Source organism: Streptomyces sp. HUAS MG56 (genome assembly GCF_058673395.1).
In genome coordinates this window covers 6,943,298-6,999,750 of sequence record NZ_CM178722.1, presented here as the reverse complement: position 1 = coordinate 6,999,750, position 56,453 = coordinate 6,943,298, and the positions used below count along the sequence as shown (strand labels likewise).

Annotated in this window: 51 protein-coding genes (2 of these 51 running past the window's edge); 10 read left to right on the top strand and 41 right to left on the bottom strand. The window is 72.4% G+C overall.

Annotated elements, in window-relative coordinates; all coding sequences use genetic code 11:
* The 4 genes from AC4OXY_RS33065 to AC4OXY_RS33050 form a co-directional block, all read right to left on the bottom strand.
* Positions 1-30, bottom strand: partial view of a branched-chain amino acid aminotransferase gene (locus AC4OXY_RS33065; RefSeq protein WP_356024696.1) — the beginning only. Its footprint begins 1,059 nt before the window's first position; 30 of the gene's 1,089 nt are visible here — the first part of the coding sequence; its start codon is at positions 28-30; its stop codon lies beyond the left edge, outside the window.
* Positions 31-278: 248 nt separating this feature from the next.
* Positions 279-1,322 carry a 3-isopropylmalate dehydrogenase gene (locus tag AC4OXY_RS33060; RefSeq protein WP_356024699.1) on the bottom strand — a complete coding sequence of 348 codons (1,044 nt, stop codon included), beginning with the start codon at positions 1,320-1,322 and terminating at the stop codon, positions 279-281.
* Between the two features lie 71 nt (positions 1,323-1,393).
* Complete coding sequence (locus AC4OXY_RS33055) at positions 1,394-1,525, bottom strand: hypothetical protein (RefSeq protein ID WP_107471088.1); 132 nt, start codon at positions 1,523-1,525, stop codon at positions 1,394-1,396.
* A gap of 220 nt (positions 1,526-1,745) precedes the next feature.
* Entirely contained in the window at positions 1,746-2,654 is a 909-nt protein-coding gene (locus AC4OXY_RS33050; protein WP_491991533.1) for a LysR family transcriptional regulator, read from the bottom strand.
* 103 nt (positions 2,655-2,757) lie between these two features.
* Between AC4OXY_RS33050 and AC4OXY_RS33045 the strand changes: the two genes are divergently transcribed.
* The gene (locus AC4OXY_RS33045; RefSeq protein ID WP_356024704.1) at positions 2,758-3,753 is read left to right on the top strand and encodes an NADP-dependent oxidoreductase; all 996 of its coding nucleotides are present in this window, start codon (positions 2,758-2,760) and stop codon (positions 3,751-3,753) included.
* Positions 3,754-3,837: 84 nt separating this feature from the next.
* On the opposite strand, the gene pruA is transcribed toward AC4OXY_RS33045, so the two are convergent.
* Complete coding sequence (gene pruA / locus AC4OXY_RS33040) at positions 3,838-5,469, bottom strand: L-glutamate gamma-semialdehyde dehydrogenase (RefSeq protein WP_356024706.1); 1,632 nt, start codon at positions 5,467-5,469, stop codon at positions 3,838-3,840.
* A 39-nt stretch (positions 5,470-5,508) separates the two neighbouring features.
* Positions 5,509-6,435, bottom strand: a complete 927-nt coding sequence (locus AC4OXY_RS33035) for a proline dehydrogenase family protein (RefSeq protein ID WP_362823513.1) — start codon at positions 6,433-6,435, stop codon at positions 5,509-5,511.
* Between the two features lie 164 nt (positions 6,436-6,599).
* On the opposite strand from AC4OXY_RS33035, the gene AC4OXY_RS33030 reads away from it, so the two are divergent.
* Positions 6,600-7,907: a PucR family transcriptional regulator gene (locus AC4OXY_RS33030; RefSeq protein WP_376289334.1), complete on the top strand. Its 1,308-nt coding sequence runs from the start codon at positions 6,600-6,602 to the stop codon at positions 7,905-7,907.
* On the opposite strand, the gene AC4OXY_RS33025 is transcribed toward AC4OXY_RS33030, so the two are convergent.
* Both AC4OXY_RS33025 and AC4OXY_RS33020 read right to left on the bottom strand, forming a co-directional pair.
* Positions 7,888-9,468, bottom strand: coding sequence for an FAD-dependent monooxygenase (locus AC4OXY_RS33025; RefSeq protein WP_491991532.1), 1,581 nt, complete (start codon positions 9,466-9,468; stop codon positions 7,888-7,890). The two genes, AC4OXY_RS33030 and AC4OXY_RS33025, sit on opposite strands and share 20 nt — an antisense overlap.
* A gap of 40 nt (positions 9,469-9,508) precedes the next feature.
* Positions 9,509-10,096 carry a TetR/AcrR family transcriptional regulator gene (locus AC4OXY_RS33020; RefSeq protein WP_376289338.1) on the bottom strand — a complete coding sequence of 196 codons (588 nt, stop codon included), beginning with the start codon at positions 10,094-10,096 and terminating at the stop codon, positions 9,509-9,511.
* 98 nt (positions 10,097-10,194) lie between these two features.
* Here AC4OXY_RS33020 and AC4OXY_RS33015 point away from each other — a divergent pair, with 98 nt between their 5' ends.
* Positions 10,195-11,721 (top strand): MFS transporter, encoded by a 1,527-nt coding sequence (locus AC4OXY_RS33015; RefSeq protein WP_491991531.1) that lies wholly within the window; start codon positions 10,195-10,197, stop codon positions 11,719-11,721.
* Between the two features lie 62 nt (positions 11,722-11,783).
* On the opposite strand, the gene serA is transcribed toward AC4OXY_RS33015, so the two are convergent.
* From serA to AC4OXY_RS32985, 6 genes are all read right to left on the bottom strand, one after another.
* Positions 11,784-13,373, bottom strand: a complete 1,590-nt coding sequence (gene serA / locus AC4OXY_RS33010; RefSeq protein WP_356024719.1) for a phosphoglycerate dehydrogenase — start codon at positions 13,371-13,373, stop codon at positions 11,784-11,786.
* Between the two features lie 241 nt (positions 13,374-13,614).
* Complete coding sequence (ilvC, locus tag AC4OXY_RS33005; protein WP_491991530.1) at positions 13,615-14,613, bottom strand: ketol-acid reductoisomerase; 999 nt, start codon at positions 14,611-14,613, stop codon at positions 13,615-13,617.
* 164 nt (positions 14,614-14,777) lie between these two features.
* Complete coding sequence (ilvN, locus tag AC4OXY_RS33000) at positions 14,778-15,302, bottom strand: acetolactate synthase small subunit (protein WP_071379685.1); 525 nt, start codon at positions 15,300-15,302, stop codon at positions 14,778-14,780.
* Positions 15,303-15,324: 22 nt separating this feature from the next.
* The gene (locus AC4OXY_RS32995; RefSeq protein WP_356037183.1) at positions 15,325-17,172 is read right to left on the bottom strand and encodes an acetolactate synthase large subunit; all 1,848 of its coding nucleotides are present in this window, start codon (positions 17,170-17,172) and stop codon (positions 15,325-15,327) included.
* A 377-nt stretch (positions 17,173-17,549) separates the two neighbouring features.
* Complete coding sequence (locus tag AC4OXY_RS32990) at positions 17,550-20,417, bottom strand: putative bifunctional diguanylate cyclase/phosphodiesterase (protein WP_491991529.1); 2,868 nt, start codon at positions 20,415-20,417, stop codon at positions 17,550-17,552.
* A gap of 599 nt (positions 20,418-21,016) precedes the next feature.
* On the bottom strand, positions 21,017-22,006 hold the full coding sequence (locus AC4OXY_RS32985; protein WP_356037178.1) for a 2-hydroxyacid dehydrogenase: 990 nt from the start codon (positions 22,004-22,006) through the stop codon (positions 21,017-21,019).
* A gap of 75 nt (positions 22,007-22,081) precedes the next feature.
* Here AC4OXY_RS32985 and AC4OXY_RS32980 point away from each other — a divergent pair, with 75 nt between their 5' ends.
* Positions 22,082-23,080 (top strand): aldo/keto reductase, encoded by a 999-nt coding sequence (locus AC4OXY_RS32980; RefSeq protein WP_356037175.1) that lies wholly within the window; start codon positions 22,082-22,084, stop codon positions 23,078-23,080.
* Positions 23,081-23,339: 259 nt separating this feature from the next.
* Positions 23,340-24,497, top strand: coding sequence for a PQQ-dependent sugar dehydrogenase (locus AC4OXY_RS32975; RefSeq protein ID WP_491991528.1), 1,158 nt, complete (start codon positions 23,340-23,342; stop codon positions 24,495-24,497).
* 23 nt (positions 24,498-24,520) lie between these two features.
* Here the strand turns inward: AC4OXY_RS32975 and AC4OXY_RS32970 are convergent, their stop codons facing one another.
* From AC4OXY_RS32970 to AC4OXY_RS32890, 17 genes are all read right to left on the bottom strand, one after another.
* Positions 24,521-24,748 (bottom strand): DUF6191 domain-containing protein, encoded by a 228-nt coding sequence (locus AC4OXY_RS32970; protein WP_491991527.1) that lies wholly within the window; start codon positions 24,746-24,748, stop codon positions 24,521-24,523.
* Between the two features lie 79 nt (positions 24,749-24,827).
* Entirely contained in the window at positions 24,828-27,905 is a 3,078-nt protein-coding gene (locus AC4OXY_RS32965; protein ID WP_491991526.1) for a helix-turn-helix transcriptional regulator, read from the bottom strand.
* 149 nt (positions 27,906-28,054) lie between these two features.
* Positions 28,055-28,246: a hypothetical protein gene (locus tag AC4OXY_RS32960; RefSeq protein WP_356037167.1), complete on the bottom strand. Its 192-nt coding sequence runs from the start codon at positions 28,244-28,246 to the stop codon at positions 28,055-28,057.
* Positions 28,247-28,493: 247 nt separating this feature from the next.
* Positions 28,494-29,093, bottom strand: a complete 600-nt coding sequence (locus AC4OXY_RS32955) for a hypothetical protein (protein ID WP_491991525.1) — start codon at positions 29,091-29,093, stop codon at positions 28,494-28,496.
* 35 nt (positions 29,094-29,128) lie between these two features.
* A complete protein-coding gene (locus tag AC4OXY_RS32950) occupies positions 29,129-29,704 on the bottom strand; it encodes a GNAT family N-acetyltransferase (protein ID WP_362822398.1) in 576 nt (191 codons plus the stop codon).
* Complete coding sequence (locus AC4OXY_RS32945) at positions 29,679-31,913, bottom strand: MMPL family transporter (protein ID WP_491991524.1); 2,235 nt, start codon at positions 31,911-31,913, stop codon at positions 29,679-29,681. Before AC4OXY_RS32945 ends, AC4OXY_RS32950 begins: the two co-directional genes overlap by 26 nt.
* Positions 31,914-32,127: 214 nt before the next feature.
* Positions 32,128-32,442: a hypothetical protein gene (locus tag AC4OXY_RS32940; protein ID WP_356037157.1), complete on the bottom strand. Its 315-nt coding sequence runs from the start codon at positions 32,440-32,442 to the stop codon at positions 32,128-32,130.
* 93 nt (positions 32,443-32,535) lie between these two features.
* On the bottom strand, positions 32,536-34,050 hold the full coding sequence (gene gatB, locus AC4OXY_RS32935) for an Asp-tRNA(Asn)/Glu-tRNA(Gln) amidotransferase subunit GatB (RefSeq protein ID WP_356037154.1): 1,515 nt from the start codon (positions 34,048-34,050) through the stop codon (positions 32,536-32,538).
* A gap of 16 nt (positions 34,051-34,066) precedes the next feature.
* Positions 34,067-34,309, bottom strand: coding sequence for a hypothetical protein (locus AC4OXY_RS32930; RefSeq protein ID WP_158925082.1), 243 nt, complete (start codon positions 34,307-34,309; stop codon positions 34,067-34,069).
* On the bottom strand, positions 34,306-35,805 hold the full coding sequence (gatA, locus tag AC4OXY_RS32925) for an Asp-tRNA(Asn)/Glu-tRNA(Gln) amidotransferase subunit GatA (protein WP_376289358.1): 1,500 nt from the start codon (positions 35,803-35,805) through the stop codon (positions 34,306-34,308). Before gatA ends, AC4OXY_RS32930 begins: the two co-directional genes overlap by 4 nt.
* A 5-nt stretch (positions 35,806-35,810) precedes the next feature.
* Positions 35,811-36,107 (bottom strand): Asp-tRNA(Asn)/Glu-tRNA(Gln) amidotransferase subunit GatC, encoded by a 297-nt coding sequence (gene gatC, locus AC4OXY_RS32920; RefSeq protein ID WP_006130840.1) that lies wholly within the window; start codon positions 36,105-36,107, stop codon positions 35,811-35,813.
* Positions 36,108-36,388: 281 nt separating this feature from the next.
* Positions 36,389-36,883, bottom strand: a complete 495-nt coding sequence (locus AC4OXY_RS32915) for a cupin domain-containing protein (RefSeq protein ID WP_376289361.1) — start codon at positions 36,881-36,883, stop codon at positions 36,389-36,391.
* 210 nt (positions 36,884-37,093) lie between these two features.
* Positions 37,094-39,364 (bottom strand): putative bifunctional diguanylate cyclase/phosphodiesterase, encoded by a 2,271-nt coding sequence (locus AC4OXY_RS32910; protein WP_362822401.1) that lies wholly within the window; start codon positions 39,362-39,364, stop codon positions 37,094-37,096.
* 259 nt (positions 39,365-39,623) lie between these two features.
* Positions 39,624-41,822: an NAD-dependent DNA ligase LigA gene (gene ligA / locus AC4OXY_RS32905; RefSeq protein ID WP_356037144.1), complete on the bottom strand. Its 2,199-nt coding sequence runs from the start codon at positions 41,820-41,822 to the stop codon at positions 39,624-39,626.
* A 15-nt stretch (positions 41,823-41,837) separates the two neighbouring features.
* Positions 41,838-42,845: a methionine synthase gene (locus tag AC4OXY_RS32900; protein ID WP_356037141.1), complete on the bottom strand. Its 1,008-nt coding sequence runs from the start codon at positions 42,843-42,845 to the stop codon at positions 41,838-41,840.
* Positions 42,846-42,901: 56 nt separating this feature from the next.
* Positions 42,902-43,600, bottom strand: a complete 699-nt coding sequence (locus tag AC4OXY_RS32895; RefSeq protein ID WP_356037139.1) for an SDR family oxidoreductase — start codon at positions 43,598-43,600, stop codon at positions 42,902-42,904.
* A gap of 37 nt (positions 43,601-43,637) precedes the next feature.
* The gene (locus AC4OXY_RS32890) at positions 43,638-44,168 is read right to left on the bottom strand and encodes an LOG family protein (protein WP_491991523.1); all 531 of its coding nucleotides are present in this window, start codon (positions 44,166-44,168) and stop codon (positions 43,638-43,640) included.
* A 73-nt stretch (positions 44,169-44,241) separates the two neighbouring features.
* On the opposite strand from AC4OXY_RS32890, the gene AC4OXY_RS32885 reads away from it, so the two are divergent.
* Positions 44,242-44,565 (top strand): DUF427 domain-containing protein, encoded by a 324-nt coding sequence (locus AC4OXY_RS32885; RefSeq protein WP_356037134.1) that lies wholly within the window; start codon positions 44,242-44,244, stop codon positions 44,563-44,565.
* A gap of 62 nt (positions 44,566-44,627) precedes the next feature.
* On the top strand, positions 44,628-45,410 hold the full coding sequence (locus tag AC4OXY_RS32880) for an alpha/beta fold hydrolase (RefSeq protein WP_356037131.1): 783 nt from the start codon (positions 44,628-44,630) through the stop codon (positions 45,408-45,410).
* A 34-nt stretch (positions 45,411-45,444) separates the two neighbouring features.
* On the opposite strand, the gene mnmA is transcribed toward AC4OXY_RS32880, so the two are convergent.
* The 4 genes from mnmA to AC4OXY_RS32860 all read right to left on the bottom strand — a co-directional run bounded on the left by mnmA (position 45,445) and on the right by AC4OXY_RS32860 (position 48,702).
* Positions 45,445-46,569 (bottom strand): tRNA 2-thiouridine(34) synthase MnmA, encoded by a 1,125-nt coding sequence (gene mnmA, locus AC4OXY_RS32875; protein ID WP_356037129.1) that lies wholly within the window; start codon positions 46,567-46,569, stop codon positions 45,445-45,447.
* Positions 46,570-46,925: 356 nt separating this feature from the next.
* Positions 46,926-48,095 (bottom strand): cysteine desulfurase family protein, encoded by a 1,170-nt coding sequence (locus tag AC4OXY_RS32870; protein ID WP_356034594.1) that lies wholly within the window; start codon positions 48,093-48,095, stop codon positions 46,926-46,928.
* Positions 48,096-48,222: 127 nt separating this feature from the next.
* A complete protein-coding gene (locus tag AC4OXY_RS32865) occupies positions 48,223-48,501 on the bottom strand; it encodes a DUF4190 domain-containing protein (RefSeq protein WP_356034592.1) in 279 nt (92 codons plus the stop codon).
* Positions 48,502-48,534: 33 nt separating this feature from the next.
* A complete protein-coding gene (locus tag AC4OXY_RS32860; RefSeq protein ID WP_356034589.1) occupies positions 48,535-48,702 on the bottom strand; it encodes a hypothetical protein in 168 nt (55 codons plus the stop codon).
* 167 nt (positions 48,703-48,869) lie between these two features.
* Here AC4OXY_RS32860 and AC4OXY_RS32855 point away from each other — a divergent pair, with 167 nt between their 5' ends.
* Positions 48,870-49,496: a TetR family transcriptional regulator gene (locus AC4OXY_RS32855; RefSeq protein ID WP_356034586.1), complete on the top strand. Its 627-nt coding sequence runs from the start codon at positions 48,870-48,872 to the stop codon at positions 49,494-49,496.
* A 65-nt stretch (positions 49,497-49,561) separates the two neighbouring features.
* Here AC4OXY_RS32855 and AC4OXY_RS32850 read toward each other — a convergent pair whose 3' ends face one another.
* The gene (locus AC4OXY_RS32850; protein WP_491991522.1) at positions 49,562-49,966 is read right to left on the bottom strand and encodes a hypothetical protein; all 405 of its coding nucleotides are present in this window, start codon (positions 49,964-49,966) and stop codon (positions 49,562-49,564) included.
* Positions 49,967-50,071: 105 nt separating this feature from the next.
* Positions 50,072-51,037: a helix-turn-helix transcriptional regulator gene (locus tag AC4OXY_RS32845; protein ID WP_491991521.1), complete on the bottom strand. Its 966-nt coding sequence runs from the start codon at positions 51,035-51,037 to the stop codon at positions 50,072-50,074.
* 132 nt (positions 51,038-51,169) lie between these two features.
* Here AC4OXY_RS32845 and AC4OXY_RS32840 point away from each other — a divergent pair, with 132 nt between their 5' ends.
* Positions 51,170-51,793, top strand: a complete 624-nt coding sequence (locus AC4OXY_RS32840; RefSeq protein ID WP_402070000.1) for a TIGR03086 family metal-binding protein — start codon at positions 51,170-51,172, stop codon at positions 51,791-51,793.
* A 262-nt stretch (positions 51,794-52,055) separates the two neighbouring features.
* Here the strand turns inward: AC4OXY_RS32840 and AC4OXY_RS32835 are convergent, their stop codons facing one another.
* Positions 52,056-52,922, bottom strand: a complete 867-nt coding sequence (locus AC4OXY_RS32835) for a thioesterase family protein (RefSeq protein ID WP_356034576.1) — start codon at positions 52,920-52,922, stop codon at positions 52,056-52,058.
* A 160-nt stretch (positions 52,923-53,082) separates the two neighbouring features.
* Between AC4OXY_RS32835 and AC4OXY_RS32830 the strand changes: the two genes are divergently transcribed.
* On the top strand, positions 53,083-54,333 hold the full coding sequence (locus tag AC4OXY_RS32830; RefSeq protein ID WP_376289376.1) for an alpha/beta hydrolase: 1,251 nt from the start codon (positions 53,083-53,085) through the stop codon (positions 54,331-54,333).
* Here the strand turns inward: AC4OXY_RS32830 and AC4OXY_RS32825 are convergent.
* From AC4OXY_RS32825 to AC4OXY_RS32815, 3 genes are all read right to left on the bottom strand, one after another.
* The gene (locus AC4OXY_RS32825; protein ID WP_356034570.1) at positions 54,242-54,901 is read right to left on the bottom strand and encodes a trimeric intracellular cation channel family protein; all 660 of its coding nucleotides are present in this window, start codon (positions 54,899-54,901) and stop codon (positions 54,242-54,244) included. The genes AC4OXY_RS32830 and AC4OXY_RS32825 overlap by 92 nt on opposite strands.
* Positions 54,902-54,991: 90 nt before the next feature.
* Positions 54,992-56,278 carry an ABC transporter ATP-binding protein gene (locus AC4OXY_RS32820; protein WP_491991520.1) on the bottom strand — a complete coding sequence of 429 codons (1,287 nt, stop codon included), beginning with the start codon at positions 56,276-56,278 and terminating at the stop codon, positions 54,992-54,994.
* Positions 56,275-56,453, bottom strand: the 3' end of a protein-coding gene (locus tag AC4OXY_RS32815; RefSeq protein WP_356034565.1) for an ABC transporter ATP-binding protein. 919 nt of this gene lie beyond the right edge of the window; 179 of the gene's 1,098 nt are visible here — the last part of the coding sequence; the start codon falls outside the window, past its right edge — the gene reads right to left on this strand; its stop codon occupies positions 56,275-56,277. Before AC4OXY_RS32815 ends, AC4OXY_RS32820 begins: the two co-directional genes overlap by 4 nt.

Here is a 56,453-nt window from a genome sequence, read left to right as displayed (position 1 = left end):
GGGCTTGAGCTCGATCGTGGGCGTCGTCATGAGTGGTTGTCCTTCACCGGTTGTAGTGACCGGGCCGCGCTCACGCCCCGACCGGCTTCTCAGCCGGTGCTAGGACGTCCGAGCTTTCCCTCATACCGCGGCTCCGCGTTCGATTATCGCGCGAGGACTGCGGCCGACGGAACGGGGGTTGAAAGCGGCCCAGGGGTTGATGGTGGCACCCGGCGGGGACATGGGAAAGCCGCCGGGTGGTCGTCCGACCCGGCGGCTTCTCGTGGTGGAGCGCCGGGTCAGCCGGCTACTCGCGCGGCGAGCGCGTCGCCGATCGCAGACGTGGCACGGGCAGGCCTGTCGGCACGCTCGGTGAGGTCCGCGGTGACGGCGGCGTCGATGCGGTCGGCCTCGGCGTCGTAGCCGAGGTGGCGCAGCAGCAGGGCGACGGACAGGACCGTGGCGGTGGGGTCGGCCTTGCCCTGTCCGGCGATGTCCGGGGCCGAGCCGTGGACCGGCTCGAACATGGACGGGAACTCGCGGCTCGGGTTGATGTTGCCGGAGGCCGCGACGCCGATGCCGCCGGAGACGGCCGCGGCGAGGTCGGTGATGATGTCGCCGAAGAGGTTGTCGGTGACGATGACGTCGAACCGGGCCGGGTCGGTGACCAGGTAGATCGTGGCCGCGTCGACGTGGATGTAGTCCGTGGTGACCTCGGGGAACTCCTCGGCCACCTGGTTGAAGATGTTCGTCCACAGGTGGCCGGCGAAGGTCAGCACGTTGTTCTTGTGGACCAGCGTGAGCTTCTTGCGCGGGCGGGCCTGGGCGCGGGCGAAGGCGTCGCGGACCACGCGCTCGACACCGAAGGCGGTGTTGACGGAGACCTCGGTGGCGACCTCGTGCGCGGTGCCCTTGCGGATGGTGCCGCCGTTGCCGGTGTACGGGCCCTCGGTGCCCTCGCGGACGACGACGAAGTCGATCTCCGGCTGGCCGGCGAGCGGGGTCGCGACGCCGGGGAGCAGCTTGCTCGGCCGCAGGTTGACGTGGTGGTCGAAGGCGAAGCGGAGCTTGAGCAGGAAGCCGCGCTCCAGGACCCCGGAGGGGACGCTCGGGTCGCCGATGGCGCCGAGCAGGATCGCGTCGTGCCGCTTGAGGGAGTCGAGGTCGGCGTCGGTGAGGGTCTCACCGGTGGCGTGGTACCGCTGGGCGCCGAAGTCGTACTCCTCCGTCTCCAGCTTCACATCCTGCGGAAGCACGGCGGAGAGGACCTTCAGACCTTCGGCCACGACCTCCTGGCCGATGCCGTCACCGGGGATCACTGCGAGACTGATGCTGCGAGACATGCGGGCGACCCTACTCCTCGTCCCAGGTGATGACATGCGGTGTCCGCGATGCGGACACCGTGTCGGCGTTCTCAGTGGCCGGTCTCGCCGCCGTTGTCGCGGCGGTCGAGGGCGCGCTGGAGGGCGGCGGCGGCGTTCTTGCGGTCGGCCTCGCTGGTGCGGGACACGTGGCGGACGCGGCGGCGGGCGGTCGTCTCGATCATGGGGATCGACTCCTTCGGCAGACGTGGAGCACGCTGAGGGATTGCGAGACGCCGTAAGGGCGGGGAGCGCACGGCCGCAGGGGTTGCCTGCACGGGCCCGGCTCACGACCGCCATTCGCTGGATCGAGCGATGCGTTCGGCTCCTACAAAGTTAAGGGAGCGCCCCACATCTGTCTGCACAGTTACTCGGACTTCCTACTATCTGAGACGGCGGCCCGTGTCATACGGCTCTGAGCTGGGCTTCCGTGCGTTCGAGCGACGGCTGGGCGAGGGAGCGCAGGGTGCGGATCATGGCTCGTACGGCGGTGGTGGAGGCCAGTTCCGGGGTGGTGACATAGCCGACGGAGCGGTGCGGCCGCCCGGGTCCGAGGCCGGTGATCTCCACGGCGGGCGGCGCCGCCGTGAGGGAGAGCGCGGGCATGATGGCCATGCCGAGCCCGCCGGCCACCATGGCCAGCACGGCCCCGTCGTCCTCGGCGCGCACGGTCGCGGCCGGGATCCAGTCCTGGGCGGCCCACCAGTCGCGGGTGTAGGAGCCGCAGTTCTCCGCCCAGTCGACGAGCGGGAGGGCACGCGGGTCGGGGTGTCCCGCCGGATGCACCAGGGAGTACGGCTCTTCCAGCAGGGTCGCGCCGACCAGTCCGGTGGGCGGCGGCCCGCTCAGGGTGGCGATGCCGAGATCGGCACGCCCGGCGGCGACCTCGCCCGCGACGCCGGCGCCCAGTTCCCGTACGACGGTGACGCTCACCTCGATGCCGGGGTGGCGCGCGGCGAGCCGCTCCAGGGCGGGCGGGAGCAGATGCAGGGCGGCGCTGCGGAAGGCGGCGATCCGCAGCGCGCCGCGGACCTCGCCGGTGTCCGCGCCGCGGACGTCCGCGGCCATCGCCCGGAGCATCCGCAGCACCCGCCGGGCATGGGCGGCGGCCCGCTCCCCCGCGGGCGTCGGCCGGGCCCCGAACCGGCCGCGCTCGAAGAGGACGGCCCCCAGCTTGCGTTCGATGCCGCGCACGGCGTGCGAGACGGCGGACTGGGTGGCCCCGAGCCGGGCGGCCGCGGCCGAGAATCCGCCCTCGTCGGCCACGGCGACCAGGATCCTCAGCTCCTGCGGGGCAAGGTCTGCTGCTGTCACTCGGGGCTCCCGCCTGCGGCTATGAGGCCGACTCATGGATCGGCGCGTTCCATGAGCCCAACCCTGTCCCCGCGCCCCGCATTCCTGCCTACCGTCCCCTGCCATGACCGAGATCGCGCTCACCGTGCAGCAGACCGCCCGCCCCACCGGCTTCCCCACCCCGGACCACTTCCGCTTCGCCGAGTCCCCGGTGCCCGAACCGGCCCCCGGCAGCGCCCTGGTGGAGAACGTGCTGTGGTCCGTGGACCCGTACCACCGCGAAATGATGGACGGGGACTTCGCGTTGCACGCCCCGCTGGAGGGCCGCACCCTGGGCAGGGTCGTCGCGTCGCGGACGCCGGAGCTGCCCGAGGGCGAGATCGTCTTCCACCGGCAGGGCTGGCGCACGCACGCCGTGGTCCGCCCCGAGGAGGTGCGGCGCCTGCCCCACCACCCGGGCGTGCCGCTGACGGCGTATCTGAGCGTGCTGGGCGGCACGGGCCTGACGGCGTACGTCGCCCTGACCCGGATCGCCCGGCTGCGGGAGGGCGAGGACGTGTTCGTCTCCGGGGCGGCGGGCGGGGTGGGCACGGCGGCCGGCCGGTTCGCCCGGCTGCTCGGGGCGGGCCGGGTGATCGGCAGCGCGGGCGGCCCGGAGAAGGTCCGCCACCTGACGCAACAGGTGGGTTACGACGCGGCCTTCGACTACCGCGCGGCCCCGGTGGCCGACCTGCTGGCCGCGGCCGCCCCCACCGGCATCGACCTCTTCGTGGACAACGTCGGCGGCGAGCACCTGGGCGCCGCGATCGGCGCGCTGCGTGAGCGGGGCCGGGTGGTGCGGGTCGGCACGATCAGCCAGTACAACACCCCGGACGCCCCGCCGGTCGTCTTCGACCACGCGGACGTCGTGGAGAAGCGCCTGCGCATCGAGGGCTTCCTGGTGAGCGACCACCGGGACGCGCAGGACGAGCTGTACGACTTCGCCGTCCCGCATCTGCGCAGCGGGGCGCTGACGGCGGACGAGACGGTGGTCGACGGCTTCGAGCGGATCGTGGAGGCGTTCCTGCTGATGCTGCGCGGCGGCAACACGGGCAAGATCCTGGTCCGCGCGACTCCCTGACGACCCGTCAGGCGACCTTGGAAACGGGCCGGGAAGCCTGCTCGGTGTCAGGCTTCCCGGCCCGTCGCTCGGGGTGGGCGAGGATCAGCCCATGTGCGGGTACGCGTAGTCGGTCGGGGCGACCAGCGTCTCCTTGATGGCGCGGGTCAGGGTCCAGCGCAGCAGGTTCTGCGGGGCGCCGGCCTTGTCGTTGGTGCCGGAGGCGCGGCCGCCGCCGAAGGGCTGCTGGCCGACGACGGCGCCGGTCGACTTGTCGTTGATGTAGAAGTTGCCCGCGGCGAAGCGGAGCTTCTCCATCGTGTACGCGGCGGCCGCACGGTCGTTGGCGATGACCGAGCCGGTCAGGGCGTAGTCGGAGACCGACTCCATCTGCTCCAGCATCGCGTCGTACTGGTCGTCCTCGTAGACGTGGACACCGAGGAACGGACCGAAGTACTCGGTGCGGAAGATCTCGTTCTCGGGGTCGGTGGAGACGACGACCGTCGGGCGGACGAAGTAGCCGACCGAGTCGTCGTAGCTGCCGCCCGCGACGATCTCGCAGGTCGGGTCGGAGGCGGCGCGGTCGATCGCGGCCTTGTTCTTGGCGAAGGCGCGGTCGTCGATCACGGCGCCGATGAAGTTCGACAGGTCGGTGACGTCACCCATGGTGAGGTAGTCGACCTCGGCGGCGAACTCCTCCTTGAAGCCCGAGTTCCAGATGGAGGCCGGGATGTAGGCGCGGGAGGTGGCGGAGCACTTCTGGCCCTGGTACTCGAAGGCGCCGCGGGTCAGCGCGGTCTTCAGCACGGCGCGGTCGGCGCTCGGGTGGGCGACCAGGAAGTCCTTGCCGCCGGTCTCGCCGACCAGACGCGGGTACGAGCGGTACTTCTCGATGTTGGCGCCGACCGTCTTCCACAGGTACTGGAAGGTCCTGGTCGAGCCGGTGAAGTGGATGCCGGCCAGGTCCCGGTGCTCCAGGGCGACCTCGGAGACCTCGATGCCGTCGCCGGTGACGAGGTTGATGACGCCCTTGGGGAGGCCGGCCTCCTCCAGCAGCTGCATCAGCAGGACGGCGGCGTGGGTCTGGGTCGGGGACGGCTTCCAGACGACGACGTTGCCCATGAGCGCCGGGGCGGTGGGCAGGTTGCCCGCGATGGCGCTGAAGTTGAACGGCGTGATCGCGTAGACGAAGCCCTCCAGCGGGCGGTGGTCCATGCGGTTCCAGACGCCCGGGGAGTTCGCCGGGGGCTGCTCGGCGAGGATCTGGCGGGCGTAGTGGACGTTGAAGCGCCAGAAGTCGACCAGCTCACAGGGGGTGTCGATCTCCGCCTGCTGGGCGGTCTTCGACTGGCCGAGCATCGTCGAGGCGGCGATGGTCTCGCGCCAGGGACCGGCGAGCAGTTCGGCGGCGCGCAGGATGATCGCGGCGCGGTCGTCGAAGGACATCGCACGCCAGGCCGGCGCGGCGGCCAGGGCCGCGTCGATCGCGTCCCGCGCGTCCTGCTGGGTGGCGTGGTGACCGGTTCCGATGACGGCCTTGTGGCGGTGCGGCTGGACGACCTGGAACGGCTCGCCGCCGCCCATCCGCTTCTCGCCGCCGATGGTCATCGGCAGGTCGATCGGGTTCTCGGCCAGTTCCTTGAGCTTGGCCTCCAGCCGGGCGCGCTCGGGCGAGCCGGGGGCGTAGCCGTGCACCGGCTCGTTGACCGGGGTGGGGACCTGGGTCACAGCGTCCATGAGATCCGTAACTCCTTGTACGTGAGCGGGTGTTCGGTTTCAGCCCTTGCTGACCATGCTGCGGAGGAAGAACCGGAGGTTGGCCGGCTTCTCCGCGAGACGGCGCATGAAGTAGCCGTACCAGTCGGTGCCGTACGCCGTGTAGACGCGCATGCGGTGGCCCTCGGCGGCCAGCCGCAGGTGCTCGTCGCCGCGGATGCCGTACAGCATCTGGAACTCGTACTCGTTCAGCTTGCGGCCGGCCTGGTGGGCCAGCTCCTGGGCGATGGCGATCAGGCGCGGGTCGTGGGACCCGATCATCGGGTACCCCTCGCCGTCCATGAGGATGCGCAGGACGCGGACGTACGCCTTGTCGATCTCGTGCTTCTGCTGGTACGCGACCTCGGCGGGCTCCTTGTAGGCGCCCTTGACGAGGCGGACGCGGCTGCCGGCGGCGGCGAGGCGGCGGGCGTCGGCCTCGGTGCGGAAGAGGTAGGCCTGGATGACGCAGCCGGTCTGCGGGAAGTCCTTCCGCAGCTCCTCGTGGATGGCGAACATCGAGTCGAGGGTGGTGTGGTCCTCGGCGTCCAGCGTCACGGTCGTACCGATCGCGGCGGCGGCCTCGACGACCGGGCGGACGTTGGCGAGGGCGAGCTCGTGGCCGCCGTCCAGCGCCTGGCCGAACATGGACAGCTTGACCGACATCTCGACCTTCTCGCCGAGCCCCAGCTCCTTGAGGTGGTCGATGAGCGCGAGGTAGGCGTCGCGGGCGGCGGCGGCCTGGTCCGGGGTGGTGATGTCCTCGCCGACGACGTCCATCGTCAGCTCCAGGCCCTTGGCCGTGAGGTCCTTGATGATCGGGACGATGTCGTCGACGGTCTCGCCCGGGATGAAGCGGTCGACGACCTGCTTGGTCACCGGGGCCGCCGAGATCAGGCGTCGCATCCGGTCGCTGCGCGACGCGGCGAGAATCACGGGACCCAGCACGGGGCACCTCCACAGACAAGCATCAAATGGGCCGTCACCCGACGATTCGGGTACGGCACGGAGAACCACCGTGAAACCTAAGGATCTCTCCGATCCTGGGCCATCGACAGCTGTCACGCATCCGTGCACTGGATCTCAGACAGATGTATGAAGACCTCCGGAAAATGAGGGAGAATGCCCGAGTGGCGGCGGATTTCAAGGGTTTCAAAGCCTTCAAGGGTGACTACCAGGAGCTCGTGGACGAGATCTCGGAGCTGCTGGGCGTCCCGGCGACCCTGGAGAACCGCGACTTCGAGCTGATCGCCTTCGGCGCGTACGACAGCGACGACGAGCTGGACCCGTCCGCGCTGGACCCGGTGCGCACCCGCTCGATCCTGACCCGGCGCTCCACGGCGACGGTCCGCTCCTGGTTCGAGGGCTTCGGTATCACCCGCGCGACCGGCCCGGTACGGATCCCGGCGAGCACGGAGGCGGGGGTCTACCGCGGCCGGATCTGCCTCCCGGTCCGCCACCGGGGTGTCGTGCTCGGCTACGTCTGGCTGCTGGACGGCGACCCCGGCCCGACGGACGCCCAACTGGCCGCCGCCATGGCCGTGGCCGGCCGGATCGGCGCGCTGCTCGCGGACGAGGCGGCGGCCGGGGCCGGGCTGAGCCGGGAGCTGCGGGCGGTGCTCGGCGCGGAGCGCGGCTGGCAGCAGGACATGGCGGTGGCCGAACTGCGCACCGCCCTCGGCCCGCGCGCCGACGGTCCGCACGCCCTGATCTGCGTCGCCCCCTGGCCCTCGGCCGACCCGGACGACGCCCCGGCCGCCCGGACGATCCCGCACGCCCTCGCGCTGTGCACCCTGCCCTGGGGCGCGGCCGGGCAGAGCCTCGCGCTGCTGGTCCGGCTGCGCACCACGGAGGTGAGCGCGCCGGCGCTGACGGCGGCCGCGCGGCTGCTGGAGGAGGCCGGGAGCGCGCGCGGCGCGGCGGGCGGTGCCGCCCGCGGGGCCGGGGCCCGGGTGGCCGCGGCGGCCGCGGCCGGTCTGGAGGGGGCGGCCCGGGCCGTGCCGGGCGCCGGTTGCGCGGCCGGGGTCGGCGAGCCCCGCTCCGGCCTCGGCGAGCTGGGCACGATGTGGGAGGAGGCCACCGCCGCCGCACGGGCCGCGCTGGCCGAGCCGCGGTTCGGGCCGGTCGCGCAGTGGGCGGCCATCGGGCCGTACCGGCTGCTGACGGCGCTGCCGCCGGAGGCCGCGCACGATCCCGCGGTCGGCCCGCTGCTCTCGCCCGCCCACCGGGAGCTGGCCCGCACCGCCGAGGTCTATCTCGACTGCGCGGGCCAGGCCGGCCGTGCGGCGGCGGAGCTGGGCATCCACCGGCAGACCCTGTACTACCGGCTGTCCCGGGTGGAGCAGCTGACGGGCCTCGACCTGGACGACGGGGAGGACCGGCTGCTGCTGCACATGGCGCTCAAGCGGGCGCGGCTGTGAGCCTGCCGAGGGCCTCGGCGAGGGCTGCGGGGGCCTGCGGCCGGTCCGGCCAGTGGGCGGCGACGTGTCCGTCCGGGCGGACCAACAGGGCGCCGTGCGGCCCGAGTTCGTACGGCTCGGCGTGCTCGCGGGGCAGGGGTTCGACGCGCAGCGGCACGGGTACGCAGAGGGGTCCGGCCGCGGCGGTGCCGGGCGCCCAGGCGGCGGGGTCCGGGGTGAACAGGGTGAACCACTCGCCGAGGGCGTCCAGCGTGGAGCGGTCGCCGGTGAGCCGGCGGTGGGGCAGGCGGTGGCCCGGGGCCACGGTGGGCACGTAGTCGGTGCCGGGCGGGGACGATGGCGCCGTGTCGCCCTTGTCGCCCGTGAGGACGGCGGACGAGCGGTAGGCGACGCCGAGCACCAGGCCCAGTTGCGCGAAGTACTGGTCCATCCACGGGAGTTCGATCCGGTCGGGGACGGCTCCGCCGGTCGGCGGCCGCTCGCGCCGACGGCTCTGCACGTCCCCCAGCAGCTGGGCGTTGGCCACCGCCTGGCGCAGCGTCTCATGGGCGACGGGGTGCCGTTCGCTCGCGTAGGTGTCCAGCAGCCCGGGGCCGGCCCAGCCGCGCAGCACGCCCGCCAGCTTCCAGCACAGGTTGTGCGCGTCAGCCACGCCCGCGTTCATGCCCAGGCCGCCGACGATCGGCACCGCGTGCGCGGCGTCGCCGGCCAGCAGGGCCCGGCCGCGGCGCAGGTGTTCGGCGACGAACGCGTTCATCACCCAGTGCTGCACGCGCAGCACCTCGGGGCGTACGTCGACGCCCGGTCCGAGGGCGTGCGCGACCAGGTCGCCCCAGTCGGTGCCGTCGACGACGGCGGGCGTCGGGCCGAACCAGGCCCAGCCGCCCTCGGGGTACAGCGGCATGAAGGAGCCGTGGGCGGTGAAGTAGACACCGGCGGGTCCGTCGGCGCACCAGCGGTCGAGGTCGGCGTCGAAGACGACGGTGGTGACGCCGCCCAGCGCTCCCGGCCCGGTGGTGCCGACGCCGAGCAGGTCCCGGACGGTGGAGCGGGCGCCGTCGGCGGCGAGGACGTACCGGGCCCGGAGCCGGGACTCGGCACCGGTGCGGCGGTCGGTGAGCCGCGCCACGACCCCCTCGGACTCCTCGGCCAGGCCGACGAGCTCGACTCCGAACCGCACCGGCGCGGCTGCCGCGGCGAGCAGCACCGGTTCCAGCCGGTCCTGCGAGGTGACCACGCCGAGTGCGGGGCTCTCCGGTACCGGCGCGCGCACCCCGGTCATCGCCGCCGAGGCGAAGTCGCCGCCGCCCAGGGTGTCGCGGAAGCGGACCCGGCCGTAGCGCGGCGCGAAGGCCCGGTCGGTGATCCGGGCGGCGAGGCCGAGGCCGCGGAAGATCTCCATCGAGCGCACGTTGACCAGCCGGGAGCGGGGAAACGGCGACAGCGCGTGGTGCCGCTCGACCAGCAGGCAGGGCACGCCCCAGCGGTCCAGCAGCGCCCGCGCGGTGAGTCCGACCGGGCCGCCGCCGACGATCAGTACCGGCACCTCGGCGTCCTGCATGAGGCCAATCTCCCCCGGCCCGCGGGCGGGCGCAATCCGCTCAGCCCGCCTCGGCGGCCGGGACGGACGCGACGATCTGCCGCAGGCCCTCGGTGAGCGCGTCGCCGTCCGGGGCGGTCTTCGGGTCGAACGTCCACTGCGCGATGAGCCCGGTCATCAGCGTCATGTAGAAGCGGCCGAGGGTGTCGGCCGTCTCGTCGGAGACCTCGTCCTCCGGCACGCCCTGGAGCAGGGAGACGAGCCCGCGCCCGCCCTCGCGCTGTGCGCGGGCCAGATGCTCGCGCACCTCGGGCATGTCGATGGTCATGACCTCCATGCTGAGGCGCCAGATCGAGTTCGGCTCCCGCATGGTGGCGACGATGCCGGACCACACGTGCCGGAAGCGCTCCAGCGAGCCGGGCGCGCCCTCGATCGCGATGCCGTCGCCCCCGTCGAAGGCGTCGGACATGTTCTCCACGATCGCGACGTAGGCCTGCGCGAGGAGCGCGTCCTTGGAGCCGTAGTGGTAGCCGATCGAGGCCAGGTTGGTCCCCGAGGCCTTGACGATGTCGCGCGCCGTGGTGCGCGCGAACCCCTTCTCCAGCAGGCAGCGCTTGGCGCCTTCGAGCAGATCCTCACGGTGTCCCATGCCCGCCACCCTACCCCTCGATCCATACAAGCGTCCCAGACGGACGACTTATACAATCGTTCTAGACAAGCGTTTAAGACGCTTGTACATTCCTCGGCATGACGAACTCGACGAGCACCACCACCCCTGTCGCGGCGGGCCCCCGCGCCGGACGCCGAGAGTGGACCGCCCTCGGCGTGCTGATGCTGCCGCTGCTGCTGGTCTCGATGGACGTCTCCGTCCTGTACTTCGCGACGCCCGCGATCAGCGCGGACCTCCACCCGAGCGGCACCCAGCAGCTGTGGATCTTCGATGTCTACGGCTTCGTCCTGGCCGGCCTGCTGATGACGATGGGCTCGCTCGGCGACCACATCGGCCGCCGCAGGCTGCTCCTCACCGGGGCGGTCGCCTTCGGCGGGGCTTCGCTCCTCGCGGCCTACGCGACCAGCGCCGGGACCCTGATCGCGGCCCGCGCGCTCCTCGGCATCGGCGGCGCGACCCTGATGCCGTCCACGATGGCGCTGCTGCGCACGATGTTCACCGACCCCGCCCAGCGGGCGAAGGCGATCGGGCTGTGGTCCGGCGTGATGACCGGCGGCATCGCGCTCGGCTCGGTGATGAGCGGCATCCTCGTCGAGCACTTCTGGTGGGGCTCGGTCTTCCTGGTCAACCTGCCCGCGATGGCGCTGCTGCTGCTCCTCGGCCCGGTGCTGCTGCCGGAGTCGAAGGCCCCGGACCCGGGCCGCTTCGACTGGCCGAGCGTGCCGCTGTCGATGGCCGCCGTGCTCCCCGTCGTCTACGGCCTGAAGGAGATCCCCTCCGAGGGCTGGCACCCGCTCTACGTCGTCTCGATCACCGTCGGCCTGCTCTTCACGGCCCTGTTCGTCCGGCGCCAGCGCACCGCGGCCGCCCCGCTGATCCCGCCGGCCCTGCTGAAAGGCCACGGCTTCGCCCCGGCGCTGGTCCTGAACCTCGTCGCCGCGCTCGGCATGATGGGCTCGGCCATCTTCACCACGCAGTACCTGCAGTCGGTGCTCGGCAAGAGCCCGCTGTCGGCGGCCCTGTGGAGCCTGCTGCCCTCGGTGTTCATCGGCGTCGCCGGTCCGCTCACCGCGCAGCTCGTCCAGCGGGGCGTCAACCGGGCGTACGTCGTCGCCGGCGGCTTCGCGGCCATGGCGGCCGGGTTCGCGATGCTCGCCCTGCTCGGCACCGACTCGCTGTGGCTGGTGCTGGCCGGAGCCGGCGTGCTCGCCTGCGGGATGGTCGCGATCGCGTCGCAGCTGGTGGACCTGGCCATGAGCGGCGCCCCGGTGGAGCGGGCGGGCACGGCCTCCTCGCTGCTGGAGACCAGCACCGAGTTCGGCGGCGCCCTCGGCATGGCGGTGCTCGGCTCGATCGGCACGGCGCTCTACCGCCACGAGATGCCGTCGACGGCTCCCGCCGGGGCCCGCGAGACCCTGGGCGGCGCCCTCGCCACGGCCGCCCGGCTGCCCGGCCGGGCCGGTGAGTCCCTGCTCGCCGCGGCCCGGGAGGCGTTCACCAGCGGGATGCGGGGCGCGGCGCTCGCCGGCGCGGTGATCCTCGTGGTGGCGGCGGTGGGGGCGGCGCTGAGCCTGCGCGGGATCGGGGCCGGAGGCGAGGAGTAGGGCAGGAGAAAACGCCGGGCGGGCCGACTCTCGTCAGCCCGCCCGGCGTTGTCGTGCGCGTCTCAGACGAGGTTCACGGACCGGGCCGACGTCGCCCCGATCTCCGCCGCGACCTCGGCGAGCACAGGGGCCGCCACCGTGTCGTCGACGGTCAGGACGGCCAGGGCCTCGCCGCCCACCGCCGAGCGGGCGACCTGCATGCCGCCGATGTTGATGCCCGCCTCGCCGAGGATGCGGCCGACGGTGCCGACGACACCGGGACGGTCCTCGTAGCGCAGGACGAGCATGTGGTCGGCGAGCGCGAGGTCGACGTCGTAGTCGCCGACCGCGACGATCTTCTGCACGTGCTTCGGGCCGGCCAGCGTGCCGGAGACCGCGACCTCCTCGCCGCTCGCGAGGGTGCCGCGCACGGTGACCACGTTGCGGTGCTCGTTCGACTCGGAGCTGGTGGTCAGCCGGACCTCGACGCCGCGCTCCTGCGCGAACAGCGGGGCGTTGACGTACGACACCGTCTCGGCGACGACGTCCTCGAAGACGCCCTTGAGCGCGGACAGCTCCAGCACCTTCACGTCGTGCTGGGTGATCTCGCCGTAGACCTCGACGTCGAGGCGGTGCGCGACCTCGCCGGCCAGCGCGGTGAAGATGCGGCCGAGGCGCTCGGCGAGCGGCAGACCGGGCTTGACGTCCTCGGCGATGACACCGCCCTGGACGTTCACCGCGTCCGGGACCAGCTCACCGGCGAGCGCGAGGCGCACGGACCTGGCGACCGCGATGCCCGCCTTCTCCTGGGCCTCGTCGGTGGACGCGCCGAGGTGCGGGGTGCACACGACCTGGTCCAGCTCGAAGAGCGGGGAGTCGGTGCAGGGCTCCTTCGCGTACACGTCGAGGCCGGCGCCGGCGACCCGGCCCTCCTTCAGCGCCGCGTACAGCGCCTCCTCGTCGACGATGCCGCCGCGCGCGGCGTTGACGATGCGCACGTTCGGCTTGACCTTGCGCAGCGCCTCGTCGCCGATCAGGCCGAGCGTCTCGGGGGTCTTGGGCAGGTGGACGGTGATGAAGTCGGAGACTTCGAGCAGCTCGTCCAGGGAGAGCACCTTGACGCCCATCTGGGCGGCGCGGGCGGGCTGGATGTAGGGGTCGTAGGCGACGACCTTCATGCCGAAGGCGGACATGCGCTGGGCGACCAGGGCGCCGATGCGGCCGAGGCCGACGACGCCGAGGGTCTTCTCGGCCAGCTCGACGCCCGTGTACTTGCTGCGCTTCCACTCGCCGTTCTTCAGCGCCGCGTTCGCCTGCGGGATGTGGCGGGCGGAGGCGACGAGGAGACCGCAGGCCAGCTCGGCGGCGGTCACGATGTTGGAGGTCGGGGCGTTGACGACCATCACGCCGGCCTTCGTGGCGGCGGAGACGTCGACGTTGTCGAGGCCGACGCCGGCGCGGGCGACGACCTTGAGCTTCTGGGCCGCGGCGATGGCCTCGGCGTCGACCTTGGTGGCGGAGCGGATCAGGATCGCGTCGACGTCGGCGATGGCCGGGAGCAGTTCGGCTCGGTCTGCTCCGTTGGCGTGCCGGATCTCGAAGTCCGGGCCGAGTGCGTCCACGGTCGCGGGCGACAGCTCTTCAGCGATGAGTACGACGGGTTTCGAGCTCACGTGAGGTCCTCACAAGTCCAAGGCATGCGGACGGCCGTCCCGACGGCCGCAGCGGAGGAGGGGCTAGCCGCGGAAGACGCACGACGCTGTGGGCCTGACGCGTGTTGTGCAGCAGTGTAGTGGCGCCGCTCAGGGCGTTGTGCGCCGCTGCGGAAGGATCACCCGTCCGGGGCTGGACGGAGTGGACAACAGAGGGACACAGGGGGCCGGAGCAGCATGCCCCGACCCCCTGACATGAGGCTTACGCCTCCTCGTTCACCCAGCTCATCAGCTTGCGCAGCTGCTTGCCGGTGGTCTCCAGCAGGTGCTCGGAGTCCTGCTTCTTGTACTCGTTGTACTTCTTCAGACCGCCGTGGTACTCGTCCATCCAGTTCTTGGCGAAGGTGCCGTCCTGGATCTCGGCGAGGACCTGCTTCATCTCGGCCTTGGTGGCGTCGGTGATGATCCGCGGGCCGGTGACGTAGTCGCCCCACTCGGCGGTCTCGGAGACCGACCAGCGCATCTTCTCCAGGCCGCCCTCGTACATGAGGTCCACGATCAGCTTCAGCTCGTGCAGGCACTCGAAGTAGGCGATCTCCGGCTGGTAGCCGGCCTCGACCAGGGTCTCGAAGCCCGCCTTCACCAGCGCGGCCGTACCACCGCACAGGACGGCCTGCTCGCCGAACAGGTCGGTCTCCGTCTCCTCGGTGAAGGTCGTCTTGATGACGCCGGCGCGGGTGCCGCCGATGCCCTTGGCGTACGACAGGGCCAGCGCGAAGGCGTCGCCGGAGGCGTCCTGCTCGACGGCCACGATGCACGGGACGCCGCGGCCCTCCTCGTACTGACGGCGCACCAGGTGGCCCGGGCCCTTCGGGGCGACCATGCAGACGTCCACGCCGGCCGGGGGCTTGATGAAGCCGTAGCGGATGTTCAGGCCGTGGCCGAAGAAGAGGGCGTCGCCGTCCTTCAGGTTCGGGGCGATGTCCTTCTCGTAGACCTGGGCCTGGATCGGGTCCGGGACGAGGATCATGATGACGTCGGCCTCGGCGGCGGCCTCCGCGGGGGTCACCACGCGCAGGCCCTGCTCCTCGGCCTTGGCCTTGGACCTGGAGCCCTCGTGCAGACCGACACGCACGTCGACACCGGAGTCACGCAGCGACAGCGCGTGGGCGTGGCCCTGGCTGCCGTAGCCGATGACCGCGACCTTGCGGCCCTGGATGATGGACAGGTCGGCGTCAGCGTCGTAGAACAGCTCGGCCACTTTGGGTTCTCTCCTTGGTGTTCAGGTTGTGCGTCCCACCGTATGCGGTGGGGGGAGGGGAAGTTCCGGGGTCTCGGCATGCGGGCGGCCGACGTGTCGCGCTCGCCCCTTTTCAGCCGTGTCCCGGCTCTGCGTTCGAGCGGTGTTCCAGCTCGCTTCCAGCGTTACGCGGATCGGTCCAGAGCGCGCAGCGAGCGGTCCGTGATCGAGCGGGCGCCGCGGCCGATCGCGATCGTGCCGGACTGCACCAGTTCCTTGATGCCGAACGGCTCCAGCATCTTGAGCATCGCGGACAGCTTCTCGCCGGATCCGGTGGCCTCGATGGTGACGGCCTCCGGGGAGACGTCGACGGTCTTGGCGCGGAACAGCTGGACGATCTCCACGATCTGGGAGCGGGTCTCGTTGTCGGCACGGACCTTCACCAGGACGAGTTCGCGCTGCACGGCCTGGCCGGGCTCCAGCTCGACGATCTTCAGCACGTTGACGAGCTTGTTGAGCTGCTTGGTCACCTGCTCCAGCGGCAGTTCCTCGACGCCCACCACGATGGTGATGCGGGAGATGTCGGGGTGCTCGGTGACGCCGACCGCGAGCGAGTCGATGTTGAAGCCGCGGCGGGAGAACAGGGCGGCGATGCGGGCCAGGATGCCCGGCGTGTTCTCCACCAGGACGGAGAGCGTGTGCTTGGACATGGTCTTTTTACGTCTCTCTCGCTCAGTCGTCTTCGTTGTCGCCGAAGTCGGGGCGGACGTCCCGGGCGGCCATGATCTCGTCGTTGGAGGTGCCGGCGGCGACCATCGGCCAGACCATCGCGTCCTCGTGGACGATGAAGTCGACGACCACCGGGCGGTCGTTGATCGAGTTCGCCTCCTCGATGACCTTGTCCAGGTCCTCGGGGCGCTCGCAGCGCAGGCCCACGCAGCCCATCGCCTCGGACAGCTTCACGAAGTCCGGGACGCGGGTGCCCCGGGCGTCCGGGTTGACGTCGTCCGGACCGCTGTGCAGGACGGTGTTGGAGTAGCGCTGGTTGTAGAACAGGGTCTGCCACTGGCGGACCATGCCGAGGGCGCCGTTGTTGATGATGGCGACCTTGATCGGGATGTTGTTCAGCGCGCAGGTGGTCAGTTCCTGGTTGGTCATCTGGAAGCAGCCGTCGCCGTCGATCGCCCAGACCGTCCGGTCCGGCTGCCCGGCCTTGGCGCCCATGGCGGCCGGGACCGCGTAGCCCATGGTTCCGGCGCCGCCGGAGTTGAGCCAGGTGGCGGGCTTGTCGTACTGGATGAAGTGGGCGGCCCACATCTGGTGCTGGCCGACGCCTGCCGCGAAGATCGTGCCCTCCGGGGCGAGCTGCCCGACGCGCTCGATGACGTGCTGCGGGGAGAGCGAGCCGTCCTCGGGCTCGTCGTAGCCGAGCGGGTAGGTGTCGCGCCACCGGTTCAGGTCGCTCCACCAGGCGGTGTAGTCGCCCTGGTGGCCCTCGCTGTGCTCCTTCTGCACGGCCTGGACCAGGTCGGCGATGACCTCGCGGGCGTCACCGACGATCGGCACGTCGGCGGCGCGGTTCTTGCCGATCTCGGCCGGGTCGATGTCGGCGTGGACGATCTTGGCGTACGGGGCGAAGCTGTCCAGCTTGCCGGTGACGCGGTCGTCGAAGCGGGCGCCGAGGGCGACGATCAGGTCGGCCTTCTGCAGCGCGGTGACGGCGGTGACCGCACCGTGCATGCCCGGCATTCCCACGTGCAGCGGGTGGCTGTCGGGGAACGCGCCGAGCGCCATCAGGGTGGTGGTGACGGGCGCCCCGGTGAGTTCGGCGAGGACCTTCAGCTCGGCCGTGGCCTGTGCCTTGATGACGCCGCCGCCGACGTAGAGGACGGGCCGCTTGGCGGCGGTGATCAGCTTGGCGGCCTCGCGGATCTGCTTGGCGTGCGGCTTGGTCACCGGGCGGTAGCCGGGCAGGTCCATGGTGGGCGGCCAGGAGAAGACGGTCTTCTTCTGGAGGATGTCCTTGGGGATGTCGACCAGGACCGGGCCGGGGCGGCCGGTCGAGGCGATGTGGAACGCCTGCGCGATCACCCGGGGGATGTCCTCGCCCTTGGTGACCAGGAAGCTGTGCTTGGTGATCGGCATGGTGATACCGACGATGTCCGCCTCCTGGAAGGCGTCCGTACCGATCGCCGAGGACACCACCTGCCCGGTGATCGCGACCAGCGGCACGGAGTCCATGTTGGCGTCGGCGATCGGGGTGACCAGGTTGGTGGCGCCGGGTCCCGAGGTCGCCATGCAGACGCCCACCTTGCCCGTGGCCTGCGCGTAGCCGGTGGCGGCGTGGCCGGCGCCCTGCTCGTGCCGGACCAGGACGTGACGCACCCGGGTGGAGTCCATCAGCGGGTCGTACGCCGGGAGGATCGTGCCGCCGGGAATGCCGAATACCGTGTCCGCGCCGACCTCCTCAAGGGAGCGGATGAGGGACTGCGCACCCGTGACGTGCTCGACGGGGGCGGACTGCTGTCCTCCGGATCGGGGCCGCGGCTGCGGATGGGCCCCGGTGGCCTGCTCGGTCATCGGCATTCTCTTCTCGATGCTGAGGGTTTTTGCGAGGTTTGTGCGGAGTTCAAGTGGTGCACGATCGGTGCTCGTGCAACAAAAAACCCCTCGTGCCGTAAGGCAAGCGAGGGGAGCGCGCCGGTGCGGTCGCCGGGGATTCCGGATCGTCCTCCGGTGGGTCCCAGCTCAGCCGACGCGCTTGCCAAGTACGAGAATTCGGGTGCGCATGACACTGACCCTCCCTCTGACGCGCACCACGTGTCAAGTGGGTGGGACGGGAGTCTCAGAATGTGAGCGATGGGCACTGCCGCCTCCGAAGACAGCGGGAACACCCCCTGTGTACACCCCCGCACCCCACTCCACCACGTGCTTCGCCTACTCGCCCACGGCCCGGGTCACCTCCGCGGCGCACCGCTCGGCGCCGGAGCCACGACCGTGCTCAGCCCTTCGGACCGCATCCCTTCGGACCGCAGCGTGTCGGACCGCAGCCCGGCCCCGCTCTCGATGCCGACGCGTCCCTGCGGCTCGCGCACGCTGCCCGCGAACGCCGGCTCGGCCGGTGCGTGCGGCACCGGATAGTGGCCGGATCCGAGCGCCCGGCGCAGCCGGTACTCGTCCACGGGCCCCGCGAACGCCATGCCCTGCCCGTGCGTGCAGCCCATCGCGCGCAGCGCGACGACCTGCTCCGGCAGGTCCACGCCCTCGGCCACGGACTGGAGCCCGAGATCCCCGGCGATCCGCAGCAGACCGCTGGTGATCTTGTGCAGCCGCGCGGACTCCACGACGCCCTCGACCAGGCCGCGGTCGAGCTTCAGGATGTCGACCGGAAGCCTGCGCAGGGCCGTGATGGCCGCGTAGCCGCTGCCGAAGCCGTCCAGCGCGATCCGCACCCCGAGCCGGCTGAGCGCGGTCAGGCGCCGCTCCAGGTCCTCCAGACAGACCCGCGGATCGGTGTCGGACAGCTCGACGACCAGCGCGCCGGGCGGCAGCCCGTGCCGGGTGAGCAGCGCCTCCACCGAGCCGAGCGGCATGGAGCGGTCCAGCAGCCGCCGGGCGCTCATCCGGACGGTGACCGGCATGACAAGCCCGGTCGCGGCCCGCTCGGCGGCCTGCTCGACGGCCTCCTGGAGGATCCAGCGGTCCAGCTCGGCCGTCTTGTCACCGTCCTCGGTCACGCGCAGGAACTCGGCCGGGGTGAACAGCACCCCCTGGGACGAGCGCCAGCGCGCCTGCGCGGAGACCGCCGTGATCCGGCCGTTCTCCAGGCACACCACCGGCTGGTGCAGCAGCGCGAACTCGCCGTCGTGCAGTGCGGCGCGCAGCCGGGTGGCCAGCTCCGCCTTGCGTACGACATCCTGCTGCATCTGCGGCTTGTACAGCTCGACCCGGCCCTTGCCGGCCGCTTTCGCGCGGTACATCGCGAGGTCGGCGTTGCGCAGCAGCTCGCCCGCGCCGAGGCCCGGTTCGGCGAAGGCGACGCCGATGGACGCGTTGACCCGGACGTCGTTGCCGTCGATGGCGTAGGGCTGGGAGAGGGTCACCCTGAGGCGGTCGGCGAGCTCCAGGATGTTGCGCTCCCGGGCGGCGCGGTCGCGGGTGCCGTCCCCGACGATCAGGGCCGCGAACTCGTCGCCGCCCAGCCGGGAGGCGGTGTCCCCCTGCCGGACCGCGTCCTGGAGTCTGCGGGCGGCCTGGACGAGCAGTTCGTCCCCGGCCTGGTGCCCGATCGTGTCGTTGACGGCCTTGAAGCCGTCCAGGTCGATGAAGAGCACCGCCGTGTTGCGCAGCGCCGCGCCCCGGTCGGTGGCCCGGCGGCCGGACAGTGCCTGCTGGACGCGCCGGGTGAACAGCGCGCGGTTGGGCAGGTCGGTCAGCGGGTCGTGCTCGGCGTTGTGCTGCAACTGCGCCTGGAGGCGGACGCGTTCGGTCACGTCCCGGCTGTTGAAGATCAGTCCGCCGTGGTGCCGGTTGACGGTCGACTCGACGTTGAGCCAGCCGTCCTCGCCGGAGCGGAAACGGCACTCGATGCGGGTGGTGGGCTCCTCCAGCGGGCTGGCGACGAGGAAGCGGCGCACCTCGTGCACCACGCAGCCCAGGTCCTCCGGGTGGATGAGACTGGACAGCTCCGTGCCGACCAGGTCCTCGGCGGGCCGGCCGTAGACCCCGGCGGCGGCCGGGGAGACGTACCGCAGGACGCCGTTGGGCGCGGCGATCATGATGACGTCGCTGGAGCCCTGGACCAGGGAGCGGAAGTGGTTCTCCTTCTGCGCCAGTTCCTGGGTGAGGGTGATGTTGTCCAGCAGCATGATGCCCTGCCGGATCACGAGCGCGAGCACGACCATGCCCGCCGTGATCAGCACGACATGGTCGGGCCGGCGGCCGTTGAGGACGTTGTACAGGATGCCCAGGGTGCACACGGCGGCCGCGAGGTACGGGGTCAGCGCGGCGAGGGAACCGGTCAGCGGACGGCCGGACGGATAGCGGCTGTGGTCGCTGCCCGGTGCGGGCACGGGCACGTGCGGATGGCCCGCGCCGCGTTGTCCTGGCACGTGCTCGTGGATCACGCGCGTGTGCCCGTCCGGCCGGTGCGACTCCTGCGCGCCCCGGTGCCGGGCGACCCAGGGGGCGTAGGCGAGCAGCAGCGAACCGGCGAACCAGCCGGCGTCCAGCAGCTGGCCGGAGCGGTAACTGCTGTGCAGCAGCGGGGAGGTGAACAGCGCGTCGCACATCACGGTCAGCGCGAGCGCGCCGATCGCGGTGTTCACCGCCGTGCGGTTGCCCGGGGAGCGGCGGAAGTGCAGTGCGAGCACCATGCTGACCAGCGCGATGTCGAGCAGCGGGTACGCCAGCGACAGCGCGGTGTGGGGCACGCTCGGTCCGTCGAAGCGGGCCGCCTGGGCGAGCGCGAGACTCCACGACAGGGTCAGCAGCGAGCCGCCGATCAGCCAGGCGTCCAGCCCGAGGCAGATCCAGCCGGCCTTGGACACCGGCCGCTTGGCCAGCACCAGCAGACCGACGATGGCGGGCGGCGCGAAGCACAGGAAGAACAGGTCCGCGTAGCTGGGCGTGGGCACGGGCCGGCCGAGGACGACCTCGTACCACCCCCAGACCGCGTTGCCCAGGGACGCCATCATCGACGACAGGGCGAACAGCAGCCAGGCCGACCGGAAGCGGACGCGCGGGCTGCGGGAGTACAGGAAGCAGGAGACGGCGGCGACGCCCGCCGCCGCGCTGAGCCCGAAGTCGCCCATGATCAACGCCACTTCGTGCGCACCCCAGTCGAACGCGGCCCCGACGGCGTAGGCCGCGCAGACCAGGGCGAGAACGAGTTACTCCGTCACGCGCGAGCCCTCGCCGGCGGCCGGCCGGCGCGGCGGCGGAACCTCCTGCGGGTGCGGTGCGCGCACCGCGTCCTCGAACGTGGTCGTCACCGCGAGCGGCGCAGTCACCGGGGCCTCCCGGTCCGCGCCGCTCCCCGGTCCCGCTGCGCCGGGTGCGCCTGCCGCCTGCGGGCGCTGTGCCTGCGTTGCTGACTGCTGTGGTGGCCGGTGTGGTGACCGCGCCTGCGCGCGGTCGTGCGCCAGGGTCGCCGTCGGCGGCTCCGCCGCGTCGGATCGTTCGTCCATAGGCCGTGCATCGCCCGTCGCCCCCCTCACAAAATCTGAAATGTCCATCCCCGGCGCCGATACGTCAGCGGCGCTGCCCCTCGTCGGGACGATACACCAGGATCGTCACTCAGGGACATAGCTTCTCTACGCTCCGTGACGACCAGCGGAGATGTGGCCACGGCCCGCGTCCGAGGGGTTGCGGAGGGTGCCGGACGGGGGGTACGGCGCTCACGCGAAGCCGGGTACGGGAAGGTTCAACGCCCGCCGTCGTCCGCCGTTTCGGCCTCCGTTTCCGCGTCCGTCGTCAGGATCACGTTGCGCAGCGGCTCCCGGTTCACGAAGCGCGTCAGCTGGTCGACGAGCAGCCGCTCGGCGCGGGGCCGGAAGGCCGAGGAGGGGCCGCCGACATGGGGGCTGATCAGCACTCCGGGCGCCTGCCAGAGGGGGTGGCCGGGCGGCAGCGGCTCGGGGTCGGTGACGTCCAGGGCGGCGGTGATCCGGCCGCTCTTCAGCTCGGCGAGCAGTGCCTCGGTGTCCACGACCGAGCCGCGGGCGACGTTGACGAGCAGCGCACCGTCCTTCATCCGCGCGAGGAACTCGGCGTCGACGAGCCTGTGTGTGGCCGAAGTGAGGGGAGTGGACACGATGACGACGTCCGCGTCCGGAAGCAGTGAGAGCACATCGGCGATCGGATGCACAAGACCGCGCGCTGTGGTGCGCCCCGAGCGCGCGATGCGCGCCACCCGCGCAACCTCGAAGGGTGTGAGCCGGTCCTCGATGGCCTCGCCGATGGCTCCGTACCCGACGATGAGCACGTTCTTGTCGGCGAGCGCGGGCCGGAACCCGCCCTCCCAGCGCTCCTGTTGCTGGGCGCGCACGAAGCCGGGTACGCCGCGCAGGGAGGCGAGGGTCAGGGTGAGGGCGAGTTCGGCGGTGCTCGTCTCGTGCACACCGCGCGCGTTGCACAGCGTGACGCCCGGCACGATGGAGCCGAGCCGCCCGGTGATGTCGTCCACGCCGGCCGTGAGCGTCTGGATGAGCCGCACCCGGGTCAGCTGCGCCAGCGGCCGCACGCGGACCGGCAGCGGCTTCATGTACGGCACCACGTACACGGCACAGTCCGCGGGATCCCCGGGAAACTCCTGCTCACCGTCCGCACCACCGTCCCAGAACAGGTACCGGGGCCCGGCGGGCAGCCCCTCGATCTGCTCGGGCGGGATGGGAAGCCACACATCCGTAGTCATGGAACGGAGGCTATGTCAGGGGTGCGGGAGTGCAGAGGTTAGGTTGGGGGCGAGGAGAGGGAGGGTCACGGGCAGGTGGAGCGCAGGACGATCGGCGCGGGGGCACTCGCGGTGGGGGCCGTCGGACTCGGATGCATGCCGATGAGCTGGGCGTACAGCGCCTCGCGGCGGCGGGGCGAGGAGTCGCTGAGAGCAGTGCACCGGGCGCTGGACCTGGGGACGACCCTCCTCGACACGGCGGACATGTACGGCCCGTTCACCAACGAACTGCTGCTGGGCCGGGTGCTGAGGGAGCGGCGCGGCGACGCCTTCGTGTCGACGAAGGTGGGGCTGCTGGTGGGCGAGCAGCACATCGTGGCCAACGGCCGCCCCGGCTACGTCAGACGGGCCTGCGACGCCTCCCTGCGCCGCCTGCAGACCGACGTCATCGACCTCTACCAGCTGCACCGCGCCGATCCCGAGATCCCGGTCGAGGAGACGTGGGGCGCCATGGCGGAGCTGGTGCGGGCCGGCAAGGTGCGGGCGCTGGGCCTGTGCGCGGTGGGAGCGCGCGGCGGACGGCGCGCGGGCACCGGGCTGCACGACGGCACCCTGCGCCAACTGCGGCGGGTGCAGCAGGTGTTCCCGGTGGCCGCGGTGCAGGCGGAGCTGTCGGTGTGGTCACCGGAGGCGCTGGCCGGGCTGCTGCCGTGGTGCGAGGCGCGGGGCGTGGGGTTCCTCGCGGCGATGCCGCTGGGCAACGGCTTCCTGACCGGCACACTGACCCCGGGCGAGGGGTTCGAACCGGACGACCTGCGCGCCCGCCATCCCCGCTTCACGGCCGAGATGATGGCGGCGAACCAGCCGATCGTCGCGGGCCTGCGCCGGATCGCCCGCCGCCACGGCGAGGACGTCACCCCGGCCCAGGTGGCCCTCGCCTGGGTCCTCGCCCAGGGCCGCCATGTGATCGCCGTACCGGGCACGAAGCGGGACCACTGGGCCGCACAGAACGCCTCGGCAGCCGGGCTGACCCTGACCGCCCAGGACCTGACCGAGATCTCCCACCTGCCGGCGGCGCAGGGCTCCTGGGACTGAGGAACCACCCGACCGGCGGGGGTCGGGGGCCTGCGGACCCGCGTGGGCCGGGGCATGAGCGGCGGTGCCCGCGGGGCGGGCAGCCATCTCCGAGCCCCCCGAGCGGTCCGCGAGCCAGGCGCACGCGCCGCGGTGAACCCCCGGCCCGGGCACCCCGCCCCCGAGCAGCCCGCAGGGCAGGCGTGTGGGAGCCGGGCAGGCGGCGGATGTGAGAGGTTGGCGGGTGTCGAACCCGTCGCCGTCCGGAGGGATCCCGATCGTGCAACAGCGCGCTGTGACGGCCGTGTTGACCGCCGCCCTGCTGCTGACCGCGGGGTGCTCCGGCGGTGGTGCGCCGTACCCCGGCGACGGCGCCGCGCAGCCCGGCCGCACGGCGCCGGGCGCCTCCGCCTCCGCTTCGGCCACCGATCCGGTGCCGCCGGCCAGGGGCTCGGTGCAGGTGCTGCGCACCGTGGCCGAGGGGCTGAGGTCGCCGTGGGGGCTTGCCGCGCTGCCCGACGGCGGGCTGCTGGTGTCCTCTCGCGACGACGGGACGATCATCCGGATCGACCCGGAGACGGGGAAGAAGACCGAGCTGGGCGCCGTCTCCGGGGCCACCGCGGGCGGCGAGGGCGGCCTGCTGGGCATCGCCCTCTCCCCCGGCTTCGCCTCGGACCACATGATCTACGCCTACTTCACCACCGCCTCGGACAACCGCATCGCCCGTGTCCTGTACGACGAGCGGAAACCGGCCGGCGAGCAACTGGGCGCACCCGACACGGTGTTCAGGGGCATCCCCAGGGGTGCCGTACACAACGGCGGCCGGATCGCCTTCGGCCCGGACGGCATGCTCTACGCGGGCACCGGCGAGAGCGGCGAGCGGGGTCTGGCGCAGGACCGGAAGTCCCTGGGCGGCAAGATCCTCCGGCTCACCCCGGACGGAGACCCGGCCCCGGGCAACCCCTTCCCGGACTCCCCGGTGTACTCCTACGGCCACCGCAACGTACAGGGGCTGGCCTGGGACGACCGGCAGCGGCTGTTCGCCTCGGAGTTCGGCCAGGACACCTGGGACGAGCTGAACGCGATCAAGCCCGGCGGAAACTACGGCTGGCCCACCGCCGAGGGCAGGTCCGCCGACCCTGCCTTCCAGAACCCGCTCGCCCAGTGGCACACCGCCGACGCCTCCCCCAGCGGCATCGCCTACGTCGACGGCGTGATCTGGATGGCGGGCCTGAAGGGTCGGCGCCTGTGGCGGATCCCGCTGAAGGGCACGGCGGCGGCCGCCGCCCCGCAGGCCTTCCTCACCGGCGCGTACGGGCGCCTGCGCACGGTCGTCGCGGCGGGCGGCGGCAAGGTCTGGCTGGTGACGAGCAACACGGACGGCCGGGGCACGCCGAAGAAGGGCGACGACCGGGTACTGGAGGCACAGGTGCGGTGAGGGGGGCACCCGGCCGCCGGTCGCTAGCTCTCGGCCCCGGTCTCCGCCTCGGCAGGCGGCACGTCTCCGGGCGGCACCTCGTCGGGCGGCGGCTCGGGCAGGCGTACGACCACCTTGCCCGACGCCAGGTCTATCGGCCCCCGCCCCGGATCGCCGTCGCCGACGTCCTCGCGGGTCAGCTCCAGGCGGTTCTGCTCGTCCCGGGTGTGCTTGCGGCCGGGCGTGAACAGTTCCTCGAAGGCGTTGAACACGGCTTCTCCCCCGCTCTCCTCTTGGTGCTCTCTCCTCTTGGCGCTTTCTCCCCCTCGCCGGTTCTCTCCAGCGTACGAGTCAGCCCGCCGATGGCGCAGGAGCGGTCCCGGCCGAGAACAGTTCCAGCCGATGGGCCAGCGCCGCCGCCTCTCCCCGGCCCGAGACGCCGAGTTTGCCCAGGATGTTGGAGACGTGGACGCTCGCCGTCTTCGGGGAGATGAACAGTTCCTCGGCTATCTGGCGGTTGGTGCGGCCGGCCGACACCAGGCGCAGGACGTCCCGCTCGCGCGTGGTGAGGCCGAGGGCGGCGGCCGGGTCGGCGGGGGCCGGGGCCCGGCGGGCGGCGCGGGTCAGGGTGAGGCGGGCGCGCTGGGCGAGACGGGCGACGGCGTCGGCCAGGGGGCGGGCACCCAGGTGGTCGGCGACCGCGCCGGACAGCCGGAGCAGTTCCACCGCGCGGTCGCGTTCGTCGTCCCCGCCGCCGGCTTCGGCGAGGAGGGCTCCGGCGAGCCGGTGGCGGACCCGGGCGAGGTCGTAGGGGCGGTCCAGGATCTCGAAGGCGGTGACGACCGGCGACCAGGCGTCGGCAGTGTCCGTGCCCTGCGCGCGCAGCAGTTCGGCACGGGTCCACTGCTCGTAGGCCTGCCAGAGCGGGGCGCCCGTGGTGAGTCCGCGGACGGCCTCGCGGAGCCGGCCGAGGGTCTCCTCGCGGCCGGGCCCGGCGGCGGGCACGGTGCGGGTGTCGGCCTCGGCGGTGGCGGCGGCCAGCAGCAGGGGCCAGCCGTAGCGCTGGGTGCCGGGCGGGAATCCGGCGTCCAGGGCCCGGAGCAGCTCGGTGCGGGCGTCGGCGACCCGGCCCTGCGCGGCGGCGAGGCCGAGGGTGATACGGGCCAGTGGCAGGGAGTGCTGGGGCATGGGGTCGTGGGTGCCGTAGTGGGCGCGGGCGGCGGTGAGGTGCCGGGCGGACTCGGCGAGGTCGCCGCGGGCCAGCGCGAGATGGGCCAGGCGCAGGGCGCCCGAGCCGCGCGGCTGGGCGCTGTGGCCGCCCCGGGCCGCGTGCGCGGCGGCCTCGGCCGCCTGCGGCCACTGGCCGAGCGCGTAGAGCGACTCGGACAGGTTGGACCACATCCAGGGCTCGGAGTCCAGCAGCCCGTGGGCGCGCGCGTAGGCGAGGCCTTCGCGCAGCAGATCGGCGGCCTCGCGGTCGCGGCCGACGGACTGGAGCTCGGACGGCAGGTTCACATAGGCGCGGCCCGCGACCTGGCGCACGCCCTCGGCGACGGTGTCCGCCAGCACCTGCCGCATCTCCGCGAGGCCGGTCTCGAAGTCGCCGGCGTCCACCTGGAGGCCGGCCAGGGTGAGGCGGGCGTGCAGTTCGGTGTCGCGGGCGCCCACCATGCGCGCGTACTCCACGGCCCGCTCGGCGGCGGCGAAGGCCTCCGCTCCGGGCCGGTGCAGCATGGACCAGTTGGCGGCGAGGGCCAGCACCTCGGCGTGCACCTCCGAGGGCGGCAGACCGCGCACCAGGTCCTGGGCGGTGGCCAGCTCCCGCCAGCCGTCGCCGCGGGCCAGGGACTGGACCAGGCGGGAGCGCTGGATCCAGAACCAGGCGGCGCGCAGAGGGTCCGGCTCCTCGTCCAGGAGGCGCAGCGCCCGCTTGGTGATCTTCAGGGCGCGTTCGCGCTCGCCGCCGAAGCGGCCCGCGACGGCGGCCTCGGCCATCAGGTCGAGGTAGCGCAGCGGGGCGGTGGCCGGGTCGCAGCCGCCGGGGGTCCCGCCATGCCCTTCGGGCAGTGGGGGAGGGCAGACCTCGGCGCAGTCGATCGGGCGCAGGGCGCGGCGCACGTCCTCGGGGGCGCTCTCCCACAGCTCCATCGCCCGCTCCAGCAGCCCCAGTTGCTCGGTGTAGGCGTGCCGCCGGCGGGCCACCACGGAGGCGGCCAGGACGGCGGGCAGGGCCTTGGCGGCGTCGTGCGCGTGGTACCAGTAGCTGGCCAGGCGCATCACGCGCGCGTCGGCCGGGACGAGCGTCGGGTCGGCCTCCACGGCTTCGGCGTAGCGGCGGTTGAGCCGGGAGCGCTCGCCGGGCAGCAGGTCGTCGGCGACGGCCTCGCGGACCAGGGAGTGCCGGAAGCGGTAGCCGTCACCGGCCGCGGTGACCGTGAGGATGTTGATGCCGACGGCGGCCCGCAGCGCCTCGATGAGATCGTCCTCGGTGAGCCCGGCGACGGCGGCGATCAGCCGGTACTCCACGGTGGAGCCGCCCTCGGCGACGATCCGGGCGACCCGCTGGGCGCGCTCGGACAGCGCCTCGACCCGGACCAGGAGCAGATCGCGCAGGGAGTCGGTGAGGCCGGTGCAGCAGCCCTCCCAGGCGGCGACGGCGAGTTCCTCGACGAAGAAGGCGTTGCCGTCGGAGCGTTCGAAGATGTCGTCGACCTGGTCGGGGTCGGGTTCGGCGGCGATGATGCCGGCGATCTGGCGGCCGACCTCCTCGCGTGTGAAGCGGGCGAGCTCGACCCGGCGGACCGTGCGCAGCCGGTCCAGCTCGGCGAGCAGGGGGCGCAGCGGGTGGCGGCGGTGGATGTCGTCGGAGCGGTAGCTGGCGAGGACGAGGAGCCGGCCGGCGCGCAGGGTGCGCAGGAGGTAGGCGAGCAGATGGCGGGTGGAGGCGTCGGCCCAGTGCAGGTCCTCCAGGACGAACACGACCGGCTGGTCGGCGGCGACCCGCTCCAGCAGGCGGGCGGTCAGCTCGAACAGGCGGGCCATGCCCTGCTCGTCGTGCCGGCCGGCGCCGGCCTCGCCCAGGTCGGGCAGGAGCCGGGCCAGCTCCTCCTCCTGTCCGCAGGCGGCGGCGCCGAACTGCTCGGGCAGCGCGTCGCGCAGGGCGCGCAGCGCGGTCGAGAACGGGGCGAACGGCAGCCCGTCCGCGCCGATCTCGACGCAGCCGCCGACGGCGACGACCGCGTGCCGCCCGGCGGCCGCGGCGAACTCCTCGACGAGGCGGGTCTTGCCGACCCCGGCCTCGCCGCCGAGCAGCAGTGCCTGCGGCTCGCCGGCGCGGGCGCGGGCGAGCGCGTCGTTCAGCGTGTCCAGCTCGTCGGCGCGGCCGACGAACACGGGACTGACGGACCTGGTCTCCACGGGCCCGAGCATCGCACGAGGCCCGGGTGGCGGGTCACCGGTTTTCCACAGGTCCGGTGTGATGGTCGTACCGCCGGCCGGGTGAGTTGTGGGGCGGGACGGACGACGGCCGACCCCCGTACGGCCCTCCTCCGTCCCGCCCCGGCCCGTCGGCCCGGGGTTCACGCGGTGCGTGGGAGGCGGTGCCGGCGGGCCCGCCCGGTATGGGACTCGGCACCCGTGCCGTCGTGGCCTGCCCGGTCCGCGGGGCGGGCGGCGCGGCGGGCCCGCGCGACCGACCGGGCCAGGCGCTCCTCCTCGGCCGTGCGGATCAGCTGGGCGGTGCGCATCTTGTGGTACTCGAACTCGATCATGACGTGTCCCTCGGTGCGGGCTCGGCGAGCGTCGAAGGCTCGATGAGCGTCGGTGTCGTGCCTCGCGTTCTGCGATGGCTCCACCTTCGTCCGCGAGGGGGGTGCGCCACATCGGGAGAGTTCCGCATCTTCGTGCCCGCCCGCGGCCCGCACGCACGCGTAAGGGTCCCCCACGCACGCGTAAGGGGCCTCAGGGCGCCCGTAAGGTACTCACGGATTCCCTAAGGCCCCTGGGACCTGCGGTTTCTCAGCCCGCCGAGGGCAGGGCCAGCAGTGCGTCGGAATACTTCAGGACGGCCAGGAGCAGGCCGATGACACCGAGCGAGACCCCCGCCCAGGCGACCGACCTGATCCAGGGCGTCTGCGGCCGGCCCGGGGTACCGAACGCGGGGCGGACGAGCACGACCACGCCGGTGAGCAGCGCGGCCAGCGCGAACACTCCGGCCCACATCGCGGTGCTGTGCCAGGCGTCGCCGTAGACCGCCTTGATCTGCTTGGCGACGGTCGCCGTGGAGGAGGTCCGCAGCTGGCCGACGAGCTGCTGGCGGGCCCCGGCCACGGTGCCGATCCAGCCGCCGCTGAGCGAGACCAGGCCCAGTGCGGCAGAGACGACGGCGCCGGCGCCCTGCCCGACACCCGTGGACACCTCGGCCTCCGTCTCGGCGTCCTCCTCCGGCTCGCCGTCGTCCTCCGGTTCCCGGTCCTCCTTCGCCGCCCGGTCCGCCTCGGGCTCCGGGTGCTCGTCGCCGGATCCCGTCCGCGCGGTCTCCTCGACGGCGGTCACGTCCTCCGCCGCGGTCTCGGCGTCACTGTGCGCCGCGGCGCCTTCCTTCGTCTTCGTTGCCATGCCCGGCACCGTACGGACGCTGTCTGAGAGGTCTCTTAATGATCGTTCCGCCCGGTACGCGCGCGTGCCGCGCGCCACTCGGGGGCGAGCACCGACCAGATCTCGGTGCTGGTGCGCACGCCCCGGTGCGGGTAGTTCTCGCGGAGCACGCCCTCACGGGTCATCCCGAGCCGCCGCGCCACGCCGATGCTGGGCTCGTTGGCCGAGGAGACGTGCCACTCCACGCGGTGCATGCCGCGCTCCTCGAACGCCCAGTCCAGCAGCACCCCCAGCCCCCGGGTGACCAGTCCGCGCCCGGCCGCCGCCGGCTCCAGCCAGCAGCCGGCCTCGCACACGCCGCTCGGGGTGTCCCACACGCGGAACAGCAGCCCGCCGACCAGCGTGCCGTCCAGCCAGATGCCGTGCAGACTCCCGCCGTCGGCGGCCCGCTTGTCGGCGTACGCCTTCAGCCACGCACGCGCGCCGTCCAGGTCGGACACCACGTCCGGCAGCCCGACGTGCCGGCCGATGAACTCCCGCCCCCGGTCGATGTTGGCGAGGACCTCCTCGGCGTGCCACACCTCCAGCGGCCGCAGCTCGGCGCCGTCATCGCCCAGGGATATCGCGTACATCGGGTTCCTGTTCCTCGTCCAGCCGTGCCATCGAGACGTCCCCGAGCCTCTCATGTGCGCCGCGGCACTCCGGCGGCTCGATGCTGATGCGCGGCAGGCGGCGCTCCAGCCAGGCGGGCAGCCACCAGTTGGCGGCGCCGAGCAGGTGCATCAGGGCGGGCACGAGCAGCGTGCGCAGCACGAAGGCGTCGAGGGCGACGGCGGAGGCCAGCGCGATGCCGAACATGGCGATGACCCGGTCGCCGCTGAGCACGAAGGCGAGGAAGACCGAGATCATGATGACCGCGGCGGAGTTGATGACCCGGCTGGTCTCGGCGAGGCCCACGCGGACGGCGCGCCGGTTGTCGCCGGTCTCCAGCCACTCCTCGTACATCCGGCTGACCAGGAAGACCTGGTAGTCCATGGAGAGCCCGAAGAGGACCGAGACCATGATCACGGGCAGGAAGGGCTCGATGGGCCCGGCCCGGCCGAGGCCGAGCAGTTCGCTGCCCCAGCCCCACTGGAAGACGGCGACGACGATGCCGAACGCGGCGGCCACGGCGGCGACGTTCATCACGGCGGCCTTCGCCGGGATGCCGAGCGAGCGGAAGGCGACCAGCAGCAGGAGGCAGCCGAGTCCGACGACCGCGCCGACGAACAGCGGGAGTTTGCCGACGATCACATCCGCGAAGTCGTCGTAGCCGGCGGTCACTCCGCCGACCTGGACGTCGAGGGAGGTGCCGGTCTCCGCGCGGGGCAGGACGTCGTTCCGCAGCCGGTCCACGAGGTCGCTGGTGTCCTGCGACTGGGGCGCGGAGGCGGGGACGACCGTGAGGTAGGCGGTCTCGCCGCCGGCGCCGTAGACGACCGGGGTGGCGGAGGCGACGCCGGGGGTGGTGCGCAGGGTGTCGTCGAGGTTGTCCAGGGCGAGCTTGTCGGCGGCCCCGTCGACCCGGGTCACCAGGGTGAGCGGTCCGTTCACGCCCGGTCCGAAGCCCTCGGCGAGCAGGTCGTAGGCCTTGCGGGTGGTGGAGGTGCGCGGGTCGTTGCCCTGGTCGGAGGTGCCGAGGTGCAGCGAGAGGGTCGGCACGGCGAGGACGGCGACGACGGCGACGGCGAGCGCGCCGAGCAGTCTGGGGTGGCGTTCGACCAGCGCCGACCAGCGGGCGGCGAGTCCCGTGGGCAGCTCCGGGCCCGGTCCGTGCGCGGCGAGATGGCGCCGCTCGCGGCGGCTGAGGGCGCGCGGACCGATGTACGACAGCAGGGCGGGCAGCAGCGTGACCGAGGCGGCGACGGTGAGCACGACCGTCAACGAGGCGGCGACGGCGACCCCGTTGAGGAAGCCGAGGCGCAGGATCAGCATCCCCAGCAGGGCGATGCACACCGTCGCACCCGCGAACACGACGGCCCGTCCGGTGGTGGCCACGGCGTTCACGGCGGCCTCGGTGACGCTCAGCCCGCGTTTCAGACCGCGCCGGTGTCTGGTCACGATGAACAGCGCGTAGTCGATGCCGACGCCGAGCCCGATCAGCATGGCGAGCATGGGCGCGAAGTCGGCGACGGTCAGAGCGTGTCCGAGCAGCCCGATGCCGGAGTACGCGGTGCCGACGCCGACCAGCGCGGTGGCGATGGGCAGGGCAGAGGCGGCGGGCGAGCCGAAGGCGAGGAACAGCACGACGGCGGCGACGAGCACGCCGACCAGTTCGGCGGTGTGCTCGCGCGGGGACGCGGTGAGCCCGATCGCGTCGCCGCCCAGCTCGACCTGGAGCCCGTCGTGCGCGGCGGCCTTGGCGGTGCTCACCACGGCCTGCGCCTCGGACCTGCCGATCTCCTCGGAGGGCTGGGTGAAGGTGACGGTGGCGTAGGCCGTGCGGCCGTCGGCGCTGATCCGGTGGGCGCCCTGGGGGCCGTACGGGCCGGTCACGGAGGCCACGCCGGGCAGGGCGGCGATCCGGTCGAGGGTGCGGGTCATGGTCTGCTCGACGCCGGCGGCGCGGACGGTCTCGCCGCCGGTGTGCCAGACGACGGTGTCGTTGTCCCCGCCCAGCCCCGGAAAGCCCTGCTTGAGCAGGTGCTCCGCCCGGCCGGACTCGGTGCCCGGGACCGCGTAGTCGTTCGAGTAGGACGTCCCGGCGACGGCGGCGGCCGCACTCACCCCGCCGAAGGCGAGCAGCCACAGCAGCACGGTGATCAACCGGTGCCGGACACACCAACGGGCGAGGTCTGCCACGGACGTGCTCCCAGAATCGCGATGTGTGGATCTTTGGCCGGGAACAATCGTCCATGAACTGAACAGCCCGCAAAGAACGGATGAGCAAGCGCAAGACACTCTTGCAGGCGAATGTGATCCTTTGCCGTGTTCGTGGGCTTCTTCACACGAGTGGGTGGGAGGTCACAGACAGTCCCGTAAACTCTGTCGCTTTATCGGGCACTTACTTCGGTCTTCAGTCGGACTGGTCCCCCAGCGCCATGACCATCGTCCCGGCGATCATCAGCCACAGCGCCCTGCGGGTACGGCCCCTGGCCCCGAGCGCGGCGGCGAGGGCGCACACGGCGGCCCCCAGGCCGTAGGCGGCGGGTACGCGGGCGGAGGCGGCGCCGGTGAGCTTGAACAGCGAGGCGGCGAGCCCGGCGAGGGTCAGCAGCACACCGGTGCCGACGGCCAGCCAGCGGGCCCGGCGGGCGTCTTCGACGTGGTCCGCCTCGTCCTCCGCCTCGGTTATGGCGGGTCCGGTGTCGGAATCGGTACGTGTGCTCATGGCGGGCGAGCGTAGTGCCTGTGCCCGGCAGGCATGCGAACGGCCCCGGAGGACATGCCTCCGGGGCCGCGCACAGCCATACACAGCGTGGGCTCAGCCCTCGCTGACGCCCAGCTTCTCCAGGATCAGCTCCTTGACGCGGGCCGCGTCGGCCTGGCCCCGGGTGGCCTTCATGACGGCGCCGACCAGGGCGCCGGCCGCGGCCACCTTGCCGCCGCGGATCTTGTCCGCGACGCCCGGGTTGCCGGCGATGGCCTCCTCGACGGCGGCGGTCAGCGCGCCCTCGTCCGAGACGACCTTCAGACCGCGCTTGTCGACGACCTCGTCCGGGGTGCCCTCGCCCGCGAGGACGCCCTCGATGACCTGGCGGGCCAGCTTGTCGTTCAGGTCGCCCTTCGCGACGAGCTCGGTGACCCGGGCCACCTGCTGCGGCGTGATGGCCAGCTCGTCCAGGGACGTGCCGGACTCGTTGGCGCTGCGCGCCAGTTCGCCCATCCACCACTTGCGGGCGGAGGCCGCGTCGGCACCGGCGTCGATCGTGGCGACGATCGGGTCCAGCGCGCCGGCGTTGAGGATCGCCTGCATGTCGGTGGCCGTGATGCCCCACTCGGCGAGCAGCCGGGTACGGCGGGCCAGCGGCATCTCCGGCAGCGCGGCGCGGATCTCCTCGACCCACTCACGGGAGGGGGCCACGGGGACGAGGTCGGGCTCGGGGAAGTACCGGTAGTCCTCGGCCTCCTCCTTCACGCGGCCCGAGGTCGTGGACCCGGTGTCCTCGTGGAAGTGGCGGGTCTCCTGGACGATCGTGCCGCCGCCGGAGAGCACGGCCGCGTGGCGCATGATCTCGAAGCGGGCCGCACGCTCCACGGAACGCAGCGAGTTGACGTTCTTCGTCTCGGAGCGCGTGCCGAACTTCTCGGTGCCGTTCGGGCGCAGCGACAGGTTCACGTCGCAGCGCATCTGGCCCATCTCCATGCGGGCCTCGGACACGCCGAGGGCACGGATGACCTCGCGCAGCTCACGGACGTACGCCTTCGCCACCTCGGGGGCGCGCTCGCCGGCGCCCACGATCGGCTTGGTGACGATCTCGATGAGCGGGATGCCCGCGCGGTTGTAGTCCAGCAGCGAGTGCGAGGCGCCGTGGATACGACCGGTCGCGCCGCCCACGTGCGTGGACTTGCCGGTGTCCTCCTCCATGTGCGCGCGCTCGATCTCCACGCGGAAGGACTCGCCGTCCTCCAGCTGCACGTCGAGGTAGCCGTTGAAGGCGATCGGCTCGTCGTACTGGGAGGTCTGGAAGTTCTTCGGCATGTCCGGATAGAAGTAGTTCTTCCGGGCGAAGCGGCACCACTGCGCGATCTCGCAGTTCAGCGCGAGGCCGATCTTGATGGCGGACTCGACGCCGGTCGCGTTGACGACCGGGAGCGCGCCGGGCAGGCCGAGGCAGGTCGGGCAGGTCTGCGAGTTGGGCTCGGCGCCCAGCTCGGTCGAACAGCCGCAGAACATCTTGGTCCTGGTGCCGAGTTCGACATGGACCTCAAGGCCCATGACGGGGTCGTACGACGCCAGCGCGTCCTCGTACGACACCAGGTCGGTCGTGGTGGTCACGGTGAAAACTTCCCTCTCAGCCCAGCAGGACGTCGTCGTCGCCCAGCCGCTTCAGCTCGCGGTAGAGGATGGCGAGGCCGGTGACGATCGCGACGGCGGACACGGTGGCGTCGATCAGGCGCAGCGTGTCGTGCTCGGCGCGGGCCTTCTTGATCTGCTTGGCCACACCGATCGCGCCGAACGCGGTCGTGCCCATGGACAGGTACGTGCCGGACTTCGACTTCTTGAAGCCCTTGGCCTTCGACAGTGCGTTGCTCACAGCGACGGAGCCTCCTCCAGCAGCGGGTGTCCCCACTTTTCCACGAAGGCGGCCTCGACGGCGGCGCCCACCTTGTACAGCCGGTCGTCCTGGAGCGCCGGGGCGATGATCTGCAGGCCCACCGGGAGGTTGTCCTCCGGGGCGAGGCCGCAGGGCAGGGACATGGCCGCGTTGCCCGCCAGGTTGGTCGGGATGGTGCACAGGTCCGCGAGGTACATGGCCATCGGGTCGTCGGCGCGCTCGCCGATCGCGAAGGCGGTGGTGGGCGTCGTGGGGGACACGATCACGTCCACCTGCTCGAAGGCCTTCTCGAAGTCCCGCGTGATGAGCGTGCGGACCTTCTGGGCGGAGCCGTAGTACGCGTCGTAGTAGCCGGAGCTCAGGGCGTACGTGCCGAGCATGATGCGGCGCTTGACCTCGGGGCCGAAGCCCGCCTCACGGGTGAGGGAGGTGACCTCCTCGGCCGAGTGCCCGCCGTCATCGCCGGTGCGCAGGCCGTAGCGCAGGCCGTCGAAGCGGGCGAGGTTGGAGGAGCACTCGGAGGGCGCGATCAGGTAGTACGCCGACAGGGCCAGGTCGAAGGACGGGCAGTCCAGCTCGACGATCTCGGCGCCCAGCTCCTTCAGCAGCTCGACGGACTCGTCGAAGCGCTGGATGACACCGGCCTGGTAGCCCTCGCCGCGGAACTGCTTGACCACGCCGACGCGCATGCCCCGCACCGAGCCGTTGCGGGCGGCCTCGACGACCGCCGGGACCGGGGCGTCGATGGAGGTGGAGTCGAGCGGGTCGTGCCCGGCGATGACCTCGTGCAGCAGCGCCGCGTCCAGGACCGTACGGGCGCAGGGTCCGCCCTGGTCGAGGGAGGACGAGAACGCCACCATGCCGAAGCGGGAGACCGCGCCGTACGTCGGCTTCACACCGACCGTGCCGGTGACGGCGGCCGGCTGGCGGATGGAGCCGCCGGTGTCGGTGCCGATGGCGAGCGGGGCCTCGAAGGAGGCGAGGGCGGCGGAGGAACCGCCGCCGGAGCCGCCGGGGATCTTGGTCAGGTCCCAGGGGTTGCCGGTCGGGCCGTAGGCGCTGTTCTCGGTGGAGGACCCCATGGCGAACTCGTCCATGTTGGTCTTGCCGAGGATGACGACGTCGGCGGCCTTGAGCCGCTTGGTGAGCGTCGCGTCGTACGGCGGGATCCAGCCCTCCAGGATCTTCGAACCGACGGTCGTGGGCACGCCCTCGGTCGTGAAGATGTCCTTGAGCGCGAGCGGGACGCCGGCCAGCGGGCCGAGCTTCTCGCCGCGGGCCCGCTTCTCGTCCACGGCGCGGGCCTGGGCGAGGGCGCCCTCACGGTCGACGTGCAGGAAGGCGTGCACCTTCTCGTCGACGGCCTCGATGCGGGCGAGGTGGGCCTCGGTGACCTCGACGGCCGTGAGCTCGCCGGAGGCGATCTTCTCGGCGATCTGCGCGGCCGTGAGCTTGATGATGGTGCTGTCCGTCATGTCGGTCACTCCTCCCCCAGGATCTGCGGCACCTTGAAACGCTGCTGCTCCTGGGCCGGGGCGCCGGAGAGCGCCTGCTCGGGGGTGAGCGAGGGACGGACCTCGTCCGCGCGCATGACGTTCGTCAGCGGGAGCGGGTGCGAGGTCGGCGGTACGTCTTGGTCGGCGACCTCGCTGACGCGGGCCACCGCGCCGATGATGTCGTCCAGCTGTCCCGCGAAGTGGTCGAGTTCTTCGGGCTTCAGCTCCAGACGCGCCAGCCGGGCGAGGTGGGCGACCTCCTCGCGCGTGATGCCAGGCATGCAGCGATCCTCTGGGGTGAGTGTGTGTGGTTTGGGGCTGGGGGCTGGCGTCGCATTTCCGCCGTCCGCCCGAAGGGCGGGTCGCGCGGCGTCTGGCGCGTGCGATCGCAAGGCGCCGGAGCGCCCTCGTGGCGGAGCCACGTGGGCGATTCGGCAACGCAGCGAGCGTGCGTGCCAGGCGTCGCGCGGCAGGCGGGAATGTGACGCCAGTCCCCAATCCTATGGGGCGGGGCCCTGTGCCCGTGAAACGGTTTCCCGGGGCGCGGCCGTCAGCGGTGTCGTCAGCGGTGCCGGCCGTCCCAGGCGTCGCTCCTCAGGAAGTGGTTGTCGTACAGCTCCTGGACCTCCAGCAGGCTCTCCGGGGTGACCTCGCCGAGGCGGATGCGCTGGAGGTGGCGGAAGTACTCGAAGCGCTCGACGCCGGGCGCGATCACGATCAGGATGTCGGCCGGGCTGCCGGGGGCCGCGGCGAAGGCATGGGGCCGGTCCGGCGGGACGATGATCAGGTCCCCGGGCCCGGCAGTGACCACGTCGTCCCCGGAGAGGAAGTCGGCGGCACCGTCGAGCAGGAAGAACATCTCGGCGGAGTTGTGGTGCACATGCGGTCTGGCGCCGTCGGCCCCCTCGGCGAGGGTGACCCGGACCGTGGACAGCGCGCCGCCGCTGGCACTGCTGTCGGCGAGCAGCTTGACGCCGGTGGGAGCCTGACCGACGACTTCGGCCTCGGCGTCCCGGACCACCACGGTGTCGTCGAACCTGGGCACGAACAGAGACATCGCACATCCCCCTTGTGTGGAGCCGGCCGGTGCGGGGCCGGACCGCGAAGAGCGGTCCGGCACTGATCAGTACAACGACCTCGGGGGCGAAGCGGATCCCGGACGCGACGGCTTTCGTGCCGCCGTCGCACAGGACGATCACCGACGGATCGGCCGGCGCAGCTCCTGGTCAGCCACTTCAGCGCGCCGTAGTGGCGCGGGGCGGGAAGGTCACTCGGCGCTGGGGAGTGCCGCCCGCGGCCGCTGCCATCCCCGCGACCCCCGCGCCAGCAGCCACGCCGTGGTCTCCTCCGGCGGCATCGCGGCGGCGACCAGCCAGCCCTGCACCGCGTCGCACCCCATGTCCCGCAGCCGCTCCCAGGTCTCGTCGTCCTCCACGCCCTCGGCGACGACGAGCAGCCCCAGCGAGTGCGCCAGGTCGACCGTGCAGCGCACGATCTCCGCGTCCTCGGTGTCGACGGCCAGCCGGGCCACGAAGGAGCGGTCGATCTTCAGCTCGCTCACCGGCAGCCGCCGCAGATGCACCAGCGACGAGTACCCGGTGCCGAAGTCGTCCAGCGACATCTTCACGCCGTGCCCGGTGAGCCCGGCGAGGGTGTCGGCGGCGCGCTGCGGGTCCTCCAGCAGGACGTGCTCGGTGATCTCCAGCTGGAGCGCCCCCGCGGGGACCCCGTGCCGGGCCAGCCGCGCCGCGACCGAGCCGGCGAAACCGGGCGTGTGCACATCGCGCGGGGAGACGTTCACGGCCACCGGCACCCGCAGCCCCTGGGCCCGCCAGCGGGCGACCTGCCCGAGCGCGGTCTCCAGCACGTACTCCGTCAGATGGGGCATCAGCCCGGAGGACTCGGCGATCGCTATGAACTCGTCCGGCGGCACCTTCCCGCGCTCGGGGTGGACCCAGCGCACCAGCGCCTCCAGGCCGGCGACCTGGCCGTCGAAGCGGACCTTGGGCTGGTAGTGCAGCTGCACCTCGTGCGCGTCCAGCGCCCGGCGCAGATCGCCCAGCAGGCCGAGGCGGTCGGGAGTGTTGGAGTCCCGCTTGGACTCGTAGACCTCGACGCCCGTACGGTCGCGCTTCGCCTGGTACATCGCCACGTCCGCGCGGCGCAGCAGTCCCTCGGCGTCCAGGGCGTGGTCGGGGAAGACGGCGACGCCCGCGCTGGCCTCCAGGACGAGGGTGAGGCCGTCGAGGTCGAGCGGGGAGCTGAGGGCGGCGACGAGGCCGCGGGCGACACGGGTGGCCGACGTGGTGGAGTCGGCGACGGGCAGTAAGACCGCGAACTCGTCGCCGCCGAGCCGCGCGGCCTCCGCTCCGCGCGGCAGGGCGAGGCGCAGCCGGTCGGCTATCTGGAGCAGCAGCCGGTCACCGGCGAGATGACCGAGGGTGTCGTTGACCGACCGGAAACGGTCGAGGTCGATCAGCATGAGGGCGGAGCGGGCGCTGATGCGTTCGGCGTCGTCGAGCGCGGTCCAGATCCGCTCCAGCAGCCACTGCCGGTTGGGCAGCCCGGTCAGCGGGTCGCGCAGCTGCTCCTCGGCCCGCGCGCGGGCCATCCACAGGGTGGAGTCGAGGGCGATGAGCGGGATCGCGAACAGCGGCAGCAGGATCGGCTGGGCGTCGGCGACGACACACAGCAGGGGCGCGATGCCGAGCAGCGCGACGGCGAGAAGGCCCTGCCGGACCAGGGACGCCCGGTCGACGGTGGGCACCTTGCCGTCGACCGGAGCGTGCAGGTACCACAACAGGCCGCGGCTGACCGCGAGGTAGACACCGGCGACGAGGACGACCTCCGGCGCGGTGGGGATGCTCCAGCTCTCCGGCCGCCAGGGTGTCTCGACGCTCGGGACCCGGCCGAACGCGCCGAGGAGCAGCGCGCCGGCGCCGATGCCGAGGAGGTCCACCGCGCCGTGCAGGACGCCCTGGCGCCAGCGGTGGCGGCGGGCGATGCCGACCAGGACGACGACGGTGAGGCTGACCATCCCGGCGGGCACCCAGCCGTAGAGCAGCAGGACGGCGAGGGTGAGCGCGGCGCCGGAGCCGGTGCCGCCCCACCAGCGGGCGCGGCCCAGCATGACGAGGTGGCCGACGATGACGCCGGTGAGCAGGGCCAGCGACCAGCCGACGGTGCCGCCCGGGAAGAGGGCGTGGTGACCGGCGAAGGCGCGGTAGAAGCCGGCGGCCAGGACGAGGGCGGCGCCGGCCACGAGGGCCGCGGGCAGGGCGGGCCAGGGCAGGCGCCGGGCCGGCCCGGCGTCGGTTCCCGTCCCGGGCCCGCCCGGCCCGGTCAGGCCGCGGGCCGGTTCGACGGCGGTCACGGGTATCGGCGGATGGGCCTCGGCTACGGCGCCCGGACCGGCCCGGCGGACCCGGCCCGCCGCACGCCCGTCCGCCCGTACCGCCCACCGGGTCCCCCGCCAGGCACCCGCGCGACGGCGCAGACGCAGCCGTGAGTCCGGGGCGACGCTCTCGGTCGGTTCCATTCCCGTCCCTCTCACACCCGGCGGTGCCCACGCCACGCGGCCCGATGTCCGACACCCATCAGCGGCTCCGCGTTGAAGAAACGTTCCCCGCGCCTTGGGAGCGCACGGGAATGCCCCGACCGCAGCTGGGCACGGCAGGCGCACACCTCAACAGTAGGCCGCTGAAGGCTTCCACGGGCACCGGTCGTCGACGGTTGCCCGAATGCGCCCAGGCCACCCGTATGCATCTGATATGCGCCGATCGGGTGGCCTTCAACCGCTACTCCTCGGTCGGAAGCGCGACTTCGGCCGCGGCGTCCGGGCCCTGCTCCAAAAGGACGGCGAAACCGTCCTCGTTCAGGACCGGAACCTTCAATTGCATGGCCTTGTCGTACTTCGAGCCGGGATTGTCACCCACAACGACGAACGACGTCTTCTTCGATACGGATCCGGTCACTTTCGCGCCCCGGCTCTGAAGCGCGTCCTTGGCACCGTCCCGTGTGAAGTTCTCCAGCGTTCCGGTGACGACGACGGTGAGCCCCTCCAGCGGGCGCGGGCCCTCATCTTCGCCGGTGGACTGGTCCTCCAGCGGGACTCCGGCGGCCTTCCACTTGCGGACGATCTCCCGGTGCCACTCCTCGGCGAACCATTCCTTGAGCGCGGTCGCGATGATCGGGCCGACGCCGTCGGTGGCCGCCAGCTCTTCCTCGCTGGCCTGTTCGATACGGTCGATGGAGCGGAACTCGCGGGCGAGGGCCTGCGCGGCCACCGGTCCGACGTGCCGGATGGACAGTCCGTTGAGGAATCGCGCCAGCGGGCGCTGCTTGGCCGCCTCGATGTTCTCCAGCAGGGCGAGGGTGTTCTTCTTCGGCTCACCCTTCTGGTTGGCGAAGACGGTGACGACCTTCTCCTCGCCCGTCTTGGGGTCACGCTTGGGCAGACCGCTGTCGGGGTCGAGGACGTAGGCCTTGATGGGCAGCAGCTTGTCCACCGTCAGGTCGAACACGTCGCCCTCGTCCACCAGCGGCGGGTCGGCCGGCTCCAGCGGGCGGGTGAGCGCGGCGGCGGCCACCGCGCCGAAGCCCTCGATGTCCAGGCACTCACGGCCCGCGAGATAGGTCACGCGCTCGCGCAACTGGGCCGGACACGTACGGGCGTTGGGGCAGCGGAGGTCGATGTCGCCCTCCTTCATGGGCCGCAGCGGCGTGCCGCACTCCGGGCACTCGGCCGGCATCACGAACTCCCGCTCGCCGCCGTCCCGCAGGTCGACCACCGGGCCGAGGATCTCCGGGATGACGTCACCGGCCTTGCGGATGACGACCGTGTCACCGATGAGGACGCCCTTGGCCTTGACGACCTCCTGGTTGTGCAGGGTGGCGAACTCGACCTCGCTGCCCGCGACCGTGACCGGCTCCACCTGGGCGTACGGCGTGACGCGGCCGGTGCGGCCGACGCCCACCTTGATGTCGATGAGCTTGGTGTTGACCTCTTCCGGCGCGTACTTGTAGGCGATCGCCCAGCGCGGGGCCCGCGCGGTGGAGCCGAGTCGGCCCTGGAGGCGGATCTCGTCCAGCTTGACGACGGCGCCGTCGATCTCGTGCTCCACCGAGTGGCGGTTCTCGCCGTCGTAGTGGGCGATGAACTGCCGTACGCCGTCGAGGTCGTCGACCACCCGGTTGTGCGGCGAGGTGGGCAGGCCCCAGGTCTTCAGCAGGTCGTACGCCTGGGACAGCCGGGTCATGCCCGTGAAGCCCTCCAGGGCGCCGATGCCGTGGACGACCATGTGCAGCGGGCGGGTGGCGGTGACGCGCGGGTCCTTCTGGCGCAGCGAACCGGCGGCGGCGTTGCGGGGGTTGGCGAACGGCTTGTCACCGGCGGCGACCAGGCGTTCGTTCAGCTCCAGGAACTTCTCCATCGGGAAGTAGACCTCGCCGCGGATCTCCACCAGGTCCGGGACCTCGTCGCCGTGCAGCCGGTCCGGGATCTCGGTGATCGTACGGACGTTGGGCGTGATGTCCTCGCCGGTACGGCCGTCGCCGCGGGTCGCCGCGCGCGTGAGGCGGCCGTGCTCGTAGGTGAGGTTGACCGCGAGGCCGTCGACCTTCAGCTCGCACAGGAAGTGGTACTGCTGGTCGCCGAGTTCGCGCGCGATGCGGTCGGCCCAGGCGGCCAGTTCCTCGTCGTTGAAGGTGTTGTCGAGCGACAGCATGCGCTGGCGGTGCTCGACCGCGGTGAACTCCGTCTCGTACGACCCCGCGACCTTCTGGGTGGGCGAGTCCGGGGTGCGCAGCTCCGGATACTGCTCCTCCAGGGCCTCCAGAGTCTTCAGGAGCTTGTCGAACTCGGCGTCGCTGACGACGGGAGCGTCCTTCACGTAGTACCGGAAGCGGTGCTCCTCGATCTGCTCAGCGAGCTGCGCGTGCTTGTCCCGTGCCTCGGCGGGCACTGCCGTCTCCGCCTGCTGCTTGTCGCCGGCCACCGTGTTGTCCTCCCGTTACTCTGGGTTGTCCGCGAGGGATCTCGCCGCCCGGACGCAGTGGGCGAGGGCCTGGCGTGCGTACGCCGGGGAGGCGCCCGCCAGACCGCACGCCGGGGTCACCGTGACGGCCTGCGCGAGCAGCCCCGGTTGCAGCCCCAGCCTGCGCCACAGCGTCCTGACACCCATGACGCTACCGGCAGGGTCTGACAATGGGCCGTCCGTGCCCGGCACGACACCGGCGAACAGCCGCGTGCCGCCCTCGACGGCCTCGCCGATCGCATCGTCGTCACGCTCGGTGAGCAGCGAGAAATCGAAGGAGACGGCGTGCGCGCCGGCCCGCCGCAGCAGGGCGAACGGCACGTCGGGGGCGCAGGAGTGGACGGCGACGGGGCCGTCGCCGTGTACGGCGATGACGTCCCGGAGGGTGGCCTCGACGACCTGGCGGTCCACGGCGCGGTGGGTGCGGTAGCCGCTGGCGGTGCGGACCTGGCCGCGCAGGACGGCGGTGAGCGTGGGCTCGTCGAGCTGGAGGACGAGGCGGGCGCCCGGGACACGGCGCCGTACCTCGGCGAGGTGGAGCCGCAGCCCCTCGGCGAGGGAGGCGGCGAGGTCGCGGCAGGCGCCGGGGTCGGAGAGGGCGGACTCGCCGTTCCTCAGCTCCAGGGCGGCGGCGAGCGTCCAGGGGCCGACGGCCTGCACTTTGAGGTCGCCCTCGTAGCCCTGGGTGAACTCCTCCAGGGCGTCCAGGTCCTCGGCCAGCCAGGACCGGGCACGCTTGGTGTCCCGGCCCGGCCGGTCGCCGATCCGCCAGCCGCTGGGCTCCACGCGCGCGTACAGCTCGACCAGCAGACCGGCGCTGCGGCCGATCATGTCGGCGCCCGGCCCGCGCGCGGGCAGCTCGGCGAGGTGCGGAAAGTCCTCGAAGCTGCCGGTGACGGTCTTTGCCGCTTCCCTGGCGTCCCCGCCGGGCATGGATCCGACGCCGGTGGCCGCGGGGAACCTGAACTGGGTGTTCTCACTCACCTCGGCAGGGTATGCCGTGGCCGCGGCGGGGAGCTGCGCGCCCCGGACCCTCGAGGTCAGCGCCCCGGCCGTACCGTCAGGTCGTTGACCTCCGCGTCCCTCGGCAGGTCCAGGGCCATCAGGATCGTCGTCGCGACCGACTCGGGGTCGATCCACTGCCCGGCGTCGTAGTCCTTGCCCTCCTGCTGGTGCACCTTCGCCTGCATGGGGCTCGCCGTGCGCCCGGGGTAGACCGAGGTGACGCGGACGCCGTTCGCGTGCTCCTCGTGGCGCAGGGAGTCCGCCAGGGCCTTCAGACCGTGCTTCGAGGCGGCGTACGCGGACCAGTTGGCGTGGGCGCTCAGGCCGGCGCCGGAGTTGACGAAGAGCACATGACCGCGGGCGGCCCGCAGCTGGGGCAGGAAGTGCCGGGTCAGCTCGGCGGGCGCGATCAGGTTGACGTTGAGCTGGTGGTGCCAGGACTTGGGGGTCAGCTCGCCGACCCCGCCGAGGTCGACGACCCCGGCCACGTGCACGAGGCAGTCCACGCGGTCGGGGAGGGTCTGGTGCGAGAAGGCCCAGGAGAGGCGGTCCGGGTCGGCGAGGTCTCCGACCAGCGTGCGGGCGCCGGGGAACTGCGCCGCCAGCTCCTTCGCGCGGCCCGCGTCGCGCGCGTGGAGGACGAGTTCGTCCCCGCGCGCGTGCAGACGGCGGGCGACGGCGGCGCCGATACCGGAACCGGCGCCGGTGATCACATGTGTAGCCATGCCCGCCATGCTCGCATCAGCGGCCGCCCGCCCCCGCGGCGGTGCCTCATGCCGCGGACTCCAGGTGGGCCAGCGCGGCGGCCGGCTCGGCGGCGAAGAACATCAGCTCGGCCAGCGGGCGCGGCAGGAAGCCCTCGGCCTCCATGCGGCGGAACTGCGTCTCCAGGCCGTCGTAGAAGCCCGCGGTGTTCAGCAGGACGACCGGCTTTTCGGCGCGCCCGTGCTTCTTCAGCTCCAGGATCTCGGTGGCCTCGTCCAGCGTGCCGGTGCCGCCCACCATGATCACCACGGCGTCGGCCTTCTCCAGCAGCAGCCGCTTGCGCTCGGCGAGGTCGGGGGCGATGACCATCTCGTCGGCGCCGGGGCGCGCCTTGTTCGCGAGGAACTCCACGGAGACGCCCAGCAGCCTGCCGCCCGCCTCCTGCACGCCGTCGGCGACGACCTTCATCAGGCCGACGTCGGAACCGCCCCAGACCAGTGTGTGACCGGCCCTGCCGAGCAGTTCCGCGAACTCGCGCGCGGGGCGCGTGTAACGCTCGTCGAGGTCGGCGGCGGACAGGAAGACACAGATGTTCATGGCCTCTACCGTACGCGGGCCGATCGCGGGCCGTGCCCGGGAAGAACCGGGCGCCCGGCGGTGCTTCCCTGATATGGCCGAAGGACACACCATCACCATCGAGCAGGGCGAGCGGCACGTGCGCGTGGTGCACGGAGACCTGGTGCTCGCGGAGACCGACCGACCCCTGGTACTGCGCGAGACGGGCTGTCCCCCGCGGTACTACATCCCCGCCGAGGACGTACGCCTCGACCTGCTGACGCCCTCCGACACCCACACCGTCTGCCCCTTCAAGGGCACGGCGTCCTACTGGTCCCTGGCGGACGCGCCGGACCTGGTCTGGGCGTACCCGGACCCGAAGCCGGAGGTGGCGGGCATCAAGGACCACTACTGCTTCTACGAGCCCGAAGTGTCATGATCTGCGCGGCACCGACGTGTCGTGAGCGATGAGTACCGGCCGGTGCGGCAGTCTGCACCGGCATGGACAAGAAGACGACGTCACGCGACGGCACCGCCCTCGCGTACGAAGTGACCGGCCAGGGGCCCGTGGTGATCCTGGTGTGCGGCGCGATGTCCACCGGGGGCACCGTGGCGCCCCTGGCCGCGCGGCTCGCGGACCGCTGTACGGCCGTCGTCTACGACCGCCGGGGCCGCGGGGCGAGCGACGACACGGCGCCGTACGCGGTCGCGCGCGAGGTCGAGGACCTGGCCGCGCTGGTCGACGCGGTCGGCGGGGACGCCGCGCTGTTCGGGGTCTCGTCGGGCGGCGCGCTGGTGCTGCGGGCGGCGGCGAGCGGGCTGCCGGTGCGCCGGGTGGCCGTGTACGAGGTGCCGTACGCCGACTTCCTCCAGGGCGGGGCCGAGCGGGAGGCCGCGTACAAGCGGGCCCTGACCGAGGCGCTCGCGGCCGGCCGGCGCGGGGACGCGGTGGAGCTGTTCCTGCGGCTGACGGGCCTCGGCGAGGAGATGATCCGGGGCGCCCGCGACTCGCCGATGTGGGCCGGCATGGAGGCCGTCGCCCCGAGTCTCGCGTACGACGACACGGTCATGGGCGACGGGCTGCTCCCCCGGGAGGAGCTCGCCGCGATCTCCGTGCCCGTGCTGTCCGTCGCGGGCGGGGCGAGTCCGGCGTGGATGCGCGAGGCGTCCCTCGCGGTCGCCGACACCGTGCCCCAGGGCTCCCACCGGGTCCTGGAGGGGCAGACCCACATGGTGGAGCCGGAGGTGCTGGGGCCGGTGCTGGCGGACTACTTCACGGCCTAGGCCCCCTGCGGGCCGGCCCCGTAGTACCGGAGGGCTACAGCGCGTCGGCTGTCGCGCGCGTGGTCGTCGCGATCGTCGCCGAGCCCACCACGCGCGTGCCGTCGTACAGGACGATCGCCTGGCCGGGGGCGACGCCGCGGACCGGCTCGGTGAAGGTCACGCGCAGCTCGCCGTCGACCGGCTCGGCGGTGGCCTCGGTCTCGCCGCCGTGCGCGCGCAGCTGGGCGGTGTAGGTGCCGGGGCCGGCGGGGGCGGTGCCGCACCAGCGGGGCTTGATCGCGGTCAGGCCCACCACGTCCAGGGCGGCGGCCGGGCCGACGGTGACCGTGTTGGTCACCGGGGAGATGTCGAGGACGTAGCGCGGTTTGCCGTCGGGGGCGGGCGTGCCGATCCTGAGGCCCTTGCGCTGGCCGATGGTGAAGCCGTACGCCCCGTCGTGGGTGCCCAGCCGGGTGCCGGACTCGTCGACGATGTCGCCCTCGGCCTTGCCGAGCCGCCCGGCGAGGAAGCCCTGGGTGTCGCCGTCGGCGATGAAGCAGATGTCGTGCGAGTCGGGCTTCTTGGCGACGGCGAGGCCCCGGCGCTCGGCCTCGGCGCGGATCTCGTCCTTGGTGGTGACCGTGTCGCCGAGCGGGAACAGGGCGTGGGCGAGCTGCTTCTCGTCCAGCACACCGAGGACGTACGACTGGTCCTTGGCCATGTCGGAGGCGCGGTGCAGCTCGCGGGAGCCGTCCTCGCGCACGATCACCTTGGCGTAGTGCCCCGTGCACACCGCGTCGAAGCCCAGCGCGAGCGCCTTGTCGAGCAGCGCGGCGAACTTGATCTTCTCGTTGCAGCGCAGGCAGGGGTTGGGGGTGCGGCCGGCCTCGTACTCGGCGATGAAGTCCTCGACCACGTCCTCGCGGAAGCGGTCGGCGAGGTCCCAGACGTAGAACGGGATGCCGATGACGTCGGCCGCGCGGCGGGCGTCGCGTGAGTCCTCGATGGTGCAACAGCCCCGCGCGCCGGTGCGGAAGGACTGCGGGTTCGCGGAGAGCGCGAGGTGGACGCCGGTGACGTCGTGCCCGGCTTCCGCGGCGCGCGCGGCGGCGACGGCGGAGTCGACTCCGCCGGACATGGCGGCGAGGACACGGAGGGGGCGCTGCGGGGTCTCAGTCATAGCCCTTCCAGGGTACGGGGCCCCGGGAGGCGACTCCGTAAAAAATCAAGGCCCAGACCCCTTGCATGCTATTCGGACCGATTTATCCTGGAAATAGACCTACGAGACGAGTGAGGGAGTCCAAGCGGAGTAGCCGACTTCAGCGAGAGATACAGGATCTCCCTTCACCGAGAGGTACGAGATCTCCGCTGGTGCCGACGTCGACGCTCGGGCTGAGAGGCCGGAAGGTCGCAAGGACTGGACCGGAAGGCGACCCCCAGCTACCTGATCCGGACAATACCGGCGAAGGGAACCCGCCTCGTAGGTCGCATCATGCAGCGGTGCCGCTCCACGGCGTGGAGCGGCACCGCTGCGTCTCAGCTCAGGCCCGCGGCGCGCGCCCGTTCCACCGCCGGGCCGATCGCCTTGGCCACCGCCTTCACGTCCGCCTCGGTCGAGGTGTGCCCGAGGGAGAAGCGCAGGGTGCCGCGGGCCAGCTCCGGGTCCGTGCCGGTGGCCAGGAGCACATGGCTGGGCTGGGCGACGCCCGCGGTGCAGGCGGAGCCGGTGGAGCACTCGATGCCCTGGGCGTCCAGCAGGAGCAGCAGGGAGTCGCCCTCGCAGCCGGGGAACGTGAAGTGGGCGTTGGCCGGAAGTCGCCCCTCGGGGTCCGGGTCACCGCCGAGTATCGCGTCCGGCACGGCGTCGCGCACGGCCTCGATCAACCGGTCGCGCAGCGCGCCGACTTCGCGGGCGAAGCCCTCGCGCCGCTCGGCGGCGAGCCGGCCGGCGACGGCGAAGGAGGCGATGACGGGGACGTCGAGGGTGCCGGAGCGGACGTGCCGCTCCTGGCCGCCGCCGTGCAGCACGGGGACGGGGCTGTACTCACGGCCGAGCAGCAGCGCGCCGATGCCGTACGGGCCGCCGATCTTGTGGCCGGACACGGTCATCGCGGCGAGGCCGGAGGCGGCGAAGTCCAGCGGGACCTGACCGAAGGCCTGGACCGCGTCGGAGTGCAGCGGGATGCCGAACTCGGCGGTGACGTCGGCGAGTTCACGGATCGGCAGGAGCGTGCCGATCTCGTTGTTGGCCCACATCACCGTCACCAGGGCGACGTCGTCGGGGTTGCGGGCGATGGCCTCGCGCAGCGCCTCGGGGTGGACGCGGCCGTAGGAGTCGACGGGAAGGTACTCGACCGTCGCGCCCTCGTGTTCGCCGAGCCAGTGCACGGCGTCGAGGACGGCGTGGTGCTCGACGGGGCTGGACAGCACCCGGGTGCGGGCCGGGTCGGCGGCGCGGCGGGACCAGTACAGGCCCTTGACGGCGAGGTTGTCCGCCTCGGTGCCGCCCGAGGTGAAGACGACCTCACTGGGGCGGGCGCCCAGTGCTTCCGCGAGGGTTTCGCGGGACTCCTCGACGGTACGGCGGGCCCGGCGGCCGGCCGCGTGCAGGGAGGAGGCGTTGCCCGTGATGCTCAGCTGGGCGGTGAGTGCCTCTGCCGCCTCCGGGAGCATGGGGGTTGTCGCGGCGTGGTCGAGGTAAGCCATGGTGCCCTGATTCTACGGGGCCTCCTCGGTCCGTCTCGGCCGCGGATGCGCCAAGCTGCGCGCTCACCCCGACTCGGCGGTGAGGCGCCCGGTACGGCCGGGCCGTACCCCCTGCGCACTCCGGGCCCTACAGGCTCCAGGACACCGTGTGGCTCAGCTGCATCGACAGGACCAGGACCGCCAGGTCCGCGGCGCCCAGGGCGAGGCCCAGCCAGGCGCGGCCGCGGCGGACGGTGCCCCGCCACAGGGAGACCACGGCCAGGGCGATGGCGATCGGGCCGAGGAAGATGTTGAGGACGAGCAGGCCGAGCAGGCCGAGGATGAAGGACGCCACGGCCATGCCGTCGGCGTCGCGCGGTCCCCGCCGGGTGTCGGTGCCGCTCGTGACCGGTGCGGTGAGTTGCATGATGCTCAAGCTCCAGGAAGTCGTGGCGGACGGTCAGTTGGCCTGCGTGCCGCGTCGGCGGCCGATGCGCTCGCGGATCGCGAAGGCGCCGAGCCAGACGGCGATGACGGCGGCGATGAGGGCGGTGACGGTCAGCGGTGCGTGGGCGACGGTGCCCAGCACGACGCCGAAGAGCATGAGTGCGGCGACGAGGAACAACATGGGATCAGATCCCCCCTCCGAGAGGCCTCGCACCGGCCCGGTCCGGGCCGGCGTCGGGGCCGGTGTGAAGTTTGGGTGAACAGTTGTAGTAACAGTTGTTCACTGACTTAGAGTCTAGCGCCTTCCGCGGCTTTCCAATTCCAGAGAACAGTTGTTAACTGGATGACATGAGTCACACCTTCGGCATCCGGCAGGCGCAGAAACAGAAGACCCGGCAGGCGTTCCTCGACGCCGCGCTCGCGCTGCTGGAGGAGCAGAGCCTGAGCAGCCTGGGTCTGCGCGAGGTCACCCGTGCCGTCGGTGTCGCCCCGACCGCCTTCTACCGGCACTTCCGCTCGACCGCCGACCTCGGGGTGGCGCTGGTCGACGAGGCGCTGGGCAGCCTGCACCCGATGGTGCGGACGACGGTGTCGACGGCGGGCGGCAGCGAGGAGCGCATCACCCGCGCCATCAAGCTGATCTCACACCACGTGGACACCCACCCCGCGCACGTCCGCTTCATCGCGCGCGAGCGGCACGGCGGGGTCCAGCCGGTGCGGGAGGCGATCCGGGCCCAGCTGGAGCGGTTCGCCGAGGAGGTCAAGGCCGAGCTGGCCAAGGACCCGGAGGCCGCGGGCTGGAACGACGACGACCTGCTGATGCTCGCGCACCTCTACGTCGACCAGATGCTCATCACCGCCTCCCTGTTCCTGGAGGCGCAGGAGGCCCCGGCGGAGGAGCGGGAGCGGGTCACGCAGCGCGCCCTGCGACAGATGCGGCTCATCACCGTCGGCCGCAGCCACTGGCTCGACTGAGCGGACGCGCACGAACGGCGGGAGCGGCATGCTCGACGCGTACCGCCCCCGCCGTCGTACGGCCGTCAGCCCTGCCGGGCCCGGCCCCCGCTCCGTCCGCCGCCCGGGCCACCGCCGCAGCCGCCCTGCCCGCCGGGTCCGCCGCTCGGCCCGCCCGAGGCGGCACCCGTCGGCTTTCCGGCCGGCTTCCCGGTCGGCACTGCGGACGGCACTGCGGACGGCGTGCCGGTCGGCTTCGCCGTGGACACCCCCGAGGGCAGGCCGGACGGAGCCCCGCCCGGCCGGCGGGAGCCGCCGGCGCCGGGCATACCGGACGGCGCCGTACAGGCCTGCTGCCCGCCGGAGTTGCCACCGCCGGAGGACGGCGAGGAGGACGCGGACGGCGACGAGTCGCCCGAGCCGCACGCGGCCAGCAGCAGCGGGGAGAGCGCCAGCAGGGCGACGGCGGGGGCGAGACGGGCACGCTTCATGAGGACCAGCTCCGGTGCGGATGAGGATTTCCTGAGAGCCGCACTCAACCAACGCTGTCTTGGCGGCACTTGGGCCCCTCCTGTCCGCCGGCTGTCGATCCCGGGTCAGGGGCCCGGCTGGTACAGGGCCGTGACACGACGGGCACCGGCCAGCAGCTCCGCGCGCGCCTCGGGCGGGTCGAGGACCTCCACCTGATCGGAGAAGGCGAGGAGTTGGCGCACCGCGCGGAGCACCGGGTACCTGAGCCGGACGGTGACCCACTCCCCCGTGCCGTCGTCGTCGGGCACGGCGGTCAGCTCGGCGGCCGCCATCCGACGGAACAGATCCAGCCGGGCCCGCCGGACCCGTGCGGTGACCTCGATCCCGCCGTCCCGCTCCTCCACCTGGCGGCGCAACACCTCCCAGACGTCGGCGAGTTCGACCCCGGCGCGGCGCCGCACGGGGTCGTCGAGGAGCCGGGCCGAGCGCACCCGGTCGGCCCGGAACAGCTGCGGGCGGCCGCGCCGGTCGGCGATCAGGTACCAGACCCCGGCCTTGGCGACCAGTCCGTACGGGTCCACGGTGTACGTCCGCGGTTCCCGCTCCCCGCTGTGCCGGTAGCGCAGGCGCAGGCGCCGGTCGGAGAAGACCGCGTCCTGGAGGGCCGCGAGGTCCGCCGCCTGCCGGGGTCCGCCGCGCCAGCGGGTGGCGTCGACCAGGATGCGCCGGCTGGTCACCTCGGCGGCGGGCCGGTGCGGCGCCGGGAGTGCGGCCATCACCTTGCGCAGGGCCGAGCCGAGGGCCGCGTCGAGGCCGAGCGCGGCGTGGGTGCCCTGGGCGGCGAGGACGAACAGGGCGCGGGACTCGTCGGCGGTCAGTCCGGTGACGTCGGTGCGGAATCCGGCGAGGAGTTCGATGCCGCCGTGCCGGCCGCGCTCGGCGTACACCGGGACGCCGGAGGCGGACAGCGCCTCGATGTCGCGGTAGACGGTGCGGACCGACACCTCCAGCCGGCCGGCGAGTTCGCGCGCGGGGACCCGGCCCCGGGTCTGGAGGAGCAGCAGGATCGACAGCAGCCGGTCGGACTTCACGCGCTCAGCGTGCAGCGCGACCAGGCCGCGCGCAAATGTTGACGGCTTCTGTCAGGTTATCGAGAGAGGCTCGGTTCACCGAACGGCACGCAGCCGCACCGACCGCGGCACCCCGAGGAAGAGGAACGCCCCATGGCCAGCACCGGCTTCACCGACCCCCGCCCCGTCCACGTCCGCGCCACCGAACAGGCGGCCGCGCTGATCGGGTCCGTACGGCCCGCCGACCTGGCCCGCCCGACGCCGTGCAGCGCGTACGACGTACGCGCCCTGCTCGGCCACGTCGTCGGCGGCACCCTGCGCCTCGCGGTGGTCGGCGAGGGCGGCGACGGGCTCGCCGTCGTCCCGGCCGTGGAGGGCGTCGAGGACGACGGCTGGGCGGCGGCCTACGACGAGGTCAGGACCCGCGCGCTCAAGGCCTGGGAGAGCGACGAGCGGATGACGACGCCCGCGCGCGTGCCCTGGGGCGAGGTCCCGGGTCACGCGGCGCTCTCGGGCTACGTGATGGAGATCGTCACCCACACCTGGGACCTGGCCGAGGGCCTCGGCCGACCCTGTGAACTCGACCCGGACCTGGCCGGGTTCGCGCTCGCCATCGCCCGCGCGGTGCTGCCCGACTCCCGCCCCCGCGACGTCGCGTCCCCCGACGCCGCCGACCGCAAGCCCCCCTTCCACCCCCGCCGCCCGGCCCCCGGCAACGCCGGCCCCTACGAAGAACTTGCAGCCTGGCTCGGCCGCGAGCCCCTCGTCCGCCCCTGACACACCGCGGACCGCGCTTCACCGCGCACCAGGAGCGCCACCGGGCGGACGGAGCACCGCCGCGCGGCCGGGAGTCCGACTGGTGGGCGGGGGTCCGCAGATGCCGCGTGCGCCGACCGGAGGCGGCAGGCCGGGGGCGGCACCGCGAGCCGCAACCAGCCTGACCGGCAGGCCACGCGGGCGGGCCTGGCACACCGCGCCCGGAGCGCCGCCGGGCCGTTGGCAGGTCCGTCGGGCGGGCCCGGTGGGGTGGGTGTGGGGCTCAGGGCAGGCGGACGCGGGCGAGTTGGCGGGACTGGGCGACCAGACGGTCGTCGGTGTCCCAGACCTCGGCGTCCTCCTCCAGGAAGCCGCCGGCCAGGTTGCGCGTGGTGATGGAGATCCGCAGCGGGCCGGGGGCCGGGCGGTGGCGCACGTGGACCGTGAGTTCCACCGTGGGGACCCAGCCCTTCAGGCCGATCTCGAAGGCGGTGGGCGGCAGCGCGTCCACCGCGAGCAGCAGCGAGAGGGGGTCCGCGTCGCGGCCGTCGGCCAGGCCGAACCAGGCGCGCATCTCCCCCTTGCCGGAGGGTGCGCCCAGGGCCCAGCCGAGGGTCGACGGGTCCAGCTTGAGCATCAGGCGGTCGGCGATCGCCGAGCTGCCCTCGACGGGGGCAGGTCCGTCCTCGGCGCCGAAGCACTGCTCCAGCGGCGGGATGGCGGGCGGCGTCGCCGTCGTACGGACGTCGTCGGGGAGGTCGGCGAGGTCGCCGTAGGAGGCGAGGACGCGGATGCGTTCGACCTCGTCGCCGTTGTCGTCGTACTGGTAGAGGGAGGCCTGGCCGGTGGAGAGCGTGCGGCCGGTGCGGACCGTCTCGGTGCGGACGACCGCCGGGCCGGGGCGCGAGGCGGTCAGGTAGTGCGCGGTGACGGTGAAGGGGTCCGGGTGCGGCAGGGTGTCGGCGAGGGCCCGGCCGAGCACGGCCAGCAGGTAGCCGCCGTTGACGGCGCTGATGATGGTCCAGCCGGCCGAGAGGTCGATGTCGTAGACCCCGGACGCGCGCCGGGTGACGGCGGTGTCGCGGTCGAACTCGCTGGCGCCGATCACGGCCGGTGCCGGTGCGGCGGGTGCGGAGGCTCCTTCTGGCATGGGTGAACGGTACAACAGAAAATTACTAAGCGGTAGCTTTCTCGGAGGGGCGAGACCCTGCCGTTTCCCTGTCGGCCATCCGGGTGAGCTTCCGGCAATTTCTCGGTAAGCGCCCGGAGACGTCCAGAACCCCAGGCCCCTGATTCCCCTCTATGGGGACATGAGCCTCACCGGGACTCCGTTCCTCTACACGACCATCGTGCTGGCCGTGGTTGCACTGATACTGCCGCTCGCCTTCTGGTCGCGGGTGCGCGGGCCCAAGGCCCTGCGCGCCGCCGCCCGCGTACTGATGCTGCTCTTCGCCCAGGGCACCGCCATCACCCTCGTCTTCGTGTTGGTCAACAACTCGAACAACCTCTACGACAACTGGGCCGACCTGCTCGGCACGGGCAACCACGTACAGCAGGCCGCGAACCTCGGCGCCGACGGCACCGGCGGCATCGCGTACAAGAAGCTGCCCAAGGTGGAGCAGAAGTTCACCCAGGCCGACGGTCCCGGCATGCACGCGGCCGGCGGGGTCAAGGTCACCCAGCTCAAGGGCCAGGTGTCGGGGGTGAGCGCCGAGGTCTACGTCTGGCTGCCGCCGCAGTACGACGATCCGGCCTACAAGGACAAGAAGTTCCCGGTCGTCGAGCTGCTGTCGGGCTACCCGGGCTCGGCGAAGGCCTGGTTCGGGTCCATGAAGGCGCACGAGCAGCTGGAACCGCTCATGAAGAGCGGCCAGGTCGCCCCGTTCATCCTGGTGGCCCCGCGCACGAACCTGATCGCCAAGATCGACACCGGCTGCGCCAACATCCCCGGCACGGTGAACGCGGACACCTGGCTGAGCATCGACGTACCGAAGATGATCACGGACAACTTCCGCGCCCAGTCCGCGCCGGACGGCTGGGCCGCGGCCGGCTACTCGGCCGGCGCCCACTGCGCGGCCAAGCTGGCCGTCGCCCACCCCGACCGCTACCGGGCCGCCGTCAGCCTCTCCGGCTACAACGACCCGATCGGCGAGCGCAACTCGCTGGCCGCGGGGAGCGAGGAGCTGCGGCGGGCCAACAACCCCTACTACATCCTGAAGAACTACCGCACCCCGCCGAAGATCGCCCTCTACATCTCCGGCGAGAACGGCGACGGCTACCAGGCCGGTGTGGCACTGGAACAGATCGCGAAGCCGCCGACGTACGTGAAGGTGGTGTTCCTGCCGCGCAGCATGGGCGGACACTCGATGGCGCTGTGGCGGCCGCAGGTGCCGACGGTCTTCGAGTGGCTGACCACGGAGCTGACGGGGCAGAGCAGCACCCCCCGGCACACCCGCACGCCGAGCCCGCTCAGTCCTCTGACACCGTCGAGCGGCGGTTCCAGGCGCGCGGAGCTCGCCAGTGGTAGCGCATCGCGAGCAGGCGGAGCACGAAAGCCGTGACGACCGCGAGCCCGCTGGTGTACGGGTTCAGCACGCCGTAACGGATGCACAGCACCACCATCGTGGCGCCGACGATCGCTGGGACCGCGTAGAGGTCGCGGTCCCAGCGCAGCAGCGACGGCACCTCGTTGGCCAGCACGTCCCGCAGGACGCCGCCGCCGACGGCGGTCGCGAGGCCCAGCGTCGCCGACGCGGTCAGGCCGAGGCCGTAGCTGTACGCCTTCGTCGTACCGCTGACACAGAACAGGCCGAGGCCGGCCGCGTCGAAGACGAGCACCGCCCGCTGGATCCGCTCCACGTGCGGATGCAGGAAGAAGACGACGAGCGCGGCGAGCAGCGGGGTGACGAAGTACCCGAGGTCGGTGAAGGCCGCCGGTGGTACGGCCCCGATGATCAGGTCGCGGAACAGTCCCCCGCCCAGCGCGGTGACCTCGGCGAGGACGCCGATGCCGAACACGTCGAAGTTCTTCCGGACGGCCAGCAGCGCGCCGGAGATCGCGAACACGAAGATGCCGATGACGTCCAGCGAGTGCTGGACGGAGGGACTGAAGAGAGGCTGGAGCTGCACCCCGACATTCTCGCCTGCCGGGGCGCGTGAACCTTACAAAGAAAGGCTCACAGGGTGACATCCCTGTGAGCCTTTCTTACTGAGGTGTCCTTACTTGTCGGTCGAGCCGCCCTCGGTGGTCTCCTCGGCCGACTCCTCGGCCGCCGTCTCGCTCGGCTCCCGCGACTCGGCGGTCCCGGTCTCCTCGGAGCCCACCTCACCCTCGGCGACCGCCGTGGCCAGCGCCTCCGAGGTCTGGGCCGACTCGGCCAGCACCTCGTCGGAGACCAGCTCGGCGGCCTCCTTCGCGGCCGTCAGCAGGACGGTGTCCTGCGGTGCCTGGTCCTCGAAGTTCTCGGGGTGGTGGCAGGCGACGCGCTGTCCCGGACGCAGCTCCACGAGCTGGGGCTCGGTCGTCCTGCAGATCTCCGTGGCCTTCCAGCACCGGGTGTGGAACCGGCAGCCGCTCGGCGGGGAGATCGGCGAGGGGACGTCGCCCTTGAGCAGGATGCGCTCGCTCTTGGCGTTCTTCCGCTTCGGGTCCGGGATCGGCACCGCGGACATGAGCGCCTTGGTGTACGGGTGCATCGGCGTCTTGTACAGCAGGTCCCGGTCGGCGAGTTCGACGATCTTGCCGAGGTACATCACCGCGATCCGGTCCGAGACGTGCCGGACGACCGAGAGGTCGTGCGCGATGATCACGTACGTCAGGCCCAGTTCCTCCTGGAGGTCGTCCATGAGGTTCACGACCTGGGCCTGGATCGACACGTCCAGCGCGGAGACCGGCTCGTCGGCGACGACCAGCTTCGGCTTCAGGGCGAGCGCGCGGGCGATGCCGATGCGCTGACGCTGACCGCCGGAGAACTCGTGCGGGTAGCGGTTGTAGTGCTCGGGGTTGAGGCCGACCACCGACAGCAGCCGCTGCACCTCCTTCTTGATCCCGCCCTCCGGCTCGACACCCTGGAGCCGGAACGGGGCTCCGACGATGGTGCCGATGGTGTGGCGCGGGTTCAGCGAGGAGTACGGGTCCTGGAAGATCATCTGCACGTCACGGCGCATCGGGCGCATGCCCGCGACACCGAGGTGCGTGATGTCCTTGCCCTCGAACTCCACCTTTCCGGCGGTCGGTTCGAGCAGCCGGGTGATCAGGCGGCCCATGGTGGACTTGCCGCAGCCCGACTCGCCCACCACGCCGAGGGTCTCCCCGGCGCGGACCTCGAAGTCGATGCCGTCGACGGCGCGCACGGCACCGACCTGCCGCTGGAGCAGCCCCTGCTTGATGGGGAAGTGCTTCTGCAGCCCGGTCACCTTCAGCAGGGTCTCGCCGGGTGCGACGTCCTTGCCGAGGGTGGCCGCACCGGCAGCCTTCACCTCTTTGTCCTCTGCGTTCTCACTCACAGCTTCGGCGCAATCTCTTCGGTCCAGATCCGTTCCCGCTGCTCCTGCGACATGTGGCAGGCGGCCCAGTGCTTGCTCCCGACCTCGGTCAGCTCGGGGCGGACCGTGCGGGTCACGTTGTCCTTCGGGACGTCGGCGTACGGGCAGCGCGGGTTGAAGGCGCAGCCGGACGGGA

Coding starts and splice junctions, on each gene's coding strand:
- AC4OXY_RS33060 (WP_356024699.1), bottom strand. CDS start 1,322: ATGTCTCGCAGCATCAGTCTCGCAGTGATCCCCGGTGACGGCATCGGC.
- AC4OXY_RS33055 (WP_107471088.1), bottom strand. CDS start 1,525: ATGATCGAGACGACCGCCCGCCGCCGCGTCCGCCACGTGTCCCGCACC.
- AC4OXY_RS33045 (WP_356024704.1), top strand. CDS start 2,758: ATGACCGAGATCGCGCTCACCGTGCAGCAGACCGCCCGCCCCACCGGC.
- pruA (WP_356024706.1), bottom strand. CDS start 5,469: ATGGACGCTGTGACCCAGGTCCCCACCCCGGTCAACGAGCCGGTGCAC.
- AC4OXY_RS33030 (WP_376289334.1), top strand. CDS start 6,600: ATGAGGGAGAATGCCCGAGTGGCGGCGGATTTCAAGGGTTTCAAAGCC.
- AC4OXY_RS33025 (WP_491991532.1), bottom strand. CDS start 9,468: ATGCAGGACGCCGAGGTGCCGGTACTGATCGTCGGCGGCGGCCCGGTC.
- AC4OXY_RS33020 (WP_376289338.1), bottom strand. CDS start 10,096: ATGGGACACCGTGAGGATCTGCTCGAAGGCGCCAAGCGCTGCCTGCTG.
- AC4OXY_RS33015 (WP_491991531.1), top strand. CDS start 10,195: ATGACGAACTCGACGAGCACCACCACCCCTGTCGCGGCGGGCCCCCGC.
- ilvN (WP_071379685.1), bottom strand. CDS start 15,302: ATGTCCAAGCACACGCTCTCCGTCCTGGTGGAGAACACGCCGGGCATC.
- AC4OXY_RS32995 (WP_356037183.1), bottom strand. CDS start 17,172: ATGACCGAGCAGGCCACCGGGGCCCATCCGCAGCCGCGGCCCCGATCC.
- AC4OXY_RS32985 (WP_356037178.1), bottom strand. CDS start 22,006: ATGACTACGGATGTGTGGCTTCCCATCCCGCCCGAGCAGATCGAGGGG.
- AC4OXY_RS32965 (WP_491991526.1), bottom strand. CDS start 27,905: ATGCTCGGGCCCGTGGAGACCAGGTCCGTCAGTCCCGTGTTCGTCGGC.
- AC4OXY_RS32960 (WP_356037167.1), bottom strand. CDS start 28,246: ATGATCGAGTTCGAGTACCACAAGATGCGCACCGCCCAGCTGATCCGC.
- AC4OXY_RS32955 (WP_491991525.1), bottom strand. CDS start 29,093: ATGGCAACGAAGACGAAGGAAGGCGCCGCGGCGCACAGTGACGCCGAG.
- AC4OXY_RS32950 (WP_362822398.1), bottom strand. CDS start 29,704: ATGTACGCGATATCCCTGGGCGATGACGGCGCCGAGCTGCGGCCGCTG.
- AC4OXY_RS32940 (WP_356037157.1), bottom strand. CDS start 32,442: ATGAGCACACGTACCGATTCCGACACCGGACCCGCCATAACCGAGGCG.
- gatA (WP_376289358.1), bottom strand. CDS start 35,805: ATGACGGACAGCACCATCATCAAGCTCACGGCCGCGCAGATCGCCGAG.
- gatC (WP_006130840.1), bottom strand. CDS start 36,107: ATGCCTGGCATCACGCGCGAGGAGGTCGCCCACCTCGCCCGGCTGGCG.
- AC4OXY_RS32915 (WP_376289361.1), bottom strand. CDS start 36,883: ATGTCTCTGTTCGTGCCCAGGTTCGACGACACCGTGGTGGTCCGGGAC.
- AC4OXY_RS32910 (WP_362822401.1), bottom strand. CDS start 39,364: ATGGAACCGACCGAGAGCGTCGCCCCGGACTCACGGCTGCGTCTGCGC.
- AC4OXY_RS32895 (WP_356037139.1), bottom strand. CDS start 43,600: ATGGCGGGCATGGCTACACATGTGATCACCGGCGCCGGTTCCGGTATC.
- AC4OXY_RS32890 (WP_491991523.1), bottom strand. CDS start 44,168: ATGAACATCTGTGTCTTCCTGTCCGCCGCCGACCTCGACGAGCGTTAC.
- AC4OXY_RS32885 (WP_356037134.1), top strand. CDS start 44,242: ATGGCCGAAGGACACACCATCACCATCGAGCAGGGCGAGCGGCACGTG.
- AC4OXY_RS32880 (WP_356037131.1), top strand. CDS start 44,628: ATGGACAAGAAGACGACGTCACGCGACGGCACCGCCCTCGCGTACGAA.
- mnmA (WP_356037129.1), bottom strand. CDS start 46,569: ATGACTGAGACCCCGCAGCGCCCCCTCCGTGTCCTCGCCGCCATGTCC.
- AC4OXY_RS32870 (WP_356034594.1), bottom strand. CDS start 48,095: ATGGCTTACCTCGACCACGCCGCGACAACCCCCATGCTCCCGGAGGCG.
- AC4OXY_RS32865 (WP_356034592.1), bottom strand. CDS start 48,501: ATGCAACTCACCGCACCGGTCACGAGCGGCACCGACACCCGGCGGGGA.
- AC4OXY_RS32860 (WP_356034589.1), bottom strand. CDS start 48,702: ATGTTGTTCCTCGTCGCCGCACTCATGCTCTTCGGCGTCGTGCTGGGC.
- AC4OXY_RS32855 (WP_356034586.1), top strand. CDS start 48,870: ATGAGTCACACCTTCGGCATCCGGCAGGCGCAGAAACAGAAGACCCGG.
- AC4OXY_RS32850 (WP_491991522.1), bottom strand. CDS start 49,966: ATGAAGCGTGCCCGTCTCGCCCCCGCCGTCGCCCTGCTGGCGCTCTCC.
- AC4OXY_RS32840 (WP_402070000.1), top strand. CDS start 51,170: ATGGCCAGCACCGGCTTCACCGACCCCCGCCCCGTCCACGTCCGCGCC.
- AC4OXY_RS32835 (WP_356034576.1), bottom strand. CDS start 52,922: ATGCCAGAAGGAGCCTCCGCACCCGCCGCACCGGCACCGGCCGTGATC.
- AC4OXY_RS32830 (WP_376289376.1), top strand. CDS start 53,083: ATGAGCCTCACCGGGACTCCGTTCCTCTACACGACCATCGTGCTGGCC.